The organism is Klebsiella sp. BDA134-6, assembly GCF_015601345.1.
In the GTDB taxonomy this organism is placed as follows: domain Bacteria; phylum Pseudomonadota; class Gammaproteobacteria; order Enterobacterales; family Enterobacteriaceae; genus Klebsiella; species Klebsiella grimontii.
In genome coordinates, this window is record NZ_CP064784.1 from 4,078,838 (window position 1) to 4,136,508 (window position 57,671).

A 57,671-nucleotide genomic window follows, 5' to 3' on the forward strand; every position below is an offset into this window, starting at 1 on the left:
AGCAGTCCGCCAGGGTGGGCGCATCGCCCACGCAAAAATCGCCGGATTTCGCGTGGCGCAATAGCTGCTCGACGGCGCTGAATCCCTGCTGGATCCAGTGCGCATACCAGCGTTTTTTATCCTCTTCGCTTACCTTCAGTTCGTCGCCAAGGTAGCGTAAAACGCGCATGTTGTTTATTGGGTGAATATCGCAGGCGATGGCGTAAACAATCTCCAGCACCCGCATCCGCGCGCTGTCGTCCTGAGGCAGCAGCAGCGGCTGCGGATAGTGCCGATCCAGCCAGTCGGCAATCGCCAGCGACTGGCCGAGAGATTCGCCATCATCGGTGATCAACGTTGGCACCAGGCCAACCGGATTCAGCCGCCGGTATTCCAGCGCGTTCTGCTGACCAATGCGGATGTTGACCCCCACGCTCTGGTAGTCAATGCCCTTCAGCGCCAGCGCAATCCGCACGCGATATGACGCCGAGCTATTAAAAAAACTGTACAGCTTCATCATTCACCTCACACCACACGCACGGCGATTGGCGTCAGACCCTCTACGTTGCCGGTGATCACATCGCCTTTCACCACCGCGCCGACGCCTTCCGGCGTGCCGGTAAAAATCAGATCGCCTGGCTGCAGCTCAAAGAAGCCGGAAAGATAGCTGATGGTTTCATTGACCGACCAGATCAGGTGGCGAATATCGCTGCGCTGATGATCTTCCCCGTTAACCTGCAGCCAAATTCCGGCCTGGTTCACGTCCGCCGTATCCGCTTTGTGCAGCGGCGCAATCGGCGCGGAAAGGTCAAAAGCTTTACCAATCTCCCACGGACGGCCCATCTGGCGCATCTCCATCTGGCGATCGCGGCGGGTCATATCCAGCCCCGTGGCATAGCCCCAGATATACTCGTGGGCCTGCTCCAGCGGGATATCGCTTCCCTGTTTGCCAATCGCCACCACCAGCTCAATTTCATAGTGATAGTTATCGGTTTGCGTCGGATACGGCAGGTTCAGCGTTTCTCCCGCGGCGACGGGCACCACCGCATCGGCTGGCTTACAGAAGAAAAACGGCGGTTCACGATCCGGGTCAAAGCCCATTTCACGCGCGTGGGCGGCATAGTTGCGGCCCACGCAGTAAACGCGGCGCACCGGAAACTGCTCATCGCTGCCGACAACTGGAACGCTAATCGGGGCCTGGGGGGCAAAAACGTATTGAGTCATGATGGATTCCTTATTCTTCATTTTTAATAACGCGCTTCGCGGAACAGGCCGAGCGCTTCCTGCACGGGACGGTCCGAAAAGCTGAATAACACGGTATCTTCGGCAGAGTTAAAAGAGACGGCGTGCCAGGTCGGCACCACGAAGATATCTTTTGCCTGGAAAGTGAAGGTCTGTTCGCCAATGGTGACCTGGCCGCTACCTTCCACCACATGATAGATAGTGCTGTCGGTGGTTTTCGCCGCGCGTGAGGTAAACCCTTGCGGTAACAGCTGCAGGAAAGCGCCCATCGACGGCATCGGATAGCCGCCGGTAACCGGATTGACGTAGCGCATTTTATAGCCGTCCCACTCGTCGGCATCGCCCATTCGCGTCAGGTCGTGCAGCGCTTCGCGACTGCGGTCGTAACGATAGTTAAAGATGGGCGAAGAGTTACCCACCTGATGGCGCAGCGGCAACATATTGGCGGCGTAGCGCGGCAGGTAGTCTCCCTCTTTGCGGGTCACCGGCTGCTGATCTTCCGGGTAATCCTCAGCAAAAGCGCAGCCCAAATAGTTCACCAGCGGCAGGTCGAGACCATCGAGCCAGACCACCGGCTCATTGCCGGGGTTGCCGTGATCGTGCCAGCGCCACTGCGGAGTCAGAATAAAATCCCCGGCGCGCATGGCGGTGCGTTCGCCATCAACGGCGGTAAACGCCCCCTCGCCTTCCACGACAAAGCGCAGCGCCGACTGGTTGTGCCGATGGCTCGGCGCTACCTCTCCGGGCATGATCAGCTGTAAACCAGCATACAGCGATGAGGTAATCGATGACTGTCCGCGCAGCGCCGGGTTCTCCAGCACCAGCACGCGGCGTATCGCTTCTTTCGCGCCAATCAGCTCGCCGCTTTTCATCAGCAGCGGACGAATCTCCTGATAATTCCAGTAGGCCGGGGCGCAGGTGGCGTTCGGCGTTTTCGGCACCAGGTGGTGCAGGGATTCCCAAAGCGGCGTCAGGTTTTGCCCGGAAATATGCTGATAGTACTGCTGACGATCTTTATTGATTTCCATTGAAGATTGAGTCATGAGCGTTCTCCTTATTTATTCACGATGCCCGCAGAAGGCAACGCGGCAGGTACAGATGTTGGGTTGCGGACGGCAAGCGTCAGCAGGACAAGCATCACGGCGCTAACGACGGCCGGTACTGCGATAACAAAAAACAGGGTGTCAAAAGAGAAATTCATCGCCATCATCACGCCGCCGGAGAGCGAGCCAACGATGGCGCCGCAGCGGCCGACCGCGTTTGACCAGCTCACACCGGTCGCGCGGCTTTGGGTGGGATACAGAGTGGCGGTTAACGCATTGAGGCCGACCTGCGAACCGCTGATGCCAATCCCGGTGCCGAAAATCGCCAGCGCCATCAGCCACAGGCCGTTCTCGCTCAGGCCAATCATGACGATACACACCGCCCCCAGGCCGTAGCTCAGCGCCAGCACCCGATAGGGATTGAAGCGATCCATCAGCACGCCGAGCAGCAAGGCGCCGAAAGTACCGCCAATCTGGAAGGCGGCGGTGACCCACGAAGCGTGCTGTAAATCAATCCCCCGATGGTTAAGCAGCGTCGGCATCCAGCTGGAGAGCAGATAGATAATCAACAGGCTCATAAAGAACACCACCCATAACATTAAGGTGATGGCCAGCTGACGCCCGGCGAACAGCTGGCTGATGCTGCCCTTCGCCGCTGCGGCAGGCTCATCAAGCCAGAAATGGGTATCGGTATAGCGTTCGCCGGTTATTGCGCCAACGTTTTTGGCTATCACCGCTTGCGGGAGCTGGCGACGGATCTGCCAGCGCGGAGACTCGGGAAGCAGCGGTATCAGCGCCACCGCCAGCATCAACGGTAAAACGCCGCCGAGAACCAGAATGCCGTGCCAGCCAATCAGCGGGACCAGCTGCGCGCTGACCACGCCGCCGAACGCCGAGCCGAGTGTGAATCCACAAAACATCAGGGTCACCAGCGCCCCACGCCGCCGGGCAGGCAGATATTCCGAGGTCATGGTAATGGTATTAGGCATCGCGCCGCCGAGGCCGAGCCCGGTCAGGAAACGCAGGAACACCAGCATCTGTAGATCGGGGGCAAACGCGGAAAGCAGGCTGAACAGGCCGAATAGAGCGACGCAGAACTCAATTACCCGTTTACGGCCAAAGCGGTCGGAGAGCGGACCGCAGAGCAGCGCCCCGGCGGTCAGGCCCAGCAGCCCTGCGCCAAATAACGGCGCGAGGTCACCGGCGGTGAGCTGCCAATGACTACGGATATCCGGGGCGATGAAACCAATCGCCGCCGTATCGAAACCATCGAGCATGACCACCAGGAAACAGCAGATAATCACGCGCCATTGTCGGGCGCCGACCGGCGCGGCATTGAGTAGTTTTTGTAGTTCAAGTCGTTGAGTCATGGTTATGCCTCAGAGCAGGTAGGGAGGTAGATGTTGTATTTATTTCTTTTATGTTGCGATTTTGTAAGCATGGCAATGAAATGTACAATGGTATTTCGGGCATAGACATAACCTGGAGGTTATACCTAATGGTGAACTGGACGCAGAAACTCAAGCTGCATCATTTACAGATGCTGGTGGCGCTGGGGGAGCAAGGCAATCTCACGCAGGTAGCGAAAATGATTAACATTACTCAGCCCGCGCTCTCCAAATGGCTCGGCCAGTTTGAAGAGGAAGTCGGCATGACTTTGTTCGAACGCCATAGCAAAGGCCTGCGCCCGACCGAAGGCGGAAAGCTGCTGCTTCAGCACGCCCAGCGGCTGATTAACGATATGTCGCGTTCGCAGTATGAAATCGAGCGTTTTAAACAGGGCGGACAGGTGGGCAGCCTGATGATTGGCTGTTCGCCGGTGGCGACCGACTGCGTCTCACAGGCAATTCTCGAACTGCTCAAAGAGATGCCGACCCTGCACCTGAATATCGAAGAAAAGGTTATGACGCCGCTGCTTAACGATCTGCTCGCCGGCGTGGTTGATGTCGTTGTCGGACGCGTTGGCGGGCGGGCGCTGGAACTGCCGCTGAGCTACCGGGTGCTCTACACCGAACCGGTCTGCTTTGTCGCCCGCCCCGATCACCCGCTGGCCCAGAAACCGCAATTAAGCTGGGCCGACCTCTCCCCCTGGCGCTGGATTGTCTGGCCCACCGGCACGCCAATTCGCCTGAGCATCGACAACGCGCTGGTGGATAACGGCGTGATGCTGCCGGAGAATACTATCGAATCGGCCTCGATGAACGTGACCAGCAACCTGCTGCAGAGTAGCGATATGGTCTCAATTCTCTCCTTGCGCCTGGCGCAGCGCTACGCGGCCCAGCACCAGCTGGCGATTCTTAATTTGCCGCGCATTGAACAAAAAGGTAGCGTTGGGGTGTTCTGGCGAAAAAGTGAAACACCGTCGTTGGCGCTGAGCCGGTTTCTGCACTGCCTGTCGCTGCAATCTACACTCTGATAGCCGTCCGTTTTGCTGTTCCCCGTCTCTATTGCAGGTATGCGTAGAATTCATGATGTGATCGGTAGCACATTTTTGGCTTTAATTGTATGATGAATGCGGTTCATCAAGGGTTATTACCATGAGTAAATCACTGATTATTGTCTGGCAGTATCTGCGCGCTTTCGTGCTCATCTACGCCTGCCTGTATGCGGGCATTTTTCTCTCTTCGCTACTGCCGATCGCTATTCCCGGCAGCATTATTGGCATGCTGATTCTGTTTTTTCTGCTGGCGCTGCAGATCATGCCGCCACAGTGGGTCAACCCCGGCTGCAACATTCTGATTCGCTATATGGCGCTGCTATTTGTGCCTATCGGCGTCGGCGTCATGCAGTACTGGGATTTACTGCGCGCGCAGTTTGGCCCGGTGGTGGTTTCCTGCGCGATAAGCACGCTGGTCGTCTTTTTAGTCGTCAGCTGGAGTTCACACCTGGTTCACGGTGAGCGCAAAGTGGTTGGACAAAAAGGAAGTGAAGAATGATCCATGAAATCTGGTGGTCGCTGCCGCTAACCCTGGCCGTCTTTTTCCTTGCCCGCAGGCTGGCGGCGCGGTTTAAATTTCCGCTGCTCAACCCGCTGCTGGTGGCGATGGTGGTGCTGATACCTTTTCTGCTGATTACCGGCATCTCCTACGAGCGCTATTTCCTCGGCAGCAAAATTCTTAACGACCTGCTGCAGCCGGCGGTGGTGGCGTTGGCCTTTCCTTTGTATGAGCAGCTGCACCAAATCCGCGCCCGCTGGAAGTCAATCATCACCATCTGCTTTATCGGCAGCGTGGTGGCGATGGTCACCGGCACTACCGTTGCCCTGATGATGGGCGCAACCCCGCAGATTGCCGCCTCTATTTTGCCGAAATCGGTGACGACGCCGATTGCCATGGCGGTGAGCAGCAGCATTGGCGGGATCCCGGCGATCAGCGCGGTGTGCGTGATTTTCGTCGGCATTCTCGGCGCGGTCTTTGGCCACACCCTGCTGAATGTGATGCGCATCCGCACCAAAGCCTCGCGCGGGCTGTCGATGGGCACCGCATCCCACGCCCTGGGGACCGCCCGTTGCGCTGAACTCGACTATCAGGAAGGGGCATTCAGCTCGCTGGCGCTGGTGCTTTGCGGGATCATTACCTCGCTGGTCGCGCCGTTCTTATTTCCGCTTATTTTAGCTGTTGTTGGATAATTGTGATTTGAATCACATTTTTAAATGCAACACGAATTAGTTGCAATGACAATGAGATGTTTATCACATATACAGGCTGTCACCCCCCGTACACTAGATTTCCATTACATTGTTATGAGGCAACGCCATGCACCCACGTTTTCAAGCTGTTCTTCCCCAACTGGCGGCGGACCTGCAAGCGGCCATCGCCCCGATGCTGGCCGATCGGCATTTCCCGGCCCTGCTGAATGCAGACCAGGTTGCGGCGCTGCAAAGCGCAACGGGGCTGGATGAAGACGCGCTGGCCTTTGCTTTGCTGCCGCTGGCGGCGGCCTGCGCGAGGGCCGATCTGTCGCATTTTAACGTCGGCGCGATTGCCCGCGGCATCAGCGGTACCTGGTACTTCGGCGGAAATATGGAATTTCTCGGCGCCACCATGCAGCAAACCGTGCACGCCGAACAAAGCGCCATCAGCCATGCCTGGCTGCGCGGCGAAAAATCCCTGCGGGCGATTACCGTTAACTACACTCCCTGCGGCCACTGCCGACAGTTTATGAACGAGCTGAACAGCGGCCTGGCGCTGCGCATCCACCTCCCCGGTCGCGAGGCGCATTCGCTGCAGCACTATTTGCCGGACGCTTTCGGCCCGAAAGATCTGGACATTAAAATACTGCTGATGGATGAGCAGGACCACGGCTTCCCGCTCAGTGGCGACGCGCTGGCTCAGGCGGCGATTCAGGCGGCCAACCGTTGCCACATGCCTTACAGCAATTCGCCATCCGGCGTTGCGCTGGAGCTGAAAGACGGTACCCTTCTCACCGGCAGCTATGCCGAGAACGCCGCTTTTAACCCGACGCTGCCTCCGCTACAGGGCGCGCTAAATCTACTGAGCCTCAATGGATACGATTACCCGGATATCCAGCGCGCGATTCTGGCCGAGAAGGCCGATGCGACGCTAATTCAGTGGGACGCCACCGCGGCGACGCTAAAGGCGCTGGGCTGCCATAATATCGATCGCGTACTGTTAGGTTAGTCACATTCTGCGGGCCAAACGGCCCGCACTGTTGAAAATCCCCGCAATTAAACGACGGTTTCTTGCGCTTGCCCGACGGGTAAAGTAGCCTGAAGCTTCCCTCATCCACTATTGAGCCAGGTTCATGTTAAAGCGTGTGTTATACAGCCTGTTAGTCCTGTTCGGCTTGCTGCTGTTAACCGTGCTGGGTCTCGACCGCTGGATGAGCTGGAAAACCTCTCCCTATATTTACGATGAGCTACAGGACCTGCCCTACCGCCAGGTCGGCGTCGTGCTCGGTACCGCCAAGTACTACCGTACCGGGGTTATCAACCAATATTATCGTTACCGGATTCAGGGCGCGCTGAACGCCTACAACAGCGGCAAAGTGAACTATCTGCTGCTCAGCGGCGATAACGCGCTGCAAAGCTATAACGAGCCGATGACCATGCGCCGCGATTTGATCAAAGCCGGCGTCGATCCGGCGGATATCGTGCTGGACTATGCGGGTTTTCGTACCCTTGATTCGATTGTTCGCACCCGTAAAGTCTTCGATACGAACGACTTTATTATCATTACCCAACGCTTCCATTGCGAGCGGGCGCTGTTTATTGCCCTGCATATGGGGATTCAGGCGCAGTGCTACGCGGTACCGTCGCCAAAAGATATGTGGAGCGTTCGCCTGCGCGAGTTCGGCGCCCGCTTCGGCGCGCTGGCGGATCTCTATATTTTTAAACGCGAGCCGCGCTTTTTAGGCCCGCTGATCCCCATCCCCGCGCAGCAGGAAGTTCCCGACGGCGCGCAGTCCTATCCTGCGGTCACGCCCCAGCAGCTGCTGGAGCTGCAGAAAAAAGAGAAGTAGCCTCGTTATCTGGCAAAGACGGCTTCCTGATAAGCAATAAATGGCCGATGCAAAGGCGCGCATCGGCCATCTATTGAGGACGCTATTGCAAATCTTTACCGTATTTAGGAGAGCGAGGGCCGTACAACATACCCGCCGGCGCGGCAGGCGTAAGCAGGCGCGCATCGGCAATACCCGCAACCTTATAGCTTCTGTCGGTCATGGTGTTGACTATCTGGTCAACGGCAGCCTGGATAAGCATGCCTAAAAGCGAACCGCCGCTGCTGTCACCTTCGCTGCTGGAAGCTACCGCGCTGCCTTTCCATAATAGTTTCCCGTTACGAATATCCACCAGTTCACCGGAAACGGCGACACGCGTATCGCTATTGATAACCTGATACGATGTCCCATATTCCGTGACCTTAAGATAGAGCACAGCGTCGGCGCCAAAAATTTCTCTTAGCTTTTGATGGCTGACACCGTGCATTTCTTCACCATTCACGACGCCATTTTGTTTAAAGGTGTTCTCAACGACGGCAACAGGGAAAACATAATATCCCGCCTCGGCAAGCGGCAGCGTGACCTGCGAAAGTACCCCATAGCCCGCTTTAACGTCCGGTGATTCGTTTTTCGGCAGCAGGACCAGAATACTCTTCGGTTTACTCTGCCTGAATGCCGTGTAGTCATAGGATTTTTTCGGTGCGCAACCGCTCAACAACAGGGTCACTAATAAACCTGCGCATAATACATATAACTTTTTCATGCTTTGCCTCCCTGCATTTTCTTCAACAGAAAATCCATAAACTGGCTGGATTCAGGAAACAGCCGTTTCTCCTGTTCAAATTCTGTTTTTGCCAATTCCGGATGACCGGTATCGATATATAACATCCCCAGATGCGCATGCAGTCCCGGAGGAACAGGAAGGGCCTGCGCCCGCGCTTTTTCAATATCTTTTTTTAATGCTTCGATTTGCTCTTGTGGCCCCATATCCAGCGCGTAATACTCATAAACCACAGGCTGATATTCATTCCAGCTATAGAGAGGTTTGGGGCTTGTCGCACAACCGCTTATCACCGCCACGGCGAGCAGAATGAAAACAGAACGAATAATATTCATTTTTAACATCCATATTATGATTTAACGCGACATTTCACCGTGCGCACACGGGAAATGTCGAAATCAGAACGATTATTTAGCCGGTGTCCACGCACCGCTTTCGATACCTGCAACCAGATTATTTACGGCTTCGCGGATAGCGAGATCCAACACTTTTCCGTTTAGCGTGGAGTCATAGCTGGCGGTACCGCCGAATCCGATCACTTCGCGGTTAGAAAGCTCAAACTCCCCGGCACCCTGCGATGAAAAAACGACTTCGGATGTCTGGACATTTACGATATTCAGATTCACTTTGGCATAGGCAATTTGGCTCTTCCCTCTTCCCAGGATGCCAAATAACTGATGGTCCCCGACTTCCTTGCGCCCAAATTCGGTCACGTCGCCCGTCACCACATAATCAGCGCCCTTCAGCGTCTGGCTGGTTCCTTTTATACTGGCTTCATTCTGCAACTCGGCCATATTACTCCGATCGAGAACATTGAATCGCCCGGTTTGTTGCAAATGTGTTATGAGAATTGTTTTTGACTGATTACCCAAACGATCGACGCCATCAGAAAATACGCCGTTCATATAGCTGGAGCGGTTATCAAACTTACCCACTGAAATTGGGCTGCGAGCGCCGTGGTAAGGCGTATTCCAGGTCGTCACCTTGGCGACTTCAAGAGAGCGGGATGATTCTTTTGCGCAGCCGCTCAATAAAAAGAGGCTTGCGAAGCCTATCGCGGCAATCATTTTCTTTAACATTGTATGGTTCCTTTCCATCATCAAAAAGCAAATGAGCATAATATCCGTAGTTGGCGGAAAGATATATAAATATATGTTTACATCTTGACAAACTCATTAATTCATTCGTGATATGAAAAGACTAATAGCTATTTATTCAGCAATATCGATTTTCGTGAGCCAGACCCGCGCAAAATAAAAAAGCTGCCCGAAGGCAGCTTTTATCAACAGAGGAACTTACTTCTTCCGCGCATACTTCAGCGAATCCAGCGCCACGGCGAAGATGATAATCGCCCCTTTGATAATGTACTGCCAGTACGGGTTCACGCCGATATAGGTCAGACCGTAGTTGATGACGGTGAAGATAATCACCCCAGTCACCACGCCGAACACGGTGCCGACCCCGCCGCTGAACGATACGCCGCCGACCACGCAGGCGGCAATGGCATCCAGTTCATACATAAAGCCAAGGTTATTGGTCGCCGAACCGATGCGTCCGGCTTCCAGCAGGCCGCCGAAGGCGTAGAACACGCCGGAGAGCGCATAAATCATCAGCAGGTTCAGAGCGACGTTGACGCCGGAAACCTTCGCCGCTTCCGGGTTACCGCCGATAGCAAAAATGTTTTTACCAAAGCGGGTTTTGTTCCACAGGATCCATACGAAGAACACCGCAATCAGCGCATAGAAGGTAATATACGACAGGCGGAATGAGCCCAGCGCCACGAACCCCTGGGCAAACTGCGAGAAGTGGCTATCGAAGCCGGAAATCGGCGACGCGCCAACAAAGTCGTAATACAGGGAGTTGATACCGTAAACGATGATCATCGTGCCAAGAGTGGTGATAAACGGCGTCACGTTCAGGTAAGCGATAATAATACCGTTGATAAGACCAATGACCGCGCCGATCGCGCACACCAGCAGGATAACCAGCGGGATCGGCATCGTAGCCATCTCCGGGAACACCTTATTGGCATTGTCCACCGCCTGCAGCATCGTGGCGGCGATAACCGCCGCGAGACCGACCTGACGTCCGGCTGAAAGGTCGGTACCCTGAGTGACAATAAGTCCGGCCACGCCGAGCGCGATAATAATACGCACCGAAGACTGGGTCAGAATATTACTTAAGTTCAGCAAACTTAAGAATGTCGGATCCTGGAAAATAATAATAGCCAGCAATACTAAAAGAACCACGTAAATCCCACCTTCTTTCAAATAGGTGAGAAAACTCTTTTTATTTAACGCACTCATGAGGAGCCCCTGATCTTAAAGGTGCAACGACGCAAGACGGAGAATTTCGTTTTGCGTGGTGGTTTTAGTCTCAACAATTCCGGCAACAAGACCATTGCTCATTACCAGAATACGGTCAGTAATACCCAGCAGCTCCGGCATCTCGGAGGAAATAATAATGATCCCTTTGTCTTTTTTTGCCAGCTCGGCGATCAGCTGATAAATTTCGAACTTTGCCCCAACGTCAATCCCACGCGTGGGTTCATCGAGCATCAGAATTTCCGGCTGGGTTAATAGCCAGCGACCGATAATCACTTTTTGTTGGTTACCACCGGACAACGAACCAATTTGCGTGTGCTGCCCTGGGGTTTTCACGCGCATCGAATCAATCACCCATTGGGTATCGCTTTTCATGCGTGAATTATCCAGCAATCCGACCTTATTCTTGTATTTCTTAATATTGGAGATCAGCGAGTTAAAACCGATATCCAGGTAGGCATAAATTCCCGTCGAGCGTCGCTCTTCGGTCACCAGGGCAAAGCCGTGGTTGATGGCTTCATTGGCGCTATGATTATTAATCTTCTTACCGTGCAACCTGATCGTCCCACCGGCCTTCTCGCGAATACCAAATAACGTCTCGACGATATCGGTACGTTTCGCGCCAACCAGTCCGGCAATACCCAGGATTTCGCCTTTGTGCAGATCGAAAGAGACATCGCGAATCGACGGCTGGCGCAATGAGGTTAAATTGCGCACCTCGAGAATCACCTCACCCGGCTTATTTTCTTTGTTCGGAAAGCGCTGATTGAGGGAGCGACCGACCATCATCGCGATAATCTTATCCATATCAAGCCCTTCCAACGGCTGAGTGGCGATCCACTGGCCGTCGCGCAGGATGGTAATTTCATCGCACAGCTGAAAGATCTCTTCCATTTTGTGGGAAATATAGACTATACCGCAGCCGCGCTCTTTTAGCTTACGGATAATTTTAAACAGATGGTTGACCTCTTTTTCGGTTAACGAAGAGGTCGGCTCATCCATAATGACAATTTTGGCGTTATAGGAAAATGCCTTCGCAATTTCAATCATCTGCATTTGCGATACCGATAGTGTACCGACGCGAGCGCGTGGGTCGATATCAATATCCAGCTCATCGAAAATCGCTTTGGTATCACGATACATTTTGTCCTGATCGACAAACACGCCTTTGGTGGGATAACGTCCCAACCACATGTTGTCCATCACCGAACGTTGTAAGACCAGGTTTAATTCCTGATGAACCATTGAAATACCGTTTTCCAGGGCTTCTTTAGCCGAATGGAAATCGATCTCTTGCCCCTGAAAAAGAATACTGCCGGAATCTTTTTGGTAGATCCCAAATAGGCATTTTAATAATGTTGATTTGCCCGCGCCGTTCTCCCCCATTAAGGCGTGAATAGAGTGGGGACGAACCTTGAGGTTCACATTATCGAGAGCCTTGACGCCAGGAAACGATTTGTTGATGTTGGTCATTTCCAACAAATATTCGCCTGACCGTTCGCTATTATTGCTGACCATAGTTATACCTGGCTGCGTGCGTGCATACCCCAGCCGACGAATTAACGACGAACAGGGACGGGTTCTGTATCAGGAATAATCGGGCGTACAGCGCGCACGCCCGCAGCTTATTAAGCTATTACTTACCGATAAATTCACTCAGATTGTCTTTATCAACGCCCACGTACGGTACGCGGACAATCTTATTTTCAATTTTCCAGTTAGTGCCGGCAGCCGGTTCTTTGCCATCGGCGAGATTTTTCGCCAGATCGAAGGTGGCTTTCGCCTGGTTGTTGGCATCGTTCAGTACGGTACCCGCCATAGCGCCGGATTTAACCAACGCTAACGCTTCCGGCAGCGCATCGACGCCGAATACCGGGATGCTGCTCTTATTGTGGGCCTTCAGCGCTTCTACCGCGCCCATCGCCATCGCATCGTTGTTAGCGATAACGACTTCAATTTTGTTGGCGTTCGGGCCAGACAGCCAGGCATCCATCTTATCTTTCGCCTGAGCGGTGTCCCACATGGCGGTGTCTAACGCCAGCTGCTGGGTTTTGAAGCCCTTGTCGTTCAGCTCTTTAATCACATAGGTAGTACGCGCTTCCGCATCTGGATGGCCCGGCTCGCCTTTCAGCAGGACAAACTGAATCTGGCCATCTTTATTCAGATCCCAGTTCGGGTTCGCTTTCCAGTGCTTGGCAATCAGGTCACCCTGAATCACGCCGGACTCTTTTGAATCGGTACCGACGTAGTACGCTTTATCGTAGCTATCCAGCGCCTTACGGGATGGCTCTTTGTTAAAGAATACCACCGGCACGTTCTGGCTACGGGCTTTATCGATGACCGTCCCCGCCGCCGCCGGGTCAACCAGGTTAATCGCCAGCGCCTTCACGCCTTTTGCCAGCAGTACGTCAATCTGATCGTTCTGCTTGGACTGATCGTTTTGCGAGTCATTCATGAGCAGCTGAACATCCGGCGCCGATTTGCCGTCTTTCTCAATTGCCTTACGCACCACCGACATAAAGTTGTCGTCGTATTTATAGATCGTCACGCCGATACGCGTATCTGCTGCGTGCGCCGCGGCGCCGAATAACATGCTGGCCATTACAGCAGACAGGGTTAACACCTTCTTATTCATGGAATCTCCGGTTTTATTATGCAGGGTCTTTGGTGTGAAAATGGCTGGCGAGCGTTACATTAATGTTACTGCACAGCGACATTCACGACTGTAATTCTGTCTTCCGTGTAGGGTACCGCTCCTGAAAAACGGCTTTATTCATCGTTTAACGCCGATTACTGCTGTAAAAGTGATTAATCACCGTGACATAGTATGTTCAGACTTGTAAACGCAGCAATCATAGTCAGCTTAATGTTAACAAACTGTGAAATCACTCACATATTGAAAGCGGTTACATCAGGCAGATAATTAGTTAGTGATCGGCCCCACAATTTGCCTCTGCGCCACCGAATGCCGGCGCACCAGCGTCGGCATAAAGCAGTGGCTGGCTTCACGATCCAGCTTCCCCGCCGCGCCCTGTAGCGCCAGCTCGGTCGCCAGTTTCGCCATCGACATAATCGGGTAGCGCACCGTCGTCAGCTGCGGGTCGGTGTAACGGGAAATGGGGATATCATCAAAACCGATCAGCGAGAGATGCTGCGGTACGGCAATGCCGTTATCTTTAAGCGTCGTGAGCGCGCCGGCCGCCATGCTGTCGTTATAGGCGAAGACCGCGGTCAGACCGAGGTTGCGCCCCAGCAGTTCGACCATCGCCGCCTCGCCGCCCTGCATATCCGGAGATCCGGATCCCACCCAGCTTTCGGGAGCGACAATGCCGTGTTCATGTAACGCCCTGAACCATCCTTCCCGCCGTAATTCATCATCTTCGATGCCGTGATTGGAAGAGAGGTAGCCGATGCGCTGGTGACCATGATTGAGCAGCATGCGGGTCGCCATCAGCGCGCCGCTGACGTTATCCAGCCCAACGCAGCGGTGGGCGTACCCCGGCACGATGCGGTTAATCAGCACCATTCCCGGCATATGCTCCATAAAATCCCCCAGCTCCGCGTCGCTCAGCGCCTTGGAATGGACGATCAGCGCTGAACAGCGCTGGCGAATCAGCACCTCAATGGCGTTACGCTCTTTTTCCGCTTCATGATAGCTATTGCCGATAAGCACATATTTCTGATGCTGCTGGGCGACGGTATCAACCGCTTTGACCAGCGCGCCAAAAAAGGCGTCCGACACGTCCATCACGACCACGCCGATGGTATCGCTGACCTGCGTCGCCAGCGCCTGCGCGTTGGCGTTCGGCCGATAGCCCAATAGCGTTACCGCCTTCATTACCGCTTCTCGCGTATCCGGGCTCACCAGCGCGCTGTTATTCAGCACGCGCGAAACCGTCGCAACGGAAACCCCCGCCTGGCGGGCGACATCACGAATGGTGATCATACTCACCAACCTGTAGAGCATTGCAGTACGTCACACTCACCTCCTGTGTTCAGCAAGGAGGCTATTCTGGCAGCGACGTGCGGTACGCTACGTGAGTGAGGTCACAGGGATGGAAACGGTTACATCCATTTTGTTAATGATTGTGATCCAGATCGTTATCTGGATGTATCTTTTAATGATGTCCCCGACGCACGCAGGGTGAATTGGCGCCATAGCCATTCAACGGGCCCCTGGCGGAAATGACGTAGCCAAAACCACGAGAAGAGAAGATTCACCGCCCATACGGGCGGCACGAAGGCTAACAGCTGTAAGCGGTCATACTTCATAAACAGGCCGAAGCGGTAAAATAGGGTGGTGCAAATGAGGGTCTGCAGCAGATAGTTGGTCAGCGCCATGCGCCCGACGCAGGCAATCGCCCCCACCAGACGAAACTTACACAGCTGCGGCCAGAAGCCCCAGGCCAGCGCCGCGTAGCCGATGGTTTGCAGCGGCGCGCTCAGCTCGCGCGGCGCCTGTAGCAAAAATGCGCACCAACGATAATCCCAGCCCAGATGCCACTGGGCGACGATAGAGGGCAAATTGACCGCCATTCCGGCGATAATCAGCAGCCCGCCGGTACGCCGGTAATGGTGAAGGCTGAACTGCCCTTTGAGCCAGCCGCTGCGCATTAGCGCGGCGCCCATCAGCATCATACCGGCCAGCTGCCAACCGTACTGCGCGCCCAGCGCCAGCAGATTATCCGACAGCATATCCGCGCGATTGCTCACCGCCTCAAAGCCGCCTTTTAGCTTCCAGTACTGCTCGTACTGCAAATTGGCCGCGTCCGGCACCCACGAACGATTGGGCGTATTGCCGGAAATCAATCCCAGCAGTAGCAGTACCGCCACGCCAATGACGTACAGCACCACGCCGGTATTAAACAGCGATTTGACATCGTGGGCGTCGCGCACCATTCGCCATCCCACCAGCCCTACCAGCGCATAAGCCAGCAGAATATCGCCGTCCCAGAAAAACAGACCGTGTATAAAGCCCAACAGCGCCAGCAGCGTCAGGCGCGACTGGATCCAACGCTTGCCGCGCGGCAGTAAAAGCTGAAGCCCGGCGCCAAACAGCAGGGCGAACAGGGTCAGGAATTTGACCTGCGCCAGCAGATCGAGAATCGCCCAGGTCCAGGCGTCGCTATCGGAGATGCTCCCGGACCACGCCGGGTTGAGGTAAGCGGCCTTCGGTAAACCGAAGGCGCTGATATTCAGTAGCAGGATACCGAGGATGGCGACGCCGCGGACAAAGTCCAGCGTGACATTTCTCTCCATGTACCCTGCTCCGTTTTAGTTGTGGTGACGTACGGCGCGCAGGAACTCCTGGCGGGTATTCTGGCTGGATTTAAACAGGCCGCCCAACGACGTGGTGGTGGTGGCGCTGGTCGCATCGCGAATGCCGCGCGCTTTCACACAGTAGTGCACCGCATCGATGGAAACCGCGACGTTGCTGGTTCCCAATAGCGTTTGCAGCGCGGTGAGGATCTGCTGCGTCAGTCGCTCCTGCACCTGCGGGCGCTGGGAGAAGAACTGCACGATGCGGTTAATTTTCGACAGGCCAATTACCGAATCTTTCGGGATATAGGCCACCGTCGCTTTGCCGTCGATCGTGACAAAATGGTGTTCGCAGGTGCTGGTCAGAGTGATATCGCGTACGGTCACCATTTCATCAACCTGCATCTTATTTTCGATGACGGTGATTTTAGGGAACCGGGCGTAGTCCAGGCCGGAGAAAATCTCATCGACGTACATTTTGGCGATGCGATGCGGAGTCTCCATCAGGCTGTCATCACTTAGATCAAGGTTTAACAGCTGCATAATCTCGGTCATGTGTCCGGCGATCAGACGCTTGCGAGTTTCATTATCAATTTCTTGTACTGGCGGACGCAGCGGCGTCTCCAGCCCACGAGCGACCAGCGCTTCATGAACGAGTATGGCTTCTTTACTCAGTGATGACATTTTTGTTCTCCTGCAGGTGTGGCGCTCTTTGCTCTTCTGAGGGCAAAGTTTGTATTCATTGTGCGTGAGGTGACGCACAGAATCCAGTAGCCGCATCGATAATTGTTGAAATTGGCGTCACCTCTCGTTCCACGCCGCCAGACCAGCGCACTACGATGCGTCACGCAACGCCCTGCTCACCTTGCCGCAACCAACCCAATCGCCGCCCCATAGCGCGACTCCTGCCGCTACGGCAAGGTCAGCATGTTGGTTAAAAGTTGCATTAATGATGCAATACGTTCCGAAAAGGAGGAAGTGAAAGTTACTCACGAGACCATGAAATATCTGTATTATGGAAAATTACGCCTGAGACACTTAAGGAGCCCTGCATGGAACTGCTCGAAGAGCACCGCTGTTTTGAAGGTCGGCAGCAACGCTGGCGGCACGACTCCGCAACGCTGAACTGCGCAATGACCTTCAGCATCTTTTTACCGCCCGCCAAAGCGGACGCGCCGCCGCCGGTTCTCTACTGGCTCTCCGGCCTGACCTGCAATGATGAAAACTTCACTACCAAAGCGGGCGCTCAGCGCGTCGCCGCCGAACTGGGCATTGCGCTGGTGATGCCGGACACCAGCCCGCGCGGTGATAATGTTGCCGACGATAGCGCTTACGATCTGGGTAAAGGCGCGGGCTTTTACCTCAATGCCACCCAGGCGCCGTGGTCAGCGCATTTCCGCATGTACGATTACCTTCGCGACGAGCTGCCGCAGCTGATTGCCCGCGAGTTCACTCTCAGCGATCGCTGCGCCATCAGCGGACACTCCATGGGCGGCCACGGCGCGCTGGTGATGGCGCTGAAGAATCCGGGCCGCTTCGTCAGCGTTTCCGCGTTCGCGCCTATCGTTAACCCGACCCAGGTTCCCTGGGGCAAAAAAGCCTTTACCGCCTATCTGGGAGCGGATGAAGCGGCCTGGCAGGCCTGGGACAGCTGCGCGTTAATGCAGGCCAGCAGCGAGTCAGATGCGATTCCAACCCTGATTGATCAGGGTGACAGCGATGCATTTCTTGCCGAGCAGCTGCAGCCGGCAGTACTGGCGGAAACCGCGCGGCAGAAAAGCTGGCCGTTAACCCTGCGCATTCAGCCCGGTTACGATCACAGCTACTACTTTATCGCCTCATTTATTGAGGACCACCTGCGCTTCCACGCCCGGTACCTCTTCGCCTGATCATCTCAATGCGTCGTGAAGCTCCTTCCCGGCGCATTGATGCTTTTCCGTCTGGCTTCACCCTGAGCGCCTTTTGCGAGGGCTGGCAGGTTTCCCCGCCAGCCCTCTTTTATCGCCCAGTTAGAAGCGGTAATCGACGGCCATAAAGTAGCGGCGGCCTTCTTCTGTATAGCTATAGTCGTCGCGGCTCAGATCCTTATCGCCAACGTTGAGTACCCCGGAGCGCAGCTTGACGTTTTTGGTGACGTTCCAGGCCGCGCCGATATCAAACATGGTGTAGCCGCCGGGCGTTTTGCCCGTCGCGCTGACCGAACGCTGTTCGCCGGTATAGTTGGCGGTGACGTAGAAGGACCAGTCGTCCAGAGGTTTCCAGTCGAGGGTACCGTTAGCGGTATGGAACGGCAGCGTTTGCAGCGGTTTATCGCCGCCGTTGCTCAGGTCGCGGCCATCGTTATAGGTGTAGTTAACCGTCAGCTTCCATTCGTCGCCGAACGGCACCTTCAATTCCGTTTCTACCCCTTTGATACGCGCCTTATTGACGTTGAAGTAGCGGAAGATCGGCACGCGTTTACCGTTCACCGTTTTCCAGCCGACAAAGTTCGGGTAGCCCGGCGCTTCGCTGGCGCTGGAGGTACGCAGGATATCGATCATATCGTCAACGTTATTCTGGAAGGTGGTGACGCTTCCTTCCACGCCGTCAAACCAGCCCTCTTCGCCGCGATAGTACAGGCCCAGCTCGAAGCTTTCGCTGGTTTCCGGTTTCAGATCCGGGTTACCGATAATGCTGCACGAGCCGCGGCAGGAGTTGGTGGTCCAGTCCGGGTTCAGCTGCAGCAGGGATGGCGCTTTAAATGCCGTCGCCCAGCCGCCCTTCACGGTCACGGTATCGGTGGCGTTATACACCAGATAAGCGCGCGGGCTCCAGTGATCGCCATAGGTCTGGTGATCGTCCATACGAATGCCGGTGGTCAAGGCCAGAGGTTCGATGATCCGCCATTCATCTTCGAGGAACAGCGCGTACTGGCTGGCGGAGGTGGATTGGCTGCCGCTGCTCAGATTGACCGGGTCTTTCAGCTTATCGTGACGCCATTCGCCGCCGAAGGTCAGCAGCTGGTTAATCATTCCCAACGGCAGAACGTATTTGCCGTCAACCGAGTTACTCTCAGAAGTGATGGTCCCGGCCTGACCCGGATTTTTATTATCCACTTTCTCGCCGTAAAATTTCAGCTCGCTATTGCCGACATCCCAGCGGCCGTTGTGGCTCAGGGAGTAGTTCTGGCGCTCGAGGCGGTTGCGGTCAAGAGAGTCGGAATCCCGATCCTGGCGATCAAACCCGTAGCCTGCGGTCATGTCCTGATTATCGGTTGGCGTCCAGGCGAATTCGACGTTGCCGTCGCGGCTGGTGAAGCCTTCAATACGCGGCGTTTCGCCCGCTGCGTTGCTGGAAGCCTGCTGATCGTCCTTGGCGCGCTTCGCCAGGCTGCCGTAGGCTTTCATCCCCAGCACGCCGTCAATCAGCGGGCCGCTGGTAAAGAACTGACCGTTGTACGTATCGCCGCGATCGCGGTGTTCCTGAAGAGTGGTGTCCGCGCTGAGGGTGCCGGTCCACTGCTGGCCGACTTTTTTGGTGATGATATTCACCACGCCGCCGAGGGCGTCGGAACCATAGAGTGAGGACATCGGCCCGCGCACGACTTCGATACGTTCGATGGCATCAACCGGGATCCAGTTGAGATCAAAATCGTTGTGGCGGAAAACGGCGTTGCGCGAGTTAACGCGTTTGCCGTCAACGAGGATCAGCGTATAGCCGCTGCTGAGGCCGCGAATGCTCACCCCTTTGCGGTTATCCCCTTCGTTGGTGAGCTGCACGCCCGGCACTTCCCGCAGGACATCCTTCAGGTTTTGTACCGGTCTACGCTGCAGATCCTGCTGGGTGATAACGCTAATACTGGCGGGCGCATCTTTGACGCTCTGTTCAGTTGCCGCAGCGGTGACGACCAGCGTTTCTTCATTGACGTCGGCGAGCGCCGGAAACGCCAGGGATACGACGGACGCGCATAATCCGGCCCGGACAAAAGGGTTTAGCCTGAACATTCCATATCTCCATGAGGTGTACAACAAAACAAACAAAAAGGTCCTGCTCACAGGTACTGTCGGCATAGCGCTCTAACGGCGTATGCGCGCAATTTTTTACAGTAGATGTGGCTGGTCGCCCCTTGTCAGTCTGACCCTCTGCAAGATACGGGGATTGGCTTCATCCTGAATTTGGCGGAAATGATAAAGATAATGATTACAGTTATCAATAAAATTATGGAGAAATGTGTCAATTTGTAAGGGCTGGGGACATAAAAAAACCCTCTTCATGAGAGGGTTTTATCTGACTATGCGAGCGCGGTTTAGCCTTTAAAGCGCTCCGGGAACTTCATTTCGCTGTAGCGTACAAAACGCGTCCCTTTCGCCAGCTTGTAACCGAACCAGATCACCAGGAACAGCGGAATACCGATATAGGTTGCCGCCACGCCGCCCCAGTCGATGGTATCTTTGAGGAACGCTTCGTAGTTCTGGCCTAGGGTAATGATCAGGCACAGCACGAAAGCGAAGATCGGCCCCAGTGGGAAGAAGCCTGAACGATACGGCAGGTCGTTGAGATCGTTCCCCTGCAGCACGTAGCCGCGACGGAAGCGATAGTGGCTGATAGCAATCCCCAGCCAGGCGATAAAACCGGTCATGCCGGAGGTATTCAGCAGCCACAGGTAAACGGTCTGATTACCGAACATCGAGCTCAGGAAGCACAGCCCTGCAATCACCGTGGTGGCATACAGCGCATTACGCGGCACGCCGCCTTTGGACAGCTTAGAGAAAATACGCGGCGCTTTGCCATCGCAGGCCAGAGTGTAGAGCATGCGGGTGGACGCGTACATCCCGGAGTTACCCGCCGACAGTACCGCCGTCAGGATAACCGCGTTCATAATCGCCGCTGCCGACAGCAGCCCCGCGTGCTGGAAGACCAGCGTGAACGGGCTAACGGAAATATCTTTAACGTCGTTACGCAGCAGGCTCGGATCGGTATACGGAATGATCAGGCTGATAATCAGAATCGCGAACACATAGAACAACAGGATACGCCAGAACACCTGCCGTACAGCGCGCGGAATATTCTTCTCCGGGTTTTCCGACTCGCCGGCCGCGATGCCGATAAGCTCGGTTCCCTGGAACGAAAAGCCGACAATCATCGCTACGCCAATCATCGCCGCAAAGCCACCGGCAAACGGCGCATCGTCGACGACCCAGTTGCTCCAGCCCGCAGGCTGTGCGCCGTTGAAGATGCCAAAGATCATCATCACGCCGACAATAATAAAGATGATGACGGTGGCGACTTTGATCAGCGAAAACCAGTATTCCGCTTCACCAAAGCCTTTTACCGAGATCCAGTTCAGCAGGAACATGATGCCGAGGAACAGCGCGCTCCAGACCCAGCCGGGCGCATCGGGGAACCAGTAGGTCATTACCAGCTGAGCGGCAACGAGGTCAACGGCGATGGTTACCGCCCAGTTGTACCAGTAGTTCCAGCCCAGGGCGAAACCAAAACCTTCCTCAACGTAATTTTGCCCGTAGGTCGCAAAAGAGCCGGACACCGGCATAAACGCCGCCAGCTCGCCGAGGCTGGTCATCAGGAAATAAACCATCAGGCCGATGAGAATATAAGAGAGCAGCGCCCCGCCAGGGCCCGCCTGAGAAATCGTTGCGCCAGAGGCAACAAAAAGACCTGTACCTATGGAACCGCCAATCGCGATCATGGTCAAGTGGCGCGCCTTCAGTTCACGACGTAAACCGGGCGCTTCTGTGGTTTTAGTATCCGAAACCATGTGAAAATGCTATCCATCCAAAAAACGAGGCGAGATTGTAGCAGAGTGTCTGTGATCCATCCGATACAATTGCAAAGTTATAAGAGAGCTTCATGATCGAGCATGGATTATTAGTAAAGCATGAAATCCCGGAAACGCCAGCGCGCATTGTGTCACTTTTACACGTCGCAATAATGCAGAAATCGCTGTAATGCCTTGGAAATATGTTTCTGCCGGTGATGAATGCGCCACAAGGTGCGGGTTAAACGCGGCAGCGGAATCGTCAGCTCTACCAAAGACCCCACTTCAAGCTGCTCCGCCACCACGCGTCGCGACAGGCAGCTAATGCCTAAGCCATGGCGCACAGCGTGCTTGATGGCTTCCGAGTTGCCCAGCTCCATCCCCAGATGAAACGCCGGTAAATGCGAGAGTAATAAATAGTCGACGATTTCCCGGGTCCCGGAGCCATGCTCGCGTAAAATCCACGGCGCTTCCGCCAGCCGTTGCAGCGTCACCTCCCCTTCGAGGAGCGGCGAATCCGGCGCGGCAAAGACAACCAGTTCATCTTCCAGCCAGGGTTCGGCAATAATATCCGCGGCGTGACAGGGACCTTCAATCAGCCCGATATCCACGCGCAGATCGGCCACCGCATTGATCACGTCCTGGCTATTGCCTACGCTCAGCTCCAGTGGTAAATCCGGCAGATCGCGTCGATAGCGCGCAATGATTTCCGGCAGAATATAGTTGCCGATGGTGCTGCTGGCGTAGACGCGGATCGCGCCGTTGTCGCCGCGAAACAGCTGTTCTATCTCCAGCGCCCGCTCCAGCAGCGCCAGCGCCCGCGGATAAAGCAGCCTGCCGTGCTCGTTGACCACCAGCCTTTTCCCTACGCGGTCAAATAGCTGCACGCCCAGCTGCCCTTCGAGATCGGTCAGCGCCGCGCTAACCGCCGATTGGGAAAGCGCCAGCATTTGCGATGCCTGCGTCGTCGAACCGCTTTTTAATACTTCAGCAAAAACTTCCAGCTGCCTTAGCGTGATATGCATGATTTTTCCTGCCTTTATATACAACTCGCGATCCGCGGCGTGAGGCTGAGGTCCATCGATCTCAAACCGCGAAATCGCGCATTTACCACTTATTTCGATTAATTATAAATATATAATCAATTTTATATTTAAACCAGCGGGTCGTATGCTTTTCCCAGACAAAGGAGAAGGTTATGACAGCACTCACTTTACCGACTAAACATCGCCCATTGCGGCACTTTGCACCTGGACTGGCGCTGACCGCCGTTCTCACCGGCGCAGCGCTGTGGGCCGGTAGTTATCCGGCTATCGCCGGCGCGGGCTTCAGCGCCCTCACGCTGGCTATCTTATTCGGCATGGTCATCGGTAACACGGTTTACCCGAAAATCTGGCAGCCCTGCGACGGCGGCGTGATCTTTGCCAAGCAGCACCTGCTGCGTCTCGGCATCATTTTATACGGCTTTCGCCTGACGTTCGCCCAGATTGCCGACGTCGGGATAGGCGGTATCGTCATTGACGCGCTGACACTTTCCAGCACCTTTTTTATCGCCTGCTTTCTTGGGCAAAAGGTTTTCGGCCTGGATAAACATACCAGTTGGCTGATTGGCGCCGGCAGCAGCATCTGCGGCGCCGCAGCGGTGCTGGCGACCGAACCGGTCGTCAAAGCGGAAGCCAGCAAAGTGACGGTTGCCGTCGCCACGGTGGTCATTTTCGGCACCATTGCCATTTTCCTGTACCCGGCTATTTACCCCTTCCTGGCGCACTGGTTTACGCCGGAAGCCTACGGCATTTATATGGGGTCGACGATGCATGAGGTTGCTCAGGTTGTCGCTGCGGGCCACGCGGTGGGTCCGGACGCGGAAAACGCGGCGGTGATTGCAAAAATGCTGCGCGTGATGATGCTGGCTCCGTTCCTGCTGTTCCTCGCCGCGCGCGTGAAACAATTAGCCCCGGCCAACGGCGGGGAAAAAAGCAAAATCACCATTCCGTGGTTTGCGATCCTGTTTATTCTGGTGGCGGTGTTTAACTCCTTCCACCTGCTGCCGAAAGCGGTTGTCGATATGCTGGTCACGCTGGATACCGTACTGCTGGCGATGGCGATGGCCGCCCTCGGCCTGACCACCCACGTCAGCGCGCTGAAAAAAGCCGGCGCCAAACCGCTGCTGATGGCGCTGATGCTCTTCGCCTGGCTGATTGTCGGCGGCGGCGCGATTAACCTGGCCATTCATAGCCTGATGGCCTGAAGCCCCTCGCGATTCAGGTTGTATTAAGGATGATGTAACTCTCCGGCTAAGCCGCTATCATTACCCTCCCCCCAGCGGCTTATCTGGAGTTTTTTTATGAAATATATTGGAGCGCACGTCAGCGCCTCCGGCGGTGTAGCCAACGCCGCCATTCGCGCAGCCGAAATCGGCGCGACCGCATTTGCCCTCTTTACCAAAAACCAGCGCCAGTGGCGCGCCGCGCCTCTGAGCGACGAAACCATTGCTGAATTTAAAGCCGCCTGCGAAAAGCACCATTTCGGTCCGGGGCAAATTCTGCCGCACGACAGCTATCTGATAAACCTCGGCCATCCGGTTGAGGATGCGCTGGAAAAATCCCGCGATGCGTTTATTGATGAACTCTCCCGCTGCCAGCAGCTCGGCCTGACGCTGCTGAATTTCCATCCGGGTAGCCATCTGCAGCAAATCCCGGAAGACGAATGTCTGGCGCGAATCGCCGAATCGATCAATATCGCGTTGGCAAAAACCGAAGGCGTTACGGCGGTGATTGAAAACACCGCCGGCCAGGGCAGTAACCTGGGCTTTAAATTTGAGCATCTGGCGGCCATCATCGACGGCGTAGAAGATAAATCACGCGTCGGCGTATGCATTGATACCTGCCATGCCTTCGCCGCCGGCTACGATCTGCGCAGCGCCGAAGAGTGTGAAAAAACCTTCGCTGATTTCGAACGGATTGTCGGTTTTCAGTATCTGCGCGGTATGCATCTGAACGATGCGAAAAGCGCGTTCGCCAGCCGCGTTGACCGTCACCACAGCCTGGGTGAAGGCAATATCGGCCATGATGCTTTCCGCTGGATTATGCAGGACAGCCGCTTTGACGGTATCCCGCTGATTCTGGAAACGATCAATCCTGATATCTGGGCGGAAGAGATCGCCTGGCTGCGGGCTCAGCAAACGGAAGAGGCTACGGTCTGATATGAACGACAGGGAAAAGCAGATCCTCAAAATTTTGCGGCGCAATCCGCTGATTCAGCAGCATGAGATTGCCGATATTCTGCAGATTAGCCGCTCCCGCGTAGCCGCGCATATTATGGATCTCACGCGTAAGGGGGCCATCAAGGGCAAAGGCTACATCCTTACCGAGCAGGAGTATTGCGTCTCGCTGGGCGCGGTGAATATGGATATCCGCGGAATTGCCGATATCCATTATCCTCAACCGGTGTCAAATCCGGGTAATATCCAGTGCTCCGCTGGCGGCGTGGCGCGAAATATCGCGCATAACCTGGCGCTGCTGGGCCGCGATGTGCATTTGATTTCCGCCGTCGGCAGCGATTTTTATGGCGAAACGCTGCTGGAGCAGACCCGACAGGCCGGGGTTAACGTGCAAAGCTGTATCCGCCTGCACGGTCACAATACCGCCACCTACCTCTCCATCGCCAATCCGCAGGAAGAGACGGTGCTGGCGATTAACGATACGCATATTTTACAGTCGCTCACGCCGCAGATGCTGAATCAGTATCGGGATCTACTGACGCATGCAGGCGTCGTTCTGGTCGATTGTAATTTAACGGAACAGTCGCTGGAGTGGGTGTTTACTCTGACCAACGCTATTCCGGTGTTTGTTGATACCGTGTCAGAGTTTAAAGCGCACCGCATTCGCCCGTGGCTGGGAAAGATCCACACGCTGAAACCCACGCTGCGCGAACTGCAGATTCTCTGGGGCGAGCCCATTGAAAACGAGGCCGATCGCGATCGGGCGCTAGCATGGCTACACGAAAAAGGCACCCAGCGGGTGGTGATTTGCTCGGAAGATGATTCGATTTTCTGTAGCGAAGCCGGCGGCGAACGCTTCCGGATGAGTTTGCCGGGCCATACGACGATTGACAGCTTCGGCGCCGACGATGCGCTGATGGCTGGGCTACTTTATAGCTACCTCGACGGCAGCGACTTTAAAGAGAGCGCCGCTTTCGCCATGGCCTGCACCGCCATCACCCGAGCCAGCGACAGCATCAACAACCCCTCTTTGTCCGTTGATAACGCGCTCAATTTACTTCCCAACGGATAGCAGCGCACCGCAGACGCGGCGCGCGCATCACATTATGCCAGCCCAATAAAGAACCCGGCGATGGTGGCGCTCATCAGGTTAGAGAGCGTGGCCGCCGCCAGGGCGCGCAGTCCAAGCTGGGCAATTTCCGGCGCGCGCTGCGGTGAAATAGCCGAAAACGCCCCGACAACCACGCCGATCGAGCCAAAGTTGGCGAAACCGCACAGCGCAAACGAAATAATCGCAACGGTTTTCACGTCCAGGTTTCCGCCGCTTTGCAGGTAGGGCGAGAAGTTGAGATAGGCAACGAATTCGTTGATCGCCAGCTTTTGGCCAATCAGGCTGCCTGCCAGCGTCGCATCGCTCCAGTCAACGCCCATGATCCACGCCAGCGGTGCGAGCAGAAAGCCGAAAATCCCCTCCAGCGTCGCGTGACCGTAGCCAAACCAGCCGCCAATGCCGCCGATAATACCGTTCAGCAGCGCGATAATCGCCACAAATGCCATCACCACGGTGGCCACCCCGGCGGCAATTTTCAGGCCGGTCATCGCCCCTGACGCCGCTGCCTCGATCACGCTTTTCGGCGGCGTCTCGGTGAAAGAGAGATTGTCGAAAGTGACCTGGGATGCTTCCGTTGCCGGACTCAGCATACGGGCAAACAGAATCCCGCCGGGGATGGCCATTAGCGAAGCGGCCAGCAGATAATCAATCGGCACGCCCATACCGGCATAGCCGATCATCATCGACCCGGCGATCGACGCCATCCCGCTGCAAATCGCGGTAAACAGCTCATTGCGGTTGAGCTTGTTGATAAACGGTTTGACGATCGCCGGGATCTCGTTTTGCCCAAGGAAAATGGTGGTCACGGCGACGAAAGACTCGATCTTGCTGATATTCAGCGCTTTCTGGAAGATCCCCCCGAGGATACGGATCAGCAGCCCCATCACGCCGAGGTAGTAAAGCAGACTGATCAACGCGGTAACAAAAATGATGGCGGGCAGAACGCGAAAGGCGAAGATAAAGCCGGCGCCGTCAAACAGCACGTCCATCTTCGGGCCGACCAGTGAACCAAAAATGAACGCACTTCCGGCGTCGCTATAGGACATGACTTTGTGTACCCCAAGCGCGGCCTGCTCGACCAGCCACTTGCCAGGGGGAAAATAGAGCATCACCCCGCCAATCACGATTTGCAGCAGCAGCGCTGCCCCTACCGTTCTGATGCTGATGCGTTTTTTATTAACTGACAGCGCAAAGGCAATGGCCAGCAACACCACCATCCCCAGAAGACTTCTCATGATGTCCATAATGATATCCTTACCTGGTGGAAAACCCGGCGCAGGCCAGGCTTTCGGTATCGTTGATATCGGGGCGGGCAACCGCAAACGGCCCGCGACTGTCGTCAGGCGATCTGCTGATACTCTTTGGCAATCTCGCAGGCCAGAACGGCGTTGTTGAAGACCAGCTGAATGTTGGATTTCAGGCTATCGCCGCCGGTCAGTTCCGCGACGCGCGCCAGCAGGAACGGCGTGCTCGCTTTACCCACTACGCCCTGCTCTTCCGCCTCCTTCACCGCCTGGTTGATGGCGGCATTGATTTTCTCTTCCGGCATCGCGAACGCTTCAGGAATAGGATTTGCCACCACCATGCCGCCATTCAGACCCGACTGCCATTTCACCGCCATCGCTTTGGCGATGTCTTTGGCGCTATTGAGGCGAATGCTGACGTCAAACGGGCTGGTTCGGCAGAAGAATGCCGGCAGCGCCGAAGTTTGATAACCAATAAGCGGGACGCCAAACGTTTCTAAATACTCGGTGGTTAAACCGAGATCGAGAATAGATTTCGCACCGGCACAGACCACGGTAACGTTGGTATTAGCGAGCTCCTGTAAATCGGCGGAAATATCAAATGTGTGCTCGGCGCCACGATGTACCCCGCCAATACCGCCGGTCGCAAAGACTTTAATTCCGGCCATCGCCGCAATAATCATGGTAGACGCCACGGTGGTCGCGCCATTTAATCCTGCGGCGACAACAAAGGGTAAATCACGACGACTGACTTTGGCGACGTTATGACCTTCGCGACCCAGAAGTTCAATTTCTTCACGGCTTAAGCCAACTTTCATTACGCCATGAATAATTGCGATGGTTGCCGGCACCGCCCCCTGGCGACGAATGGTTTCTTCTACTTCCAGCGCCGTTTGCGCATTTTCCGGAAACGGCATGCCGTGAGAAATAATCGTCGATTCCAGCGCCACTATCGGCTGGTTATTTTTTAACGCCTGCTGAACTTCCGCAGAAATCTGTAATAATTCAGAGGAAATATTTAATTCAGACATATTCTTTCTCCACTAACTTTTTTACGTTGGCGTAAGATAATTCAGGGTTATTGGTGAATTCCGATGAAAGCGCCAGAGAAGAGCATCCCTGAGCAAACTTCACCGCTTGCGAAAATGAGCAGCCGTCGAGCCAGCAGCAGGCCAGACCGGCCATCATCGCGTCACCGGCGCCGGTGACATTGACAACCTGGGTTTTCAGCGGCGCGGACCAGCCGCGTTCCCCATCTTTCTCGCTGTAGTAAACGCCGTCGCCGCCCATGCTCAACACCAGGCGTTTCAGGCCATGATGGTGAAACCAGTCGGCTACGCGAGCCACATCTTCAGTGCCGGACAGCGCGATGCCGCTCAGCGTTTCAGCCTCAATCCGGTTCGGTTTCAGGGTGTGAATACGCCCCAGGTGCTGGCTGATTTTCACGCATTTCCAGGCAGAAACCGGGTCAACAAAAATGGGCGTCGAGCCGCTATTTTCCATTAGCCAGGCCAGCGCCGACTCGCTAATATTGCAGTCAACAACAATCACCGCAGCGCCGCAGATAAAATCTTGATGCTGCCTTAAAAAGGCCGGCGTAATATGCTCAGTGATGCTCATATCATTAATCGCCACCAGCATTTCACCGGTATTATCAAGCAGCGACAAATAGCTTGATGTGCCTTCACCCGGGATTATCTGACATTTATCGACGTGAACCCCGGACTGGGCCGTTTGATTTAATAATGAATGACCATAAAAATCGTCACCAACAACGGATAATAGCCACGCCGTTTTATTCAATAAGGCAATATTTTGCGCAATGTTGCGCCCCACGCCGCCGGGAGTATATTTTATTTTCCCAGGATTAGAATCAGCGTAGTTTAGCGACACATTGGAATAACCAGCCACATCCATGTTTGCCGATCCAATAATCACAACGTAATCATTTTCAGGCATAAAAATACCCTCCAGCATAAAAAACGCTATGGCAGTAAAATTATTTAATATTAGTAAATAAACACCTCACGATTCACAGCCCTCATTTAAACACATGTTTGAATGTGAACATGTGTTTATGGTAAGCGGAATAATTTTAAAGTAAAGAGAGGCAAAATAGGATTTTCATATGAACATGAACAAAATCACAAAATTTGGCCAGTATGGTTTTTAAACAGTTTAAAAATGCGAAGAAGAGCACATACGGCGGGAGGACGGAGGAAGAATGCGGCATAAAAAAAGGGCAGAGAAGACTCTGCCCTTGAGAAGCGTTTGCTACGTCTATCAGGCGGCTTGAACTTCAGGACGTTTCAGCACCGCGTAGGAGAGACCTGCGACCAGCGTACCGACCACAATCGCCATCAGGTAGCCAAGCACCGGCGTAATCGCACCAGGGATCAGCAGGACGAACAGACCACCGTGCGGCGCCATCAGCTTCGCGCCAACCCACATGGACATCGCGCCGGTCACCGCGCCGCCAACGATACAGCAAGGCAGGACGCGCATCGGGTCACGTGCGGCGAACGGAATCGCCCCTTCGGTGATAAAGCACAGGCCGAGAACCAGCGCGGCCTTGCCGCCTTCCTGCTGCGCTTTGTCGAACTTTTTACGCGCAATCAGCGTCGCCAGGCCCAGGGCCAGCGGTGGAACCATACCCGCCGCCATGATAGCCGCCATCGGCGCATAGGTCTGGGTACTCAGCAGGCCAACACCAAACGCGTAGGCCGCTTTGTTCACCGGACCGCCCATATCGGTACACATCATACCGCCGAGGATAGCACCGAGCAGAACCGCGTTCGCCGTCCCCATCGTTTGCAACCAGTGGGTCAGACCTTCGAGGATCCCGGCAACGGGTTTACCAATCAGGTAAATCATCGCCAGACCGACGATCAGGCTGGAAACCAGCGGAATGATCAGGATCGGTTTCAGCGCTTCCATACTTTGCGGCAGCTTCAGCTTCGTACTGATCGCTTTCGCCACGTAGCCGGCAAGAAAACCGGCGATAATACCGCCGATAAAGCCAGAACCAGTGCTCACCGCCAGCATACCGCCGATAAGACCCGGCGTCAGGCCAGGACGGTCAGCGATAGAGAAGGCAATAAAGCCCGCCAGGACCGGTACCATTAGCGCGAAGGCTGAGCCACCGCCGATTTGCATCAGCGCCGCGGCCAGGGTGTCTTTCACTTCAAAAGCTTTAATACCAAAAGCGAAGGAGAGCGCGATACACAGACCGCCCGCCACCACCATCGGCAGCATGTATGACACGCCGGTCAGCAGGTGGCGATAGGCGCCCGCGGACTCTTTTTTGCCTTCCGCCGCGGCCTGGGATTTACCCGCAGGCTGATACGGTTTCGCTTCAACCACGGCTTTATCCAGCTCCTGCGCGGTTTTCTTCAGCGCCAGGCCGGTGGTGGTGCGATACAGCGGCTTACCGGCGAATTTCGCCAGATCCACTTCGATATCGGCAGCGACGACCACCAGATCCGCCTGTTCAACCTCTTCCGGGGTGATTGCATTCCCCGCGCCTACGGAGCCGCGCGTTTCAACCTTCACCCACCAGCCGCGTTTTTTAGCTTCGGTTTCAATCGCTTCCGCCGCCATAAAGGTGTGCGCGACGCCGGTCGGGCAAGCGGTGACCGCCACAATACGTTTTGGACCGTTAGCCGCAGCCGGCAACGCAGCAGCGGCCGGAGCGGCGTAAGGCGTCGCATGGCTTTTGGCTTCCCCGAGGAACAGCTCCGGGTGAGCCACGGCGCGGTTGATATCGCCGAGATAGACCTTTTTGCCATTCAGCGCGCTGTCGGCCGGCAGCGCCGTCCCCAGCACAATCGCCAGCTCAGCGTCATTTGGGTTATCAATCAGTTCGAGTTGCGCTTTTTGCGCCGCGGTGCTTAACAGGGTCTTCGCCACATAGGCGCGAGCCTGTCCAAGCCCGGCATCAATAATCAGCAGCGTTTTCATTATGCCTCTCCTGCTGTTAATTAAAGGGTTGTAAGTCGACGCGCGCCATCATTGCGGCCAACTGGGTACGATCGGTAATACCGACATTGCTCTGACTCACCGCCAGCGCGGCGACTGCCGTTGCCAGGCGCAGCGTATGCTCGCTGGACTCACGCATCAGCAGGCCATAAATCAGGCCGCCAACCATTGAATCGCCGGCGCCAACGGTGCTAACCACTTCTACTGAAGGCGGTTTGGCAATCCATTCTCCGGATGCGTTAACCCACAGGGCGCCTTCTTCGCCCAGGGAGATAACCACGTGAGCGATGCCCTGCTCACGCAGCGCATGAGCAGCTTCAATGACATCTTTCATCTCAGGCAGCTTGCGTCCAGCCCAGATTTCCAGCTCGCGACGGTTAGGTTTAACCAGCCACGGAGCCGCTTTCAGCCCCGCAACCAGCGCTTCGCGGCTGCTATCAAAAATGATGCACGGGCACTGGCTACGCAGACGGGTCATCCAGTCGGTGAACGCTTCCGGGCTAACGCCGGACGGCAGGCTACCGCTTACGCAGACCATATCGAACTGGCCCAGCCAGCTAAGAGAATCATTAACAAAACGCTCCCAGTCGCCCGGCGTCACTTCAAAGCCGGAGAAGTTGAAGTCAGTAACTTCGCCATCTTTCTCAGTCAGCTTGACGTTGATACGGGTACGGCCCTGAACGACCTGAAAACGGTTTGCGATGCCCAGCTCGCTGAACAACTGCTGAAAACCATCCTGATTGTCTTTACCGAGGAAACCGCCAACGGTGACGTCAATACCGAGATCTTTCAGCACTTTTGCAACGTTGATCCCCTTCCCTGCGGCGTGCAAACCGGTGGTGCGAACGAGGTTAACCTCACCGCGTTCAATTTCCGGGGTAAAACCCACCAGGTCATAGGCCGGGTTTAAAGTAATCGTTGCGACACGTCTGCTCATTTATGCGCCCTCCCCAAGGCCTGCGGCGATCGCTTCGCCAATCGCATCCAGCGCCTGCTGCGCATCTTCACCCTGCGCGGTAAAGCGCAAGCGGTGACCTTTCTTAACGCCCAGCGCCACGACTTTCATCAGGCTGCGGCCGTTTGCCGGCTTGCCCGAACCATCAAGGTTGGTGACGGTAATGTCGCTGGAGAATTGTTTAATGGTATTAACCAGCATCGTGCCGGGACGCGCGTGCAGCCCGTGCTCGTTGCGGATAACGTATTCCGCGCTGAGAACATCTTCGGCAATCGCATCGTCGCTGGTCAGAAGAGCCAGCAGCGTGGCGCCATCAGCCTTCAGCAAGCGGTCAGCTTTTTTATCAAGGAGCAGATTGCTCAGGCGATTAAGCACCGCCGTCGGCTGGTCATCGGCCATCGCGACGGTAATCAGCAGAGAAACCGGTTGCTCATCGCTGGTGAAGGCGTTGGCCGCGCGGCTGACGGCAACGGCGCTGCGCAGGTTGCCTTCGGTGCTGTCGTTCAGCCAGATGCCCTGACCGAGGTTCAGCGGTTTATCATTAATCGTACGGCTAACAAAGGAAGCATCGACGGCGCCGGCTTCTTTCAGCCGCGCGGCGTTCAGCGCCTGCAGGGTCAGCAGATCGCTGGCCGCAACGTCCAGGGTTAGCGTCTCATTATCCAGCTTCAGCGCTTCGCTCTGCTTTTCGCCCATCAGCAGGGCGCGCAGCTCTTCGGCGGTCGTCGCGGACTTAAGCTGTTCAGCAACGGAGTCGTCGCTCAGCACGTGGGTCAGTTGACGCAGCAGCCCAAGGTGTTCATCCGAGCTGGCGGCGATACCGATGGCGACGTAGGCGGTTTGCCCTTCGCCCCAGGTCACGCCCTGCGGAAACTGATAAACCTGAACGCCGGTTTTCAGCACCTGGTCGCGGGTGTCGGTGGTACCGTGCGGAATCGCAATACCGTTGCCAAGGAAAGTGGAGGTTTGCTGCTCGCGAGCCAGCATCCCGTTGACGTAGCCGTCTGCCACGTTGCCCGCGCTGACCAGCGCGGAGGCAACCTGACGAATAGCCTCTTCTTTATTACCGGCCTGCTGACCGGGATGAATATCCTGCACAGATAACTGGAACATGGTTCTCCTCTCCTGCTGAATTGAATCGTTTCAGCTACTTTGAGAAAAAATGCGTCATCTACCTGCTGGAGAATCTCCCGATGACGCTGAAACGTTTCAAGAAGTCTGTACCTTTATTAGCCGCCAGGCAAGAAAAGTTCGTTTCCTGATAACAGAAGTTAGAGATACAGCACACTTTTGCTGAAGCAGGAGCTGCGATGCAGGGAAAACTTCAGCTTTCTGCTGAAGTTTGATTTTGAAACGTCTTTTTGATTTATTCGTGCCCTGGTACTGTTCATTTTCTGAGTGACGGCGTAAACTCCGCGACTCCTGAAAACCGATGAACGCCGACATGCAAAACAGTAGCGCCGCCCTGCCACGACGCGGGTTTGATTTCACCTCTTCCGCCTTTCTGATCGTCGCCTTCCTGACGGGTATCGCCGGGGCACTCCAGACGCCGACGCTGAGTCTGTTTCTGACTAACGAGGTTCACGTCCGACCGGCGATGGTCGGCTTCTTTTTTACCGGCAGCGCGGTGATCGGCATTCTGGTAAGCCAGTTCCTCGCCGGGCGTTCGGATCGCAAAGGCGACCGCAAGCGGCTGATCGTCTTCTGCTGCCTGATGGGCGTGCTGGCCTGCGTGCTCTTCGCCTGGAACCGTAACTACTTTATTTTGCTGTTTATCGGCGTATTCCTCAGCAGCTTCGGCTCCACCGCGAACCCGCAGATGTTTGCCCTCGCCCGCGAGCATGCGGACAAAACGGGCCGCGAGGCGGTCATGTTCAGCTCGATTCTGCGCGCTCAGGTGTCTCTGGCATGGGTTATCGGGCCGCCGCTGGCCTACGCGCTGGCGATGGGTTTCGGCTTTACCGTGATGTATCTCAGCGCGGCGGTCGCCTTTGTGATCTGCGGCGCAATGGTCTGGTTTTTTCTTCCCAGCATGCGTAAAGAGCCGAAGATCGCTACGGGACATCTCGAAACGCCGCGCACCAACCGCCGCGACGCGCTGCTGCTGTTTATCATCTGTACGCTGATGTGGGGAATCAACAGCCTGTACATCATTAATATGCCGCTGTTTATCATCAATGAGCTGCATTTATCGGAGAAGCTGGCCGGAGTCATGATGGGCACCGCCGCCGGACTGGAAATCCCGACCATGCTGATTGCGGGCTATTATGCCAAACGCTTCGGCAAGCGCTTCCTGATGCGCATCTCAGCGGTGGCCGGCGTGCTGTTTTACGTTGGCATGCTAACCGTACATACCCCCGGACTGCTGCTGGCCCTGCAGGCGCTGAACGCCATTTTTATCGGCATTCTCGCCGGTATCGGCATGCTCTATTTTCAGGATCTGATGCCCGGACAGGCGGGCGCGGCCACTACGCTTTATACCAATACCACGCGCGTTGGCTGGATTATCGCCGGTTCGCTGGCGGGCGTCGTCGCGGAAATCTGGAGCTATCACGCCGTCTTCTGGATTGCGCTGGTCATGGGCGTAGCTACCCAGGCCTGCTTGTGGCGTATTAAAGACGTATAAAGCAGCGGTGTGCCGCATCAGCGGCACACCAGAGTATTACGCCAGGCCAATAAAAAACCCGGCAATTGTTGCGCTCATTAAGTTTGACAGCGTTGCCGCAGCCAGCGCCCTCATCCCCAATTGGGCAATTTCAGACGCGCGCTGGGGTGCAATTGCCGAGAATGCGCCAACCACCACGCCAATAGAACCAAAGTTGGCGAAACCGCATAGCGCAAAAGAAATAATGGCGATAGTTTTCACATCCAGCGCTCCCGGCGTTTGCAGGAACGGCGAAAAGTTGAGGTAGGCTACGAACTCGTTAATCGCCAGCTTCTGGCCAATCAGGCTGCCCGCCAGCGTCGCATCACTCCAGTCAACGCCCATTAACCAGGCCAGCGGTGCAAGGATATAACCGAAAATCCCCTCCAGAGTCGCGTGACCAAAACCGAACCAACCGCCGATACCGCCAATCACGCCGTTGATCAGAGCGATAATTGCCACAAACGCCATCACTACCGTCGCCACGCCCACGGCAATTTTTACCCCAGCCATCGCGCCGCTAGCCGCGGCTTCAATAAAACTTTTCGGCGGAGTTTCGGTGAAGGAGAGGTTTTCGAAAGTCACCTGCGATACTTCAGTCGCCGGGCTGAGAAGGCGGGCAAACAGAATACCGCCGGGAATCGCCATCAGCGATGCCGCCAGCAGATAATCAATCGGCACGCCCAGCCCGGCATAGCCAATCATCGTCGACCCGGCGATTGAAGCCATCCCGCTGCAAATCGCGGTAAATAGCTCATTACGATTTAGCTTATTAATAAAGGGCTTAACGATCGCCGGGATCTCATTTTGCCCAAGGAAAATGGTGGTAACGGCAACAAACGACTCAATCTTGCTAATATTCAGCGCTTTCTGGAAAATTCCGCCAAGAGTTCGGATCAGTATTCCCATTACGCCAATATAATAAAGCAGGCTTACCAATGCGGTGATAAAAATAATGGCAGGCAATACCCGAAAAGCAAAAATAAAACCAGAACCATCGAATAAGAGATCCATTTTCGGCCCGACCAGCGAACCAAAAATAAATGCGCTACCGGCATCGCTGTAGGTCATCACTTTATGTACGCCGAAAGCCGCCTGCTCCGCCAACCATTTTCCTGGCGGAAAATAGAGCATAATACCACCAATAGCAATTTGCAGTACCAGCGCCGCGCCAGTCGTGCGCAGACTAATTCGTTTTTTATTTACTGACAGTAGAAAAGCGATTGCCAGTAATACCACCATACCCAGAACACTTCTCATTATATCCATAATGATTATCTCTTGATGCCAGCAAACCCGGCATTACGCCAGGTTTTGGTATGTCTGATTTTATTACGGGCGACAGCTTACTGCCCGCCTGTTTCTATACCCAATGGATTTCAAGTTGCTTAGAGGCGGCAAGAGAGACAAATTCGTCTGGTACGAATTTGAACAGCCAAAGGCTGCCTTTGGTAAGGGACACGGATGTCCCTCATTAAAGCCCCAGGAGCTTACTCAAGTAAGTGACGGGGGTGAACGAACGTAGCCAACAAAGAAGCCGCTTGAAAGACGACGGGTATATCAGGCGATGAGGGATATTCCGCACGCCTGGTACAAAGTGAATTAGCGGTACATCCGCACGCACTCTTCGACTAAACCCCAAAACCAATCGGTATCAATAGTGATGCCGACTTTGGTATTCGGCGCTTTACCGAGTACGCCCAGTTCGTCGCAGACCGTACGGCCATAGCAGGGGCCGCTGTTAACATCTACCTCAACATACATGTCCTGTGTTTTGATGGCCTGAGGATTAATCAGATAGCCGATGCAGGTGGCATCATGCACCGGACCACCCGCTAAGCCGTAGTTTTCAAACTGCGTTTTGAGGGTGAAATTCATGATATCGCTAAACAACTGTCCCGCCGGACCGCCGGCTTTTTCCATGCGTGCAATAACATCAGCGGTGCAGACCGTCTGATTAGTCAAATCGAGGCCCATCATGACCAGAGGGACACCCGAGCTGAATATCACGCGAGCGGCTTCAGGGTCGGCATAAATATTAAACTCTGCCGATGGCGTAAAGTTTCCGGTACCATAAGCACCGCCCATTAATACAATCTCGCGAATTTTCGGCAGGATTTTCGGCTGCATTCGCATGGCGACGGCTATATTGGTCAGTGGGCCAACGGGCACCAGCGTGATGTCACCCTCACTAGCCATGAGCGTGTCAATAATATATTTAACCGCATGCGTTTCTTCTGCCTGACGAGTTAACGGTGAAAATACCGGCCCATCCAGTCCGGTTTCACCATGAATATTATCAGCGACAATTTGCTGACGCATAATTGGCTGTGGCATCCCGGCATAAATCGGCACATTGACATCTAAATGTTGGCAAACATTTAATCCATTGACTAACGTTTTATCCAGCGTTTGGTTACCCGCAACAATTGTTATTCCTAATAAATCAATTGCCGGATGTCTGGCCGCCATCATTATCGCAATAGCATCATCGTGACCTGGATCGCAGTCGAGTATAATTTTTCTTTTTTCCATTTTTATTCCCTCTTTTCGCTTTTACGCCATTTTTATGTTATTACAGCAGGATTAAACAGGTATCGGATTAACGTTTGCAGCATACCAGGCGAAAACTGATACTGAATATGAGAAATCTCATACCGGGAAGCGACCGTGAAAGAAATCCAAAATGAAAATCTCAAGCAGCAATTGATAAGCGACTCGGGGTACCTGGAAAAATTTTCCGTCGATGTTGTGCGGGATACACGATTGTTCCACGCTGTGGCAGGGGATTATATTGTTAAAGAGGGGGCTCAACCCGCGCACCTTTTTTACCTCGCACGCGGCCGGGCTAAGCTTTACACCACATCAGCTAATGGTCGGGTCTCGCTGATCGACTTCTTTGGCGCACCCTGCTTTATCGGCGAGATAGAACTCATTGATAAACATCACGATCCGCGTGGCGTTCAGGCCATCGAAGCGTGCTGGTGCCTGGCGCTGCCCATCGCTTCATTCCGCCCTTTGTTGCTGAATGACGTCATTTTCCTGCGTAATCTCTGTATCGCGTTAAGCCAAAAAAACTACCGTAACATCGTGTCGCTCACCCAAAATCAATCTTTTCCACTGGTGAATCGTCTGGCAGCATTTATTTTATTAACTCAGCATTGTGATATTTATCACGAAAAACATACCCCGGCGGCGGAATATATGGGAGTGTCGTATCGTCATTTATTATATGTGATCGCACAATTCTGTCAGGAAGGCCTGCTGGTTAAACAGAAATCCGGCTACGCTCTTGGTAATAAGAAGAAACTGATCGCCCTCGCGCGGGAGATGGATCCTGAGCATAATTTTTCTGATTTATTGCATTAAGCTTTTACAAAATTTATAACCTAAATAATTCAAGTTTAAGGAGGCGTGAGCGAGTGAAGCCAACGCACATGCCACTTGAAGTATGACGGGTAAATGCACTACGCAGAGGTGCTCTGTTCAAGATGAAGCAGCCAGGTCATGGCGTCTTCGCGATTGGAGGCGCACATTTCCGCTTCCGGCTTCAGGCTGGCGCACACTTTCGGCCTAAACGGCGAGCCAAAAATAGCGCAGAGATTATTTTGCGATAGCTGCACGCAGCGGGTGTTTGCCGGCTTGCCTTGCGGCATGCCCGGGATAGGGCTGGAGATAGAAGGAGCGATACAGCAAGCTCCGCATTCAGGGCGGCATTCCATAATCGACTCTTCCGATAACGCTTTTAGCAGTCCAGCCTAAACGTTTTACCTGAAGATAGCAAAACAGACGAATTCCACTTGCCTGAAAGGCCCGGCGCGAGTAGTTTTACGCGATATTTTCGACCCTTTAAGTGACAGGATTACTGCAATGCCAAGAGCGAATGAAATTAAAAAAGGTATGGTGCTGAATTACAACGGCAAACTGCTGATTGTTAAAAATATTGATATTCAGTCACCCAGCGCCCGCGGCGCAGCGACGCTGTACAAAATGCGTTTCTCCGATGTACGCACCGGCCTGAAAGTGGAAGAACGCTTCAAAGGCGACGACATCGTTGATACCGTCACCCTGACCCGCCGCTTCGTTGACTTCTCCTATATCGATGGCAACGAATACGTCTTTATGGATAAAGAAGATTACACCCCGTATATCTTTACCAAAGAGCAAATCGAAGAAGAGCTGCTGTTTATGCCGGAAGGCGGCATGCCGGATATGCAGGTTCTGACCTGGGACGGCCAGCTGCTGGCGCTGGAGCTGCCGCAGACCGTGGATCTGGAAATCGTTGAGACGGCGCCAGGTATTAAAGGCGCATCCGCTAGCGCCCGTAACAAACCGGCGACGCTGAGCACCGGCCTTGTTGTTCAGGTGCCTGAATACCTGAGCGCGGGCGAGCGCATTCGTATCCATATCGAAGAGAGCCGCTATATGGGCCGCGCGGACTAAACTCTGCGTTTGCAACATCATAAAGGGCAGCCAGCGGCTGTCCTTTTTTTCGCACCTTTTCCGCAGCGCCTGGCCCTCTCTCTGCTGGCAACGTTGCTCTCCCTTCACTCGCTGCAAAGTTGTTATACCAAAAGTAATTAAACTATCGCTCCTCTCCTCCATTAAGCGCGCCCACTTTTCAGAACAGCCGGGTATGCAGCTAACAATTGATGATCGAGCTCACATTAAGCGGATAAATAAGGCTCACCAATTTAATTTGTTGTCATATAACTTTACACTGGGAATGTTAATTATCCGTTAATCAGGTGTGTTAAGAATGACTACCATTGCTACGGCTACGCTGCCGGAAGGCGTACAGCTCCCTCAATATGACCGCAGCCAGCTGCGTTCGCGTATTGTGCATTTTGGTTTCGGCGCGTTTCATCGCGCGCACCAGGCGCTCCTCACCGATCGGGTGCTTAACGCCGGCGGCGGGGACTGGGGGATTTGTGAGATCAGTCTGTTCAGCGGCGATCGGCTGATGAGCCAGCTTCGCCAGCAGAACCACCTGTTTACCGTGCTGGAAAAAGGCGCCGAGGGCAATCAGCCAATCGTGGTCGGCGCCGTCCATGAATGCCTGAACGCAAAACTGGATTCGCTGGCCGCGATTATTGAGAAATTTTGCGAACCACAGGTCGCCATCGTCTCTCTGACCATCACCGAGAAAGGCTACTGCATCGATCCGGCCAGCGGCCTGCTGGACATGACGCAGCCGCGCATTATCCACGATCTGCAAAACCCGACGCTGCCGCAATCGGTTCCCGGCATTCTGGTCGAAGCGTTATCGCGCCGCCGTCAGCGTGAACTACCGCCGTTTACCGTCCTCTCCTGCGATAACATCCCCAACAACGGGCATGTGGTGAAAAACGCCGTGCTGGGAATGGCAGAAAAACGGAGCCCGGAGCTGGCGCAGTGGATCGCCGAGCACGTCAGTTTTCCCGGCACCATGGTTGACCGTATTGTGCCAGCCGCCACCGATGAATCGCTGGCGGAAATTAGCGCCGCGTTGGGCGTAGAAGACCCCTGCGCTATCAGCTGCGAACCCTTCATTCAATGGGTCATCGAAGATAACTTCGTTGCCGGACGCCCGGCCTGGGAAACCGCGGGCGTCCAGATGACCGATGACGTCCTGCCGTGGGAACAGATGAAACTGCGGATGCTCAACGGCAGCCACTCGTTCCTCGCCTGGCTTGGCTATCTGACAGGTCATGCGCATATTAGCGACTGCATGCAGGATCCGATTTTCCGCAGCGCCGCATACCGCCTGATGCTTGACGAACAGGCGCCGACCTTATCTATTCAGGACGTGGATCTGACGGCGTATGCTGACAGCCTGATCGAACGCTTCAGCAACCCGGCGCTGAAGCATCGCACCTGGCAAATCGCCATGGACGGCAGCCAGAAGCTGCCGCAACGTATGCTTGACGGTATTCGCGTCCACCTTACGCAAGGCAGCCGCTGGCCGCTCCTGGCGCTCGGCGTCGCGGGCTGGATGCGCTACGTCAGCGGTATTGATGATGGCGGAAATGCCATTGATATTCGCGATCCGCTGGCCGATAAGATACAGAAACTGGTCTCCGCCAGCGATGAACACCAGCGCGTAGCGGCCCTGCTTACGCTTGAGGAGATCTTCGGTCACGACCTGCCGCAGGATCCGCAGTTTGTTGCTCACATCACCGCCGCATGGCATCAGCTTGCCGCCTTTGGTGCGCGTCAGGCGATTGCCGCCACGCTGAACGCTTAACAATAACTGCCTTTTAGCGGACAGAGTCCCCTTCTGTCCGCGCTAAGACTTCTCTTTTTCGCTTTTTTTCGTCAGGATAGGCGTAACTGTTACAACATTACATTTATCCTGGAGAAAAAGTGACCAAAACCAACTTGATCACGGGGTTTCTCGGCAGCGGTAAAACCACGACGATTTTGCATCTGCTGGCCAATAAGCCCGCGGATGAAAAATGGGCCGTGCTGGTCAACGAGTTTGGTGAAGTGGGTATTGACGGCGCGCTGCTGGCGGAAAGCGGCGCACTGCTCAAAGAGATCCCCGGCGGCTGCATGTGCTGTGTAAACGGCCTGCCGATGCAGGTCGGGCTTAATACCCTGCTACGCCAGGGCAAACCCGATCGCCTGCTGATAGAACCCACCGGGCTGGGCCATCCTAAACAGATCCTCGATATGCTGACCGCCTCGGTATACGAGCCGTGGATCGAACTGCGCGCCACCTTGTGCGTGCTGGACCCGCGCCAGTTGCTTGACGAAAAAGCGGTGACCAACGACAACTTTCGCGACCAGCTGGCGGCCGCTGACGTTATTATCAGCAATAAAGCCGACCGCTCGACGGAGGAAAGTCAACGCGCCTTTGCCGCATGGTGGCAGGCCTACGCGGGCGATCGCCGGTTCGTCAGCGCCACGCGGGGCAATATCGACCCGATGCTGCTTGATTTACCGCGGCGCAATATTGCGCCGCTCCCCGCCAGCGCCGAACACGCGCACGGCCACGGGCAGAAACAAGGCCTTGCGGCACTTAGCCTCCCCGCCCATCAGCGCTGGCGTCGCAGCCTGAATAGCGGTCAGGGCTATCACGCCTGCGGCTGGATTTTTGACGCTGAAACCGTTTTCGACACCGTTGCCCTGCTCGAATGGGCGCGCCTGGCGCCGGTCGGGCGCGTCAAAGGCGTGATGCGCATTGCGGAGGGGCTGGTACGGATCAATCGCCAACAGCTTGATCTGCATATTGAGACGCAGAACGTCTCCCCTCCCGACAGCCGCATCGAGCTGATTGCCGATACCGAGACCGACTGGAATGCACTGCAGGCCTCCTTGTTGAGGATTCGTTTAAGTTAAGACGGCTATGGTTGCCGTCGTTTACCCAATACACGATAGTTATGATTAAAAATCGAATTCCCCTTATTCTGCTGCTGAACGCGGCGGGTATAGCGCTTTTTTGTTCATGGTACCTTCCCGTTAACCATGGTTTCTGGAATCCGCTGGACTCGGCGATCTTCTATTTCTTTAATCACCTGGTTGGCGTGAGCACCGCCTATACCTGGCTGCTGGCGATTATCAATAACCGTGCCTTTGACGCCTGCTCGCTACTGGCGATGGGCAGCCTGATGCTGAGCTTCTGGTTTAAAGAGCAGAGCGCCGGACGCCGGCGGGTGATTATCATCGGCCTGGTGATGCTGCTGGCTGCCGTCATTATCAATCAGCTGGCCCAGCACCTGATGCCGGTTAAGCGCGCCAGCCCTTCGCTCTCTTTTACCGACATCACCAAAGTGAGCGATGTGATCTCATTCCCCACCAAAGATGCTTCAAAAGACAGTTTCCCGGGCGATCACGGGATGATGCTGCTGATATTTGCGTCATTTATGTGGCGTTATTTTGGCCGCCGGGCGTTTGCTATCGCGCTGGTAATATTCGTGGTGTTCGCTTTCCCACGCGTGATGATTGGCGCCCACTGGTTTACCGATATTGCCGTCGGCTCATTAACGGCAGTGCTCATAGGCGCCCCCTGGGTATTGATGACCTCATTGAGCGATAATGTTATTGCCTTATTTGAGCGCCACCTTCCGGGTAGAAAAGCAAAAATTTAAATCTATCTTTACAATTAATTAATATCATTCATAAGGGATCGTTCTGGGTCCCTTTTTTTGCCCTCGCCTGTTTTCTCATCCTGCATCATCTTTCTGTCATATTAATCATCTTAAAAATGAGTAAATTGCGTATTTTTTACCCATCACTGCCGCTATTTTGTCCTTTGCCGATGATTCACTTTTTGTCGCAAAAATACTTATAAGAAAATGCGTAAAACCGCTCGCCATCCCCCGGTTGATCGGGTAACCTCAATCTCGTTTTGCCTCGTCAGCGACATCAATTCAAAGAATGAATAAATTTGTGCGTGACTCCACAGTTTTATGCTTACGGAATTGTCTCATTGCGACCAGGTAATTAGGCTCTAACACGTTTGGCATTTTTTATAACGACATTGTCGTTAAGGACAACAAGGGATAACACACAGCATGGTCAAATCTCAGCCGATTTTGAGATATATCTTGCGGGTCGCCCCCGCGATTGCAGTTGCGGTTCTGCTTTCCGCGTGTAGTTCAAATAGTACCGCCAGGAATATGCATTCTGAGACGCTTGCTGTGGGTAGTGGCGATTTATCATCACTGCAAGCCTCTCAGGATGAATTTGAAACGATGGTCCGCAACCTGGACGTCAAGTCCCGCTTGATGGATCAGTATGCCAGCTGGAAGGGCGTGCGTTACCGCCTCGGCGGCAGCACCCGTAAAGGCATCGATTGTTCCGCCTTTGTGCAACGGACTTTTCGTGAACAGTTTGGCCTGGAACTGCCCCGCTCCACTTCAGAGCAGCAGGATTCTGGAAAATCGATCAGCCGCGCCCAGCTGCGTACCGGTGATTTAGTCCTGTTCCGCGCCGGCTCCACGGGCCGCCACGTTGGCATCTATATCGGCAACAATCAGTTTGTTCATGCATCCACCAGCAGCGGTGTGACCATTTCAAGCATGGATGAACCGTACTGGAAAAAGCGCTATAACGAAGCGCGACGCGTTCTGAGTCGTTCGTAATCGTCTTCTACCGTTGGTTAATCCCTTGGCCAACGGTAGAAACAAAAAAACACTGCCGAGGCGGTGTTTTTTTTTGCTCGCCAGCCAATAAACTTCGTAAAATAAGCTATGTCTTTAAGCAGGGATAGAAAAAACGTTTTCTATCAGCCCTTTGGCGCACATCAACAATACGGACTGACTATATAGCCTATGCCTACCCGTCACCTCGCTCCCCGGCGAAAAATCTGGCTGACAAGTATATGTATTGGAATAGCCGTCGCCCTGCTGGCCGGTAGCATCCAGTTTATGGTGATTTATCACAACCGGGCGGAGCGTTTCGACGCCATTATTAACAACGTCCATACCTATCTGCAGGACTATTTTCACGATTTAAATCAGACTATCCACGACCTGCAGCCGCTGGTCGATGAGCCATGTGAGAACGTCGCCTCAGGCTTAACCGCCCATGCGGCCTTCAGCCCAAACGTCCGCGCTGTCCTGCTGGTCAAAAATGGCCTCGCGTTTTGTTCCTCCGCTACAGGCGTCATGAGTACGCCCTTAACCCAGCTCATACCGCAGCTTGATGTAACGCAAGCGGTCGATATGGCGATTCTGCCCGGGACGCCAATGATGCCCAAAAGCGCAGCGCTGGCGTTGTGGGTCCGTAGCCCCCACGGTGGGAAAGACGGTGTTTTTGTCTCGATTAATGCCAACCTGACGCCCTATATCCTCTATTCAGCGCGACAGAATGATTTCAGCGGCCTGGCGCTGGCTATTAAGGACGTCGCCATTTCCACCTTCAGTAACCAACTCATCGACCCGCAGACCCTGATCTCGCCACCCATTCGCCAGACGCAAATTGACGGCCTGCCGCTGAAAGTCTATCTCTACGCCAACAGCTGGCTGGCGGAGAATACACAGTTTGCTCTGCTGTTGGGTGTCGTTTGCGGACTGTTGGCCGGGCTTTTAAGCTACTACGTCCTCACCATTAAGTCGGACCCGCGCAAAGAGCTTCTACTGGCCATCAAAAACGATCAGTTCTACGTGGTCTATCAACCGGTGGTGAGGTCAGAGACGCTACAAATTAGCGGCATTGAGGTGTTGATGCGCTGGCGGCATCCGGTGGCCGGCGAGATCCCTCCCGATGTCTTTATCAACCTTGCGGAAACCCAGCAGATCATCATTCCGCTTACCCGCCATCTCTTAACCTTGATTGCGCAGGATGCGCCTGTTCTGCAAACGCTCCTGCCCGCCGGGAGCAAGCTGGGGATCAATATTTCCCCCATGCATCTACACGCCGGGAGCTTTCAGCAGGATCTGCAGCGATTCACCGCCGCCATGCCGGCCGACCATTTTAGCGTGGTGCTGGAAATCACCGAGCGCGCGATGATCGATAAAAATCGTTCCTTAGAAAACTTCGACTGGCTGCACGAGCAGGGTTTTGAAATCGCGATTGATGATTTCGGTACCGGCCATAGCGCGCTAATTTATCTGGAACGCTATAACTTTGATTACCTGAAAATAGACCGCGGCTTCGTACAGGCTATCGGCACGGAGACCGTGACCTCGCCGGTGCTGGACGCCGTTATCACCCTAAGCCGCCGGCTGAAGCTCACCACCGTCGCCGAAGGCGTGGAAACGCAGGAACAGGCGGAATGGCTGCGCGATCATGGGGTAAATTATTTGCAGGGATACTGGTTAAGCCGACCGCTGACGCTGGAAGCGCTGATCGCCGCCCATGATGAACCGGCGAAATATTTCACAACCCGCTAAGTGTCCTTTATTATTTGCTATCAGAGGTCAGGCCGTTTCAGGCCCGGCATGGGAGGACGATATCCTGGTTATTTTTGCGCGCATCAGCCTGATACTGCTGACCTTATTTAGCCTGCACAGCCAGGCGCAAACCATTAAAGAGAGCGACAGGTTCGCGATTATCGGCGAGCCGAAATACGCCGCAGGCTTCACCCATTACGATTATGCCAATCCCGCCGCGCCTAAAGGCGGCGCAATTACCCTCGCCGCCATCGGCACCTTTGATAATTTCAACCGCTACGCCATGCGCGGCAACCCGGGTATTCGTACCGAAAGTTTATACGATACGCTCTTCACCACCTCTGACGATGAGCCCGGCAGCTACTATCCGCTGATCGCCGAGCATGCGCGCTATGCCGATGATTTTTCATGGATGGAGATTACGCTCAATCCGCGCGCCCGCTATCACGACGGCAGCCCCATCACCGCCAGCGATGTCGCGTTTACCTTCCAGAAGTTTATGACCGAAGGGGTACCGCAGTTTCGCCTCTATTATAAAGGCACCACGGTAAAAGCCATCGCTCCACTCACCGTCCGCATTGATTTAGCCAAACCAGGCAAAGAGAACATGCTTAGCCTGATGACGCTGCCCGTTATGCCGGAAAAATACTGGCAGCACCATAAGCTTAGCGATCCACTATCTGCGCCACCGCTGGCCAGTGGTCCGTATCGCATCACTGCCTGGCGCATGGGCCAGTACATTACCTACTCGCGGGTAAAGGACTACTGGGCCGCCGACTTACCGGTCAACCGCGGACGCTGGAATTTCGATACGCTGCGCTACGACTATTACCTGGACGACAACGTTGCTTTCGAAGCCTTTAAGGCCGGCGCCGTTGACCGTCGCGAAGAGAACGTTGCCAAAAACTGGGCTACTCGTTACGTCGGGCGCAATTTTACCCACGGCTATATCGTAAAAGACGAATACACCAACACCTCGGCGCAGAACACGCAGTGGCTGGCGTTTAATATTCAGCGCCCGGTATTTGCCGACCGCCGGGTACGCGAAGCCATTACCCTTGCTTTTGATTTTGAATGGATGAATAAGGCGCTGTTTTATCGCTCCTACAGCCGCGCCAACAGCTTCTTTCAGAATACCGAATATGCGGCGCGCGATTATCCAGATGCCGACGAGCTCGCCCTGCTGACGCCGCTGAAAAAAGAGATCCCGGCTGAAGTCTTCACGCAGATTTACCGGCCGCCGGTTTCCAGCGGCGACGGTTTTGCGCGAGAGAATTTACTCAAAGCCGATGCCATCCTCAACCAGGCGGGATGGATAGTGAAAAACCAGCAGCGGGTAAACGCGCAGAGCGGCAAACCGTTACGCTTTGAGCTGCTGCTCCCCTCCGGCAGTAGCGATCGCTGGGTCCTGCCCTTCCAGCACAACCTCCAGCGGCTCGGCATCGTCATGGATATTCGCCAGGTCGACAACTCCCAATACAGTAACCGCAAGCGCAGTCGGGATTACGACATGATGCCTAACGTCTGGCGCGCCACCCCCTGGCCCGGCACCGACCTGCAAGTCTCCTGGGACTCCGAATATATAAACTCCAGCTACAACGCCTCAGGAGTACAAAACCCGGCGGTCGACCGGCTCATCGCGCAGATTATTCGCTGGCAGGGTAATAAAGAAAAGCTGCTGCCGCTGGGCCGGGCTCTCGACCGCGTGCTGACCTGGAACTATTACATGCTGCCGATGTGGTATATGGCGCAGGACCGAACCGCTTACTGGGACAAATTCTCCTTCCCGCAGACCCGCGCGGTCTACTCCTCCGGTTTCGAAAACTGGTGGTACGACGCAAGCAAAGCGGCCAGACTCCCCGCGGACAGACGCTAAGGAATTAAGATGGGTGCATATCTGCTCCGCCGACTACTGCTCATCATCCCCACCCTGTGGGCGATTATCACCATTAACTTTTTTATTGTGCAGATCGCGCCCGGCGGTCCGGTCGATCAGGCGATTGCGGCGATTGAGTTCGGCGACCGCGGCGGCTTGCCCGGCGCCGGAGACGGCGGCATGGCCGCCAGTCATGCGCGTACCGGGGTCAGCAACATCAGCGATGGGCACTATCGCGGCGGGCGCGGGCTGGACCCGGAGGTGATTGCAGAGATAACCCACCGCTACGGCTTTGATAAGCCTCTGCACGAGCGCTATTTTAAAATGCTCGGAGATTACCTGCGCTTTGATTTTGGCGATAGCCTGTTTCGTAGCTCATCGGTACTACAGCTGATTAAAGACAGCCTGCCGGTCTCTATCACCCTGGGTTTATGGAGTACGCTCATTATCTATCTGGTGTCGATTCCGCTGGGGATCCGTAAAGCGGTCAGCAACGGCAGCCATTTTGACGTCTGGAGCAGTACGCTGATTATTATCGGCTATGCAATCCCGGCATTCCTGTTCGCCATTTTGCTGATCGTTATCTTTGCTGGCGGCAGCTATTTCGATCTCTTTCCGCTGCGCGGGCTGGTGTCAGCCAACTTCGACAGCCTGCCCTGGTACCAAAAAATCCTCGACTATCTCTGGCATATCACCCTACCAGTGCTGGCAACGGTGATCGGCGGTTTTGCCGCCCTCACTATGCTGACCAAAAACAGCTTTCTTGATGAAATCCGCAAGCAGTACGTGGTTACCGCCCGCGCCAAGGGGGTCAGCGAAAAGCAGATCCTCTGGGGACACGTATTTCGCAACGCCATGCTGCTGGTAATCGCCGGTTTCCCGGCCACCTTTATCAGTATGTTTTTTACCGGCTCGCTGCTGATTGAAGTGATGTTCTCGCTAAACGGACTGGGGCTACTGGGCTATGAGGCCACCGTATCTCGCGATTACCCGGTCATGTTCGGCACGCTGTATATTTTTACCCTGATTGGCCTGCTGCTGAATATCATCAGCGATATCAGCTATACGCTGGTCGATCCGCGTATCGATTTTGAGGGCCGCTAATGTCATTTTTTAGTCCCGTCAACCAGGCCCGCTGGGCGCGTTTTCGCCACAACCGCCGCGGCTACTGGTCGCTATGGATCTTTTTAGCGCTTTTCGCCTGTAGCCTGTGCGCTGAGCTGATTGCTAACGATAAGCCGCTGCTCGTCCAGTACCGGGGCAGCCTCTACGTCCCGCTCCTGAAAAACTACAGCGAGACCACTTTCGGCGGCAGCTTTGCCACCGCCGCCGACTATCAGGACCCGTGGCTGCAAAAGCGGCTGGACGATAACGGCTGGGCCCTGTGGGCGCCGGTTCGGTTCGGCGCGACGACCATAAATTTCGCCACCGACGCGCCCTTCCCTTCGCCGCCGTCAGCCCAGAACTGGCTGGGCACCGATGCCAACGGCGGAGACGTGCTGGCACGAATTCTCTACGGTACGCGCATTTCCATTCTCTTTGGTCTACTGCTGACTTTCTTCTCCAGCGTGCTGGGGGTGTTGGCCGGCGCCGTTCAGGGGTATTACGGCGGAAAAATTGACCTCTGGGGACAGCGGTTTATCGAAGTATGGTCGGGAATGCCGACGCTGTTTCTGATTATCCTGCTCTCAAGCGTTGTGCAGGCCAACTTCTGGTGGCTGCTGGCCATTACCGTGCTGTTCGGCTGGATGACGCTGGTCGGCGTCGTCCGTGCCGAGTTCCTGCGCACCCGTAACTATGATTATATCCGCGCCGCGCAGGCGCTTGGCGTCAGCGATCGCGCGATTATTCTACGCCATATGCTGCCTAACGCCATGGTCGCCACCCTGACCTTTCTGCCGTTCATTCTGTGTAGTTCAATAACCACCCTGACCTCGCTCGATTTTCTCGGCTTTGGCCTGCCGCTGGGCTCCCCTTCGCTGGGTGAGCTGCTGTTGCAGGGTAAAAACAACCTTCAGGCGCCCTGGTTGGGCATCGCCGCCTTTCTATCGGTGGCGGTGCTGCTGACGTTATTGATTTTTATTGGTGAGGCGGTTCGCGATGCCTTTGATCCAAGCAAGGCGGTGTAGCATGACGCAACCTCTGTTAGATATCGATAATCTCTCCATCGCCTTTCGTCAGCAGGGAGAAACCACTTCGGTCGTCAGCGAACTGTCGCTGCAGATTGCCGTCGGCGAGACCCTTGCGCTGGTCGGCGAGTCCGGCTCCGGTAAGAGCGTGACCGCGCTATCGGTGCTGCGGCTGCTCCCGTCGCCACCGGTCAGCTATCCCACCGGCGATATCCGCTTTCACGGTCAGTCGCTACTGCATGCCGATGAACGCACCCTGCGCGGCGTGCGCGGTAACCGCATCGCGATGATCTTCCAGGAACCGATGGTTTCGCTTAATCCGCTGCATACCCTGGAAAAACAGCTGTACGAAGTGCTCTCCTTGCATCGCGGGATGCGTAAAGAAGCGGCCCGCGGAGAAATCCTCGACTGCCTGGAGCGCGTCGGGATCCGCAATGCGCCCCGGCGGCTGGCTGACTATCCGCATCAGCTCTCCGGCGGCGAGCGCCAGCGGGTGATGATCGCCATGGCGCTATTGACCCGCCCGGAGCTGCTTATCGCCGACGAACCCACAACCGCGCTGGACGTCTCGGTGCAGGCGCAAATCCTCACGCTGCTGCGCGAGCTGAAGCAAGAGTTAAATATGGGGCTGCTGTTTATCACCCATAATCTGAGCATCGTTCGTCAACTCGCCGATCGCGTCGCGGTGATGCAGAATGGCCGCTGCGTTGAACAAAACGGCTGCCAGGCGCTGTTCTCCGCCCCCGAACACCCTTATACCCGCCGCCTGCTGGACAGCGAGCCGTCGGGCGATCCCGTCCCGCTCGCGCCCGATGCGCCGGTATTACTGCGGGCGGAAAACTTGAGTATCGCCTTTCCGATACGTAAAGGTCTGCTGCGACGGGTTGTCGATCATAACCGCGTCGTTAATGCCGTCAGCTTTCATTTGCGCGCGGGAGAAACGCTGGGGCTGGTCGGCGAGTCAGGATCGGGCAAAAGCACCACCGGGCTGGCGCTTCTGCGTCTGATTCATTCCGCTGGCGCGATCGCCTTTGACGGTGAGGCGCTTCAGGGACGCAACCGTCGGCAGATGCTGCCGCTACGTCGCCGCATGCAGGTGGTGTTTCAGGACCCTAACTCATCGCTAAACCCGCGGCTCAACGTGCTGCAAATTATTGAAGAGGGACTGCGCGTTCATCAGCCGACGCTTACGCCCGCCGAACGGGAACAGGCGGTGATTCAGGTGATGCAGGAGGTAGGGCTCGATCCGCAATCCCGGCATCGCTACCCTGCCGCCTTCTCCGGCGGCCAGCGTCAGCGCATCGCTATCGCCAGGGCGCTGGTCGTCAAACCACAGCTTATTGTGTTGGATGAGCCAACCTCATCGCTGGATAAAACCGTGCAGGCGCAAATCCTCACTCTGCTGAAGGCGTTGCAGCAAAAGCATCAGCTGGCCTATATTTTTATCAGCCATGATTTACGCGTCGTGCGGGCGCTGTGTCATCAGGTAATGGTGCTGCGGCAGGGAGAAGTCGTCGAGCAGGGTGAGTGCGAGCGCGTATTTACCGCTCCGCAGCAGGAGTATACCCGTCAGCTGCTGGCGTTGAGCTGACGGTCAGAAGGGGTTGTTGCCGGAGAAGGGTTCTGCAATCGCCACGCCGAAATTTTTCAGGCGACAGGTTGCGGCAAATTCGTCCTGACGGTTAACAAACAGGCACGGTTCCCCTTCGCATTCAACGACAGAGCTATCGACCTCGATGTCGCTAAGCGCCTGGCTGAGCTTATGCATGACCGGCCACGCGCTTTCGCCATCGGGGCTGAGTAATTTCAACGCCACGAGGCTATTTTCGCTCTGGGCGCCGTTTTGCGGAATCGGTTCAACTCTTGAACCTGCAAAACCGGCCAGCCAGCGATAGCTCTGCGGCAGACGGTGTACGATAGAGAGTTGCAGTGTATTCACGTGTTTACCCCGGAAGCAAAATACTTCACAATAATTTTACATCAATACTAACACATTATTGACAACTAGTCCTGATCCTGCACAGAAAACGCTTACACCAGTGGCATAGCCGTGTTATTGGTTTGTAATGTAAAAGTTTATAATTGTGCAGGTGGAACATCTTCGGGCTATATGTACCCGTTTCTGTGATCTAAAACAACTTTTTTATCGCAATCATGCGACTTTTAGAGCGATTTGATTTTACATAAAATAAACAAATTACTGAACTGAGAAGCCGGATTCGGTTGACATGCATCAAAAAAAGGGGCGATATCGCCCCTTGAAAGTCGCTTAGCGCGCGGCTTTGCGCCGTCGGCTGGCGTAGAGATAAAAGAGGATGGAGCTGCTGGCGCAGAAAGCGATCGAAATCAGCATTGGCCAGGCGGTGGTAAACGTTGCCATCGATAGCAGCGCGCCGACAATGGCGCCAATGCCGAAACGGAAAGTGCCTGCCAGCGAGGAAGCCGTCCCGGCCATATGCGGAAACTCATCGAGAATCACCGCCATCGCGTTGGAAGAGACCATCGAAACGCAGCCGATGAAAGCCGCTACGCCAAACACCAGCGCCCAAAAACCCACGTCAAACAGCGCGCATACCACCATCCATACCGCCATGGCAAACTGGATCCACAGCCCGGCGCGGAACATATTTAGCGCCCCAACCCGCCGCACAAACCGGCTGTTGATCATAGTCATGACAAACAGGAACACGACGTTCAGCGCAAAATAGTAGCCAAAGTGCTGCGGCGAAACGTGGTTAATATTGATATACACAAACGGGCCGGCGCTCAGAAACGAGAACATCCCGGCGAAGCTAAAGCCGCTTGCCAGCATATAGCTAAGCACCCGCTTATGGCGAAACAGGGTCGCGAAGTTACCTAACGTAGTACGAATGTGAAACTTCTGCCGGCGTTCCGGCGGCAGGGTCTCGCTAATAAAGAACGCGATCATCGCCGAGGCTAAGAGTGCAGCCAGCGCGAGGATCCAGAATATCGCATGCCAGCTAAACCACACCAGCACAGCGCCGCCGACCATCGGCGCCACCAGCGGCGCGACGGTCGTCACCAGCATGACGAACGACATCATCCGCGAAAACTCTTCTTTGGGATAGATATCGCGCATCAGGGCGTTAATCACCACGCTCGCCGCTGCGGCCGCCAGACCGTGGAAAAAGCGCATGGTAATCAACATATCGATAGTCTGCGACAGCGCGCAGGCCACCGCCGCCGCGGCAAAAACCAGCGTACCGCCAAGAATAACCGGCTTACGCCCTAAGCTGTCCGCCATCGGGCCATACAACAGCTGGCCGAGGGCAAAGCCCAGAATATAGGTGCTCAGCGTCATCTGCGCGCTGCCGTCCGGCACGTTAAACTGCGCCGCGATCACCGGCAGCGCCGGAAGATACATATCAATCGACAGCGGCATTAACATCGCCAGCAGGCCTAGAATAAACACAATCCCTAACGAAGAATTCTGCTTTGCCGTCACGTTTTACTCCGCGCATGTTGGCCGCCGACGCTGGCAATTTCAGCTTCTGTCAGCGGACGATATTCACCGGGCGCCAGCGCCGCATCAAGCGCAATGTCGCCAATACGTTCGCGATGCAGGCCCACCACATGGTTACCCACCGCAGCAAACATTCGCTTAACCTGATGATAGCGCCCTTCGCTAATGGTCAGGCGGACCTCGGTCGGGGTCACGACTTCCAGCACCGCCGGTTTGGTCAGCTCTTTCTCATTATGCAGCTGAACGCCTTTGGCAAACTGCTCGGCGGTCGTCTCGTCAACCGGGTTTTCCAGCGTCACCAGATAGGTTTTTTCACAATGATGGCGAGGAGAAGTAATGCGGTGGGACCACTGGCCGTCGTCGGTCATCAGCACCAGCCCGGTCGTGTCGATATCCAGGCGACCCGCGGCATGCAGCTTGTGCGCCACCGGCACGTCGAGGAAATAAAGGACCGTTGGATGATCCGGATCGTCGGTGGAACACACGTAACCCTGCGGCTTGTTGAGCATAAAGTAGCGCGGGCCGGTCTGCTGAACCAGCGTATTGCCGTCATACTCGACGTCATGCTCCGGCAGAAGCTTGAAGGAGGAGTCTTTTACAATGTCGCCGTCCACGGTAACGCGGCTGCCGCGGATTTCACGCCCGGCAATAGCCCGGCTAACGCCAAGTTGCTGAGCGATAAACTTATCAAGTCGCATGAGATTTTTTAGCCTGTAAGAGTGCTGGAGCGGGCAACGCGCCCGAAAAAGAAGAATTTCATAGGTAGTATAACGAGCTATTAACACCACTCAAGGGAAAAGATTCGTGGCATACTATTCGCGAGTTAATTAACCGCTATAAATTCATGACCTTTACACTACGTCCCTACCAAAAAGAAGCGGTCGACGCCACGCTCGCCTGGTTTCGCCGCCACCATGAACCCGCCGCGATTGTCCTGCCGACCGGCGCAGGTAAAAGCCTGGTCATCGCCGAACTGGCGCGCCTGGCGCGCGGTCGGGTACTGGTGCTGGCGCACGTTAAAGAGCTGGTGGCACAGAACCACGCCAAGTATTGCGCGCTCGGTCTGGAGGCGGATATTTTCGCCGCGGGCCTTAAGCGCAAAGAGAGCCACGGTAAAGTGGTCTTTGGCAGCGTGCAGTCGGTCGCCCGCAACCTTGACCAGTTTCAGGGCGAGTTTTCGCTGCTGATCGTCGACGAGTGCCACCGCATCAGCGACGATGATGACAGCCAGTACCAGCAGATCATCAGTCACCTTCAGCAGGTCAATCCGCATCTGCGTCTGCTGGGGCTGACCGCCACGCCTTTTCGCCTCGGCAAGGGATGGATTTACCAATTCCACTACCACGGCATGGTGCGCGGCGATGAAAAAGCGCTGTTTCGCGACTGCATCTACGAGCTGCCGCTGCGCTATATGATTAAGAACGGCTATTTGACGCCGCCGGAGCGGCTGGATATGCCGGTGGTTCAGTATGACTTCAGCCGTCTCCAGGCGCAAAGCAATGGCTTGTTCAGCGAGTCCGACCTGAACCATGAGCTGAAAAAACAGCAGCGCGTCACGCCGCATATCGTTAGCCAAATCGTCGAGTTCGCCCACACGCGCAAAGGAGTGATGATTTTCGCCGCCACCGTTGAACACGCCCGCGAAGTGACCGGGTTACTTCCGCAGGGCGAAGCGGCTTTAATCACCGGTGAAACGCCGGGTCCAGAGCGCGATCGCATCATTGAAGCGTTTAAAGCCCAGCAGTATCGCTATCTGGTCAACGTCGCGGTGCTGACCACCGGATTTGATGCGCCGCATGTCGATCTGATCGCCATCCTGCGCCCGACCGAGTCGGTGAGTCTTTACCAACAGATCGTCGGCCGCGGCCTGCGCCTGGCGCCGGGTAAAACCGACTGCCTGATCCTTGATTACGCCGGGAATCCGCACGATCTCTATGCCCCGGAAGTGGGGACGCCGAAAGGAAAAAGCGACAACGTGCCGGTCCAGGTGTTTTGCCCGGCATGCGGTTTCGCCAATACTTTCTGGGGGAAAACCACCGCCGACGGCACGCTGATTGAACACTTTGGCCGCCGCTGCCAGGGCTGGTTTGAAGATGACGAAGCCCATCGCGAGCAGTGTGATTTTCGCTTTCGCTTCAAAAACTGCCCGCAGTGTAACGCGGAAAACGATATCGCCGCCCGCCGCTGCCGCGAGTGCGATACCATTCTGGTCGACCCCGATGACATGCTGAAAGCCGCGCTGAAGCTAAAAGACGCGCTGGTGCTGCGCTGTAGCGGAATGGATCTGCAGCACGGCGCGGATGATAAAGGCAACTGGCTGAAAATCACCTATTACGACGAAGATGGCGCGGAGGTCAGCGAGCGCTTCCGCCTGCATACCCCCGCCCAGCGCACCGCCTTTGAGCAGCTCTTTATCCGCCCACACACCCGAACGCCGGGCGTGCCGCTGCGCTGGATAACGCCCGCCGATATCCTCGCCCAGCAGGCGCTGCTGCGCCATCCGGACTTTGTCGTGGCGCGCATGAAGGGGCAATACTGGCAGGTGCGGGAGAAAGTATTTGATTATCAGGGCCGATTCCGCCGGGCCAATGAAGTGCGTTAATCCTCCGTACGCCTGAGGTTTTGGTTGCCGCAAAAACGTATGGCGGCTATAATGCCGCCCGCTTTTGCATTCGCAAAGCAGATAATCTGCCTGCTGCTGGGTCGCCTGTAGCAGGATTTATATATAGAGAGACATCAATGTTTACTATCAATGCAGAATTACGTAAAGAGCAGGGTAAGGGTGCGAGCCGCCGCCTGCGTGCAGCTAACAAATTCCCGGCCATCATCTATGGCGGCGAAGCTGCGCCAGTAGCAATCGAACTGGATCACGACAAAGTGTGGAACATGCAGAACAACGCTGAGTTCTACAACGAAGTTCTGACCCTCGTTGTTGATGGCAAAGAAGAGAAAGTTAAAGCTCAGGCTGTTCAGCGTCACCCGTTCAAGCCGAAGCTGACTCACATCGACTTCGTTCGCGCTTAATCGCCGACTGAAAGTTGTATGGCAAACGCCCCGCTCCGCAAGGTTCGGGGCGTTTTGTTTATCGGGCTAACAACGTTGCCGCATTCAGTGCCAGATGCTGCAGCAGCATAATCGTTTTCGCATCGACGATTTCCCCTTCACCAATAGCTTGTAGCGCTTTTTCCAGCGGCCACTCCAGCACCTCGATATCTTCCCCTTCCGTCGCCAGACCGCCACCGTCGCCGCGCCGATCGTCGGCAGAGTATTCGGCGATGAAAAAGTAAAGCTTCTCCGTCACCGAACCGGGGCTCATGTAAGCGGTGAATACCGGCTCAATCCGCGTGACGCGAAAACCGGTCTCCTCTTCGGCTTCGGCAACGATGCGCGCCTCCGGAGAAGCGTTATCCAGCAGTCCGGCTGCGGCTTCGATCAAAAAGCCATCATGACCGTTAATCCACACCGGAAAGCGAAACTGGCGAACCAGCACTACCGTTTGCTTTTCACGATTGTAGAGCAGGATCACCGCGCCGTTGCCGCGGTCGTAAGCTTCCCGACTCAGCTCCTGCCAGCGCCCGTCCCGGCGTAATAATTCGAAGGTATATTTCTTGAGTGTGTACCAGTTGTCCGATAATAGCGTTTCGCGAATATGGCGAACGCGCGGTGCATCATCGTGCATGTTTTTCCCCTTTTAGGTGACAGAGAGCAACATAACATGCATAATCGTGCACAAACAAGATCACTCATGAAGGTATTTTGATGCTTGCCAGCCAGAGAAAACAGCAGATTTTGCAGATCCTCGCCGAGGAAAAACAGGTAATGTCAGGGGATCTCAGCCAGCGCTTTAGCGTCTCAGAAGACTCCATTCGCCGGGATCTGCGGGAGCTGGCCGCGGAAGGCAAACTGCAGCGCGTCCACGGCGGCGCGCTGCCAGTTTCCGAAGCCATCGCGCCCATTGAAACAAGAAAGAGCGTGCAAATCGCCTCAAAGCAGACCATTGCCCAGCGCGCGGTAGAGCTCATTCAACCCGGCCAGGTAGTGATTATCGACGGCGGCACCACCACCGGAGAGATGGTACGTCTGCTACCGGCTACCCTCGCGTGTACAGTTGTCACCCATAGCCCGGGGATCGCCGTCGCGCTGGTGGATAAACCGTTGATCGAGGTGATTTTGATTGGCGGCCGGTTGTTTAAACATTCGGTGGTCAGCGTCGGGTCCGCCGCCCTGGAAAGTATCTCCCGCATCAATGCCGATCTGTTTTTTATGGGCGTCACCGGCGTTCACCCGCGGGCGGGATTCACCACCGGCGATTATGAAGAAGCGGGAATCAAGCGTGCGCTGGCGACGCGGGCTGCCGAAACGGTGGT

The 57,671-nt window shown here is 55.1% G+C and carries 53 protein-coding genes (2 of these 53 running past the window's edge); 24 read left to right on the plus strand and 29 right to left on the minus strand.

Annotation, left to right across the window (positions count from 1 at the left end; all coding sequences use genetic code 11):
- The 4 genes in view from maiA to IYV58_RS18770 are tightly spaced (at most 23 nt apart) and all read right to left on the minus strand, a layout consistent with a single transcriptional unit that may run on beyond the window.
- Nucleotides 1–496, minus strand: the 5' portion of a protein-coding gene (maiA, locus tag IYV58_RS18755; protein WP_049112284.1) for a maleylacetoacetate isomerase. It extends 149 nt beyond the left edge of the window; only the first 496 of its 645 coding nucleotides appear in the window; the start codon lies at nucleotides 494–496; its stop codon lies off the left edge, out of view.
- Between the two features lie 8 nt (nucleotides 497–504).
- The gene (locus IYV58_RS18760) at nucleotides 505–1,203 is read right to left on the minus strand and encodes a fumarylacetoacetate hydrolase family protein (protein WP_004122838.1); all 699 of its coding nucleotides are present in this window, start codon (nucleotides 1,201–1,203) and stop codon (nucleotides 505–507) included.
- Between the two features lie 23 nt (nucleotides 1,204–1,226).
- A complete protein-coding gene (gene gtdA / locus IYV58_RS18765) occupies nucleotides 1,227–2,264 on the minus strand; it encodes a gentisate 1,2-dioxygenase (RefSeq protein WP_004122841.1) in 1,038 nt (345 codons plus the stop codon).
- 11 nt (nucleotides 2,265–2,275) lie between these two features.
- Nucleotides 2,276–3,634: a 3-hydroxybenzoate transporter MhbT gene (locus IYV58_RS18770; RefSeq protein WP_004122843.1), complete on the minus strand. Its 1,359-nt coding sequence runs from the start codon at nucleotides 3,632–3,634 to the stop codon at nucleotides 2,276–2,278.
- 128 nt (nucleotides 3,635–3,762) lie between these two features.
- Between IYV58_RS18770 and IYV58_RS18775 the strand changes: the two genes are divergently transcribed.
- The 5 genes from IYV58_RS18775 to sanA all read left to right on the plus strand — a co-directional run bounded on the left by IYV58_RS18775 (nucleotide 3,763) and on the right by sanA (nucleotide 7,745).
- Nucleotides 3,763–4,680 (plus strand): LysR substrate-binding domain-containing protein, encoded by a 918-nt coding sequence (locus IYV58_RS18775; protein ID WP_004122848.1) that lies wholly within the window; start codon nucleotides 3,763–3,765, stop codon nucleotides 4,678–4,680.
- A gap of 121 nt (nucleotides 4,681–4,801) precedes the next feature.
- Nucleotides 4,802–5,200 (plus strand): CidA/LrgA family protein, encoded by a 399-nt coding sequence (locus IYV58_RS18780; protein ID WP_004122849.1) that lies wholly within the window; start codon nucleotides 4,802–4,804, stop codon nucleotides 5,198–5,200.
- Nucleotides 5,197–5,892 (plus strand): CidB/LrgB family autolysis modulator, encoded by a 696-nt coding sequence (locus IYV58_RS18785; protein ID WP_004122851.1) that lies wholly within the window; start codon nucleotides 5,197–5,199, stop codon nucleotides 5,890–5,892. The genes IYV58_RS18780 and IYV58_RS18785 overlap by 4 nt, the downstream gene beginning before the upstream one ends.
- 127 nt (nucleotides 5,893–6,019) lie before the next feature.
- On the plus strand, nucleotides 6,020–6,904 hold the full coding sequence (cdd, locus tag IYV58_RS18790) for a cytidine deaminase (RefSeq protein ID WP_195729191.1): 885 nt from the start codon (nucleotides 6,020–6,022) through the stop codon (nucleotides 6,902–6,904).
- Nucleotides 6,905–7,028: 124 nt separating this feature from the next.
- A complete protein-coding gene (gene sanA, locus IYV58_RS18795) occupies nucleotides 7,029–7,745 on the plus strand; it encodes an outer membrane permeability protein SanA (RefSeq protein ID WP_004122854.1) in 717 nt (238 codons plus the stop codon).
- 82 nt (nucleotides 7,746–7,827) lie between these two features.
- On the opposite strand, the gene IYV58_RS18800 is transcribed toward sanA, so the two are convergent.
- The 9 genes from IYV58_RS18800 to folE form a co-directional block, all read right to left on the minus strand.
- Nucleotides 7,828–8,487, minus strand: coding sequence for a DUF799 domain-containing protein (locus IYV58_RS18800; RefSeq protein WP_049113998.1), 660 nt, complete (start codon nucleotides 8,485–8,487; stop codon nucleotides 7,828–7,830).
- Nucleotides 8,484–8,840, minus strand: coding sequence for a DUF4810 domain-containing protein (locus tag IYV58_RS18805; RefSeq protein ID WP_004122858.1), 357 nt, complete (start codon nucleotides 8,838–8,840; stop codon nucleotides 8,484–8,486). The genes IYV58_RS18800 and IYV58_RS18805 overlap by 4 nt, the downstream gene beginning before the upstream one ends.
- 72 nt (nucleotides 8,841–8,912) lie before the next feature.
- Nucleotides 8,913–9,584, minus strand: coding sequence for a CsgG/HfaB family protein (locus tag IYV58_RS18810; RefSeq protein ID WP_087829132.1), 672 nt, complete (start codon nucleotides 9,582–9,584; stop codon nucleotides 8,913–8,915).
- A 216-nt stretch (nucleotides 9,585–9,800) separates the two neighbouring features.
- Entirely contained in the window at nucleotides 9,801–10,811 is a 1,011-nt protein-coding gene (gene mglC / locus IYV58_RS18815) for a galactose/methyl galactoside ABC transporter permease MglC (protein ID WP_004122861.1), read from the minus strand.
- A 15-nt stretch (nucleotides 10,812–10,826) separates the two neighbouring features.
- A complete protein-coding gene (gene mglA, locus IYV58_RS18820; RefSeq protein WP_004122862.1) occupies nucleotides 10,827–12,347 on the minus strand; it encodes a galactose/methyl galactoside ABC transporter ATP-binding protein MglA in 1,521 nt (506 codons plus the stop codon).
- Nucleotides 12,348–12,465: 118 nt separating this feature from the next.
- Nucleotides 12,466–13,464 carry a galactose/glucose ABC transporter substrate-binding protein MglB gene (mglB, locus tag IYV58_RS18825; RefSeq protein ID WP_004122863.1) on the minus strand — a complete coding sequence of 333 codons (999 nt, stop codon included), beginning with the start codon at nucleotides 13,462–13,464 and terminating at the stop codon, nucleotides 12,466–12,468.
- Nucleotides 13,465–13,752: 288 nt separating this feature from the next.
- Nucleotides 13,753–14,775: an HTH-type transcriptional regulator GalS gene (galS, locus tag IYV58_RS18830; RefSeq protein ID WP_004122864.1), complete on the minus strand. Its 1,023-nt coding sequence runs from the start codon at nucleotides 14,773–14,775 to the stop codon at nucleotides 13,753–13,755.
- A gap of 155 nt (nucleotides 14,776–14,930) precedes the next feature.
- Nucleotides 14,931–16,088, minus strand: coding sequence for a DUF418 domain-containing protein YeiB (yeiB, locus tag IYV58_RS18835; RefSeq protein WP_004122865.1), 1,158 nt, complete (start codon nucleotides 16,086–16,088; stop codon nucleotides 14,931–14,933).
- Nucleotides 16,089–16,103: 15 nt separating this feature from the next.
- Entirely contained in the window at nucleotides 16,104–16,772 is a 669-nt protein-coding gene (gene folE, locus IYV58_RS18840; protein ID WP_004103895.1) for a GTP cyclohydrolase I FolE, read from the minus strand.
- A gap of 368 nt (nucleotides 16,773–17,140) precedes the next feature.
- On the opposite strand from folE, the gene fghA reads away from it, so the two are divergent.
- Entirely contained in the window at nucleotides 17,141–17,977 is an 837-nt protein-coding gene (gene fghA / locus IYV58_RS18845) for an S-formylglutathione hydrolase (protein ID WP_004122866.1), read from the plus strand.
- Between the two features lie 120 nt (nucleotides 17,978–18,097).
- Here the strand turns inward: fghA and cirA are convergent, their stop codons facing one another.
- The 3 genes from cirA to yieE form a co-directional block, all read right to left on the minus strand.
- Complete coding sequence (cirA, locus tag IYV58_RS18850) at nucleotides 18,098–20,071, minus strand: catecholate siderophore receptor CirA (RefSeq protein ID WP_004122881.1); 1,974 nt, start codon at nucleotides 20,069–20,071, stop codon at nucleotides 18,098–18,100.
- 302 nt (nucleotides 20,072–20,373) lie between these two features.
- Nucleotides 20,374–21,843: an amino acid permease gene (locus tag IYV58_RS18855; RefSeq protein ID WP_004122883.1), complete on the minus strand. Its 1,470-nt coding sequence runs from the start codon at nucleotides 21,841–21,843 to the stop codon at nucleotides 20,374–20,376.
- Between the two features lie 158 nt (nucleotides 21,844–22,001).
- Entirely contained in the window at nucleotides 22,002–22,868 is an 867-nt protein-coding gene (yieE, locus tag IYV58_RS18860) for a DNA-binding transcriptional regulator YeiE (RefSeq protein ID WP_004122885.1), read from the minus strand.
- A 173-nt stretch (nucleotides 22,869–23,041) separates the two neighbouring features.
- Between yieE and IYV58_RS18865 the strand changes: the two genes are divergently transcribed.
- From IYV58_RS18865 to IYV58_RS18875, 3 genes are all read left to right on the plus strand, one after another.
- A complete protein-coding gene (locus IYV58_RS18865) occupies nucleotides 23,042–24,091 on the plus strand; it encodes a YeiH family protein (RefSeq protein WP_004122887.1) in 1,050 nt (349 codons plus the stop codon).
- A 96-nt stretch (nucleotides 24,092–24,187) separates the two neighbouring features.
- The gene (nfo, locus tag IYV58_RS18870; RefSeq protein WP_004122889.1) at nucleotides 24,188–25,045 is read left to right on the plus strand and encodes a deoxyribonuclease IV; all 858 of its coding nucleotides are present in this window, start codon (nucleotides 24,188–24,190) and stop codon (nucleotides 25,043–25,045) included.
- Between the two features lies 1 nt (nucleotide 25,046).
- The gene (locus IYV58_RS18875) at nucleotides 25,047–26,135 is read left to right on the plus strand and encodes a sugar kinase (RefSeq protein ID WP_142471447.1); all 1,089 of its coding nucleotides are present in this window, start codon (nucleotides 25,047–25,049) and stop codon (nucleotides 26,133–26,135) included.
- A gap of 32 nt (nucleotides 26,136–26,167) precedes the next feature.
- On the opposite strand, the gene IYV58_RS18880 is transcribed toward IYV58_RS18875, so the two are convergent.
- The 6 genes from IYV58_RS18880 to fruB form a co-directional block, all read right to left on the minus strand.
- A complete protein-coding gene (locus IYV58_RS18880) occupies nucleotides 26,168–27,418 on the minus strand; it encodes a NupC/NupG family nucleoside CNT transporter (protein ID WP_004122892.1) in 1,251 nt (416 codons plus the stop codon).
- A gap of 95 nt (nucleotides 27,419–27,513) precedes the next feature.
- Complete coding sequence (locus IYV58_RS18885; protein ID WP_004122893.1) at nucleotides 27,514–28,449, minus strand: pseudouridine-5'-phosphate glycosidase; 936 nt, start codon at nucleotides 28,447–28,449, stop codon at nucleotides 27,514–27,516.
- Nucleotides 28,442–29,377 carry a pseudouridine kinase gene (locus IYV58_RS18890; RefSeq protein ID WP_087829180.1) on the minus strand — a complete coding sequence of 312 codons (936 nt, stop codon included), beginning with the start codon at nucleotides 29,375–29,377 and terminating at the stop codon, nucleotides 28,442–28,444. The genes IYV58_RS18885 and IYV58_RS18890 overlap by 8 nt, the downstream gene beginning before the upstream one ends.
- Before the next feature lie 324 nt (nucleotides 29,378–29,701).
- On the minus strand, nucleotides 29,702–31,378 hold the full coding sequence (gene fruA, locus IYV58_RS18895) for a PTS fructose transporter subunit IIBC (protein ID WP_195729192.1): 1,677 nt from the start codon (nucleotides 31,376–31,378) through the stop codon (nucleotides 29,702–29,704).
- 16 nt (nucleotides 31,379–31,394) lie between these two features.
- Nucleotides 31,395–32,333 carry a 1-phosphofructokinase gene (gene fruK, locus IYV58_RS18900; RefSeq protein WP_004103928.1) on the minus strand — a complete coding sequence of 313 codons (939 nt, stop codon included), beginning with the start codon at nucleotides 32,331–32,333 and terminating at the stop codon, nucleotides 31,395–31,397.
- On the minus strand, nucleotides 32,334–33,464 hold the full coding sequence (fruB, locus tag IYV58_RS18905; RefSeq protein WP_004870368.1) for a fused PTS fructose transporter subunit IIA/HPr protein: 1,131 nt from the start codon (nucleotides 33,462–33,464) through the stop codon (nucleotides 32,334–32,336).
- Between the two features lie 331 nt (nucleotides 33,465–33,795).
- Here fruB and setB point away from each other — a divergent pair, with 331 nt between their 5' ends.
- Nucleotides 33,796–34,977, plus strand: coding sequence for a sugar efflux transporter SetB (gene setB / locus IYV58_RS18910; RefSeq protein WP_032742168.1), 1,182 nt, complete (start codon nucleotides 33,796–33,798; stop codon nucleotides 34,975–34,977).
- Nucleotides 34,978–35,013: 36 nt separating this feature from the next.
- Here the strand turns inward: setB and IYV58_RS18915 are convergent, their stop codons facing one another.
- A complete protein-coding gene (locus IYV58_RS18915) occupies nucleotides 35,014–36,264 on the minus strand; it encodes a NupC/NupG family nucleoside CNT transporter (protein ID WP_004122903.1) in 1,251 nt (416 codons plus the stop codon).
- 333 nt (nucleotides 36,265–36,597) lie between these two features.
- Nucleotides 36,598–37,530 (minus strand): ribosylpyrimidine nucleosidase, encoded by a 933-nt coding sequence (gene rihB / locus IYV58_RS18920; protein ID WP_087829138.1) that lies wholly within the window; start codon nucleotides 37,528–37,530, stop codon nucleotides 36,598–36,600.
- 135 nt (nucleotides 37,531–37,665) lie between these two features.
- Here rihB and IYV58_RS18925 point away from each other — a divergent pair, with 135 nt between their 5' ends.
- Nucleotides 37,666–38,364, plus strand: coding sequence for a transcriptional regulator YeiL (locus IYV58_RS18925; protein WP_004122908.1), 699 nt, complete (start codon nucleotides 37,666–37,668; stop codon nucleotides 38,362–38,364).
- A gap of 98 nt (nucleotides 38,365–38,462) precedes the next feature.
- Here the strand turns inward: IYV58_RS18925 and IYV58_RS18930 are convergent, their stop codons facing one another.
- Complete coding sequence (locus tag IYV58_RS18930; protein ID WP_123829071.1) at nucleotides 38,463–38,717, minus strand: YkgJ family cysteine cluster protein; 255 nt, start codon at nucleotides 38,715–38,717, stop codon at nucleotides 38,463–38,465.
- Between the two features lie 148 nt (nucleotides 38,718–38,865).
- Between IYV58_RS18930 and yeiP the strand changes: the two genes are divergently transcribed.
- The 10 genes from yeiP (at nucleotide 38,866) to yejF (ending at nucleotide 51,411) form a co-directional block, all read left to right on the plus strand.
- Nucleotides 38,866–39,438, plus strand: a complete 573-nt coding sequence (gene yeiP / locus IYV58_RS18935; RefSeq protein ID WP_004122911.1) for an elongation factor P-like protein YeiP — start codon at nucleotides 38,866–38,868, stop codon at nucleotides 39,436–39,438.
- Nucleotides 39,439–39,754: 316 nt separating this feature from the next.
- Nucleotides 39,755–41,221, plus strand: a complete 1,467-nt coding sequence (locus tag IYV58_RS18940) for a mannitol dehydrogenase family protein (protein WP_142467996.1) — start codon at nucleotides 39,755–39,757, stop codon at nucleotides 41,219–41,221.
- A gap of 119 nt (nucleotides 41,222–41,340) precedes the next feature.
- Entirely contained in the window at nucleotides 41,341–42,318 is a 978-nt protein-coding gene (locus IYV58_RS18945) for a CobW family GTP-binding protein (RefSeq protein ID WP_195729193.1), read from the plus strand.
- A 35-nt stretch (nucleotides 42,319–42,353) separates the two neighbouring features.
- The gene (locus tag IYV58_RS18950) at nucleotides 42,354–43,067 is read left to right on the plus strand and encodes a phosphatase PAP2 family protein (RefSeq protein ID WP_170100815.1); all 714 of its coding nucleotides are present in this window, start codon (nucleotides 42,354–42,356) and stop codon (nucleotides 43,065–43,067) included.
- 426 nt (nucleotides 43,068–43,493) lie between these two features.
- Nucleotides 43,494–44,063, plus strand: a complete 570-nt coding sequence (gene mepS, locus IYV58_RS18955; protein WP_004122922.1) for a bifunctional murein DD-endopeptidase/murein LD-carboxypeptidase — start codon at nucleotides 43,494–43,496, stop codon at nucleotides 44,061–44,063.
- A gap of 189 nt (nucleotides 44,064–44,252) precedes the next feature.
- A complete protein-coding gene (locus tag IYV58_RS18960) occupies nucleotides 44,253–45,815 on the plus strand; it encodes a cyclic di-GMP phosphodiesterase (protein ID WP_139529122.1) in 1,563 nt (520 codons plus the stop codon).
- Nucleotides 45,816–45,885: 70 nt separating this feature from the next.
- The gene (locus IYV58_RS18965) at nucleotides 45,886–47,691 is read left to right on the plus strand and encodes an extracellular solute-binding protein (RefSeq protein WP_195729707.1); all 1,806 of its coding nucleotides are present in this window, start codon (nucleotides 45,886–45,888) and stop codon (nucleotides 47,689–47,691) included.
- 9 nt (nucleotides 47,692–47,700) lie between these two features.
- Nucleotides 47,701–48,795 (plus strand): microcin C ABC transporter permease YejB, encoded by a 1,095-nt coding sequence (locus IYV58_RS18970; RefSeq protein WP_004122930.1) that lies wholly within the window; start codon nucleotides 47,701–47,703, stop codon nucleotides 48,793–48,795.
- The gene (locus IYV58_RS18975; RefSeq protein ID WP_195729194.1) at nucleotides 48,795–49,820 is read left to right on the plus strand and encodes an ABC transporter permease; all 1,026 of its coding nucleotides are present in this window, start codon (nucleotides 48,795–48,797) and stop codon (nucleotides 49,818–49,820) included. The genes IYV58_RS18970 and IYV58_RS18975 overlap by 1 nt, the downstream gene beginning before the upstream one ends.
- Before the next feature lies 1 nt (nucleotide 49,821).
- Nucleotides 49,822–51,411, plus strand: coding sequence for a microcin C ABC transporter ATP-binding protein YejF (yejF, locus tag IYV58_RS18980; RefSeq protein ID WP_032741910.1), 1,590 nt, complete (start codon nucleotides 49,822–49,824; stop codon nucleotides 51,409–51,411).
- A gap of 3 nt (nucleotides 51,412–51,414) precedes the next feature.
- Here the strand turns inward: yejF and IYV58_RS18985 are convergent, their stop codons facing one another.
- From IYV58_RS18985 to rsuA, 3 genes are all read right to left on the minus strand, one after another.
- Entirely contained in the window at nucleotides 51,415–51,759 is a 345-nt protein-coding gene (locus IYV58_RS18985) for a YejG family protein (RefSeq protein WP_004122937.1), read from the minus strand.
- Between the two features lie 330 nt (nucleotides 51,760–52,089).
- Nucleotides 52,090–53,286 (minus strand): Bcr/CflA family multidrug efflux MFS transporter, encoded by a 1,197-nt coding sequence (locus IYV58_RS18990; protein WP_004122939.1) that lies wholly within the window; start codon nucleotides 53,284–53,286, stop codon nucleotides 52,090–52,092.
- Complete coding sequence (gene rsuA / locus IYV58_RS18995; protein ID WP_087829141.1) at nucleotides 53,283–54,002, minus strand: 16S rRNA pseudouridine(516) synthase RsuA; 720 nt, start codon at nucleotides 54,000–54,002, stop codon at nucleotides 53,283–53,285. The genes IYV58_RS18990 and rsuA overlap by 4 nt, the downstream gene beginning before the upstream one ends.
- A gap of 146 nt (nucleotides 54,003–54,148) precedes the next feature.
- Here rsuA and IYV58_RS19000 point away from each other — a divergent pair, with 146 nt between their 5' ends.
- Nucleotides 54,149–55,906 (plus strand): DEAD/DEAH box helicase, encoded by a 1,758-nt coding sequence (locus tag IYV58_RS19000; protein ID WP_195729195.1) that lies wholly within the window; start codon nucleotides 54,149–54,151, stop codon nucleotides 55,904–55,906.
- 137 nt (nucleotides 55,907–56,043) lie between these two features.
- Nucleotides 56,044–56,328: a 50S ribosomal protein L25 gene (rplY, locus tag IYV58_RS19005; protein ID WP_004122948.1), complete on the plus strand. Its 285-nt coding sequence runs from the start codon at nucleotides 56,044–56,046 to the stop codon at nucleotides 56,326–56,328.
- Nucleotides 56,329–56,386: 58 nt separating this feature from the next.
- On the opposite strand, the gene IYV58_RS19010 is transcribed toward rplY, so the two are convergent.
- Nucleotides 56,387–56,983 carry an NUDIX domain-containing protein gene (locus tag IYV58_RS19010; protein ID WP_004122950.1) on the minus strand — a complete coding sequence of 199 codons (597 nt, stop codon included), beginning with the start codon at nucleotides 56,981–56,983 and terminating at the stop codon, nucleotides 56,387–56,389.
- Nucleotides 56,984–57,063: 80 nt separating this feature from the next.
- On the opposite strand from IYV58_RS19010, the gene IYV58_RS19015 reads away from it, so the two are divergent.
- Nucleotides 57,064–57,671 carry the 5' portion of a DeoR/GlpR family DNA-binding transcription regulator gene (locus IYV58_RS19015; protein ID WP_004122952.1) on the plus strand. 151 nt of this gene lie beyond the right edge of the window, so the window shows 608 of its 759 coding nt (coding positions 1–608); its start codon is at nucleotides 57,064–57,066; its stop codon lies off the right edge, out of view.

Excerpts from the sequence above, each read along its gene's own strand:
- IYV58_RS18760 (WP_004122838.1), bottom strand. The coding sequence starts at position 1,203 with ATGACTCAATACGTTTTTGCCCCCCAGGCCCCGATTAGCGTTCCAGTT.
- gtdA (WP_004122841.1), bottom strand. The coding sequence starts at position 2,264 with ATGACTCAATCTTCAATGGAAATCAATAAAGATCGTCAGCAGTACTAT.
- IYV58_RS18770 (WP_004122843.1), bottom strand. The coding sequence starts at position 3,634 with ATGACTCAACGACTTGAACTACAAAAACTACTCAATGCCGCGCCGGTC.
- IYV58_RS18775 (WP_004122848.1), top strand. The coding sequence starts at position 3,763 with ATGGTGAACTGGACGCAGAAACTCAAGCTGCATCATTTACAGATGCTG.
- IYV58_RS18780 (WP_004122849.1), top strand. The coding sequence starts at position 4,802 with ATGAGTAAATCACTGATTATTGTCTGGCAGTATCTGCGCGCTTTCGTG.
- IYV58_RS18785 (WP_004122851.1), top strand. The coding sequence starts at position 5,197 with ATGATCCATGAAATCTGGTGGTCGCTGCCGCTAACCCTGGCCGTCTTT.
- cdd (WP_195729191.1), top strand. The coding sequence starts at position 6,020 with ATGCACCCACGTTTTCAAGCTGTTCTTCCCCAACTGGCGGCGGACCTG.
- sanA (WP_004122854.1), top strand. The coding sequence starts at position 7,029 with ATGTTAAAGCGTGTGTTATACAGCCTGTTAGTCCTGTTCGGCTTGCTG.
- IYV58_RS18800 (WP_049113998.1), bottom strand. The coding sequence starts at position 8,487 with ATGAAAAAGTTATATGTATTATGCGCAGGTTTATTAGTGACCCTGTTG.
- IYV58_RS18805 (WP_004122858.1), bottom strand. The coding sequence starts at position 8,840 with ATGAATATTATTCGTTCTGTTTTCATTCTGCTCGCCGTGGCGGTGATA.
- IYV58_RS18810 (WP_087829132.1), bottom strand. The coding sequence starts at position 9,584 with ATGTTAAAGAAAATGATTGCCGCGATAGGCTTCGCAAGCCTCTTTTTA.
- mglC (WP_004122861.1), bottom strand. The coding sequence starts at position 10,811 with ATGAGTGCGTTAAATAAAAAGAGTTTTCTCACCTATTTGAAAGAAGGT.
- mglA (WP_004122862.1), bottom strand. The coding sequence starts at position 12,347 with ATGGTCAGCAATAATAGCGAACGGTCAGGCGAATATTTGTTGGAAATG.
- mglB (WP_004122863.1), bottom strand. The coding sequence starts at position 13,464 with ATGAATAAGAAGGTGTTAACCCTGTCTGCTGTAATGGCCAGCATGTTA.
- galS (WP_004122864.1), bottom strand. The coding sequence starts at position 14,775 with ATGATCACCATTCGTGATGTCGCCCGCCAGGCGGGGGTTTCCGTTGCG.
- yeiB (WP_004122865.1), bottom strand. The coding sequence starts at position 16,088 with ATGGAGAGAAATGTCACGCTGGACTTTGTCCGCGGCGTCGCCATCCTC.
- folE (WP_004103895.1), bottom strand. The coding sequence starts at position 16,772 with ATGTCATCACTGAGTAAAGAAGCCATACTCGTTCATGAAGCGCTGGTC.
- fghA (WP_004122866.1), top strand. The coding sequence starts at position 17,141 with ATGGAACTGCTCGAAGAGCACCGCTGTTTTGAAGGTCGGCAGCAACGC.
- cirA (WP_004122881.1), bottom strand. The coding sequence starts at position 20,071 with ATGTTCAGGCTAAACCCTTTTGTCCGGGCCGGATTATGCGCGTCCGTC.
- IYV58_RS18855 (WP_004122883.1), bottom strand. The coding sequence starts at position 21,843 with ATGGTTTCGGATACTAAAACCACAGAAGCGCCCGGTTTACGTCGTGAA.
- yieE (WP_004122885.1), bottom strand. The coding sequence starts at position 22,868 with ATGCATATCACGCTAAGGCAGCTGGAAGTTTTTGCTGAAGTATTAAAA.
- IYV58_RS18865 (WP_004122887.1), top strand. The coding sequence starts at position 23,042 with ATGACAGCACTCACTTTACCGACTAAACATCGCCCATTGCGGCACTTT.
- nfo (WP_004122889.1), top strand. The coding sequence starts at position 24,188 with ATGAAATATATTGGAGCGCACGTCAGCGCCTCCGGCGGTGTAGCCAAC.
- IYV58_RS18875 (WP_142471447.1), top strand. The coding sequence starts at position 25,047 with ATGAACGACAGGGAAAAGCAGATCCTCAAAATTTTGCGGCGCAATCCG.
- IYV58_RS18880 (WP_004122892.1), bottom strand. The coding sequence starts at position 27,418 with ATGGACATCATGAGAAGTCTTCTGGGGATGGTGGTGTTGCTGGCCATT.
- IYV58_RS18885 (WP_004122893.1), bottom strand. The coding sequence starts at position 28,449 with ATGTCTGAATTAAATATTTCCTCTGAATTATTACAGATTTCTGCGGAA.
- IYV58_RS18890 (WP_087829180.1), bottom strand. The coding sequence starts at position 29,377 with ATGCCTGAAAATGATTACGTTGTGATTATTGGATCGGCAAACATGGAT.
- fruA (WP_195729192.1), bottom strand. The coding sequence starts at position 31,378 with ATGAAAACGCTGCTGATTATTGATGCCGGGCTTGGACAGGCTCGCGCC.
- fruK (WP_004103928.1), bottom strand. The coding sequence starts at position 32,333 with ATGAGCAGACGTGTCGCAACGATTACTTTAAACCCGGCCTATGACCTG.
- fruB (WP_004870368.1), bottom strand. The coding sequence starts at position 33,464 with ATGTTCCAGTTATCTGTGCAGGATATTCATCCCGGTCAGCAGGCCGGT.
- setB (WP_032742168.1), top strand. The coding sequence starts at position 33,796 with ATGCAAAACAGTAGCGCCGCCCTGCCACGACGCGGGTTTGATTTCACC.
- IYV58_RS18915 (WP_004122903.1), bottom strand. The coding sequence starts at position 36,264 with ATGGATATAATGAGAAGTGTTCTGGGTATGGTGGTATTACTGGCAATC.
- rihB (WP_087829138.1), bottom strand. The coding sequence starts at position 37,530 with ATGGAAAAAAGAAAAATTATACTCGACTGCGATCCAGGTCACGATGAT.
- IYV58_RS18930 (WP_123829071.1), bottom strand. The coding sequence starts at position 38,717 with ATGGAATGCCGCCCTGAATGCGGAGCTTGCTGTATCGCTCCTTCTATC.
- yeiP (WP_004122911.1), top strand. The coding sequence starts at position 38,866 with ATGCCAAGAGCGAATGAAATTAAAAAAGGTATGGTGCTGAATTACAAC.
- IYV58_RS18940 (WP_142467996.1), top strand. The coding sequence starts at position 39,755 with ATGACTACCATTGCTACGGCTACGCTGCCGGAAGGCGTACAGCTCCCT.
- mepS (WP_004122922.1), top strand. The coding sequence starts at position 43,494 with ATGGTCAAATCTCAGCCGATTTTGAGATATATCTTGCGGGTCGCCCCC.
- IYV58_RS18960 (WP_139529122.1), top strand. The coding sequence starts at position 44,253 with ATGCCTACCCGTCACCTCGCTCCCCGGCGAAAAATCTGGCTGACAAGT.
- IYV58_RS18970 (WP_004122930.1), top strand. The coding sequence starts at position 47,701 with ATGGGTGCATATCTGCTCCGCCGACTACTGCTCATCATCCCCACCCTG.
- IYV58_RS18975 (WP_195729194.1), top strand. The coding sequence starts at position 48,795 with ATGTCATTTTTTAGTCCCGTCAACCAGGCCCGCTGGGCGCGTTTTCGC.
- yejF (WP_032741910.1), top strand. The coding sequence starts at position 49,822 with ATGACGCAACCTCTGTTAGATATCGATAATCTCTCCATCGCCTTTCGT.
- rsuA (WP_087829141.1), bottom strand. The coding sequence starts at position 54,002 with ATGCGACTTGATAAGTTTATCGCTCAGCAACTTGGCGTTAGCCGGGCT.
- IYV58_RS19000 (WP_195729195.1), top strand. The coding sequence starts at position 54,149 with ATGACCTTTACACTACGTCCCTACCAAAAAGAAGCGGTCGACGCCACG.
- rplY (WP_004122948.1), top strand. The coding sequence starts at position 56,044 with ATGTTTACTATCAATGCAGAATTACGTAAAGAGCAGGGTAAGGGTGCG.
- IYV58_RS19010 (WP_004122950.1), bottom strand. The coding sequence starts at position 56,983 with ATGCACGATGATGCACCGCGCGTTCGCCATATTCGCGAAACGCTATTA.